The following is a 57,671-nucleotide window of genomic DNA, read 5'->3' as shown; positions in this document are numbered from 1 at the left end:
TACCGTCATAAATCGGATGGAAATTAGTGTATGGCACCCATGCAGAATCGAAATGAATCGACGGAACATCCAGTGTGTTTTTGATGTAATCCGTGTTGTACAGCAAGCCGTCGTAAGTCGAGTTAGTGATCACTGCGTGCACTGGCCAGGTGGCATTCTCTGTCTGTGCAATTTTCTCTTCGATGCTTTCGCGGGTGAATTCATGCTTAGGAATCCCGCCAAGAATGCCATACGCGTTGCGATTGGGACGCAAATAGACCGGCACAATATTGGTCATCATCATCAGATGGGCGAGCGATTTATGACAGTTGCGGTCAATCAGCACCGTACTCCCTGCCGGTGCCGCATACATTCCGACAATTTTATTGGCCGTCGAGGTGCCATTAGTGACGATATAACTTTGCTCGGCGCCGAAAGTACGGGCGATATATTCCTCCGCCTCTAGATGCGGACCAGTGTGATCCAACAGGGAACCAAGTTCTGTCACAGAAATCGACACATCGGCTTTCAACGTTTTGGCCCCGAAAAAATCATAGAACAACGTCCCTACCGGGCTTTTTAAAAACGCCGTACCGGCCATATGCCCCGGCGTACAGAAAGTGTACTTTCCTTCTTCTACGTAGGTGAACAACGCTTTAGTCAGCGGCGGTGTAATGGTATCGATGTATTCATCGGTGTACTGGCGGATGCGTTTGGCAATATCCTCCGCCGCACTCAGTGCGTATTCAAAGAAATAGAGCACCATGCGCATTTCATTAACGTCGACGTCCAGCGTCGAATGCGTATTGATGAAAGCGTAAAGCGGCAGATATTCATTCAGCTCATTAATGGCTGTACACAGCTCTTCGCTATGCTGATCCCAGTCGAAAATAGCGCCGCAAATGCGGGCATTATTTTCGATGAGTTTGAGCAGATCCGCGCGATCGCGCGGATAAATGACCTGAAATCCGAGAAGCGTCAGCGCGCTATCCAGTTCACGGATCGGCTCGTCTTTGTAGTAAGCCCCTTCCGGGCGCATGATAGCGATAATATTCATCTGACAAATCCTTCTGTTATTTATTTTCTAAGGTATTTATAGAAACACGGTTAGTGCCTGCTGGGTACCCTTTACCGTTGAGTTTAAAGTGAAATGGGGAAATTTAAGAATGCTGGAAAGATGGATAGATGAAAACGGACAATAAAAAAGGCCACGCAATGCGTGGCCTTTCGAAAATCACGTTCAGGATCAGCAGTAGCCGTAAGTCATCAGACGCTGATAACGACGGTTACGCAGCTCTTCCGTACTCAGCACATCCAGATCGCTCAGATCAGCTTCAAGTTGTGCACGCAGAGAAGCAGCCATCGCTTCTACGTTACGGTGAGCGCCACCCAAAGGCTCAGGGATCACAGAGTCGATCAGTTTCAGCTCTTTCAGACGCGGTGCAATGATGCCCATCGCTTCCGCGGCCAGAGGGGCTTTATCCGCACTCTTCCACAGAATTGATGCACAACCTTCCGGCGAAATAACCGAATAGGTGCTGTATTGCAGCATATTAACTTTATCACCCACACCAATCGCCAGTGCACCACCTGAACCACCTTCACCGATAACGGTGCAGATAACCGGGACATTCAGACGGGACATTTCGCGCAGGTTACGGGCGATCGCTTCAGACTGACCACGTTCTTCAGCGCCCACGCCCGGATAAGCGCCCGGTGTGTCGATGAAGGTGATGATTGGCAGTTTGAAACGCTCAGCCATTTCCATCAGACGTAGCGCTTTGCGATACCCTTCCGGGGCGGGCATGCCGAAGTTACGACGAATTTTCTCTTTCGTTTCACGGCCTTTCTGATGACCAATGATCATCACGGCACGTTCGCCCAAACGAGCAATACCGCCAACGATAGCTTTATCGTCTGCGAATGCACGATCACCCGCCAGTTCATCAAAATCGGTAAAGATATGTTTGATGTAATCAAGCGTATAAGGACGACGAGGATGGCGTGCCAGTTGGGCAATTTGCCAGGCACCCAGATCAGAGAAAATCTTACGGGTCAGTTCAACGCTTTTCTCGCGCAAGCGTGCAACTTCTTCGTCCAGATTAATATCTAATTTTTCGTCTTGACGGCTGACTGCAGTCAGCGAGTCAATTTTCGCTTCCAGTTCCGCAATCGGCTGTTCAAAATCAAGAAAATTCAGACTCATAGCATTCCTATTTTAGTCAAATTCCAGTTCCACCTGCTCAGTACCGACCAGGCCTCGCAAATCCAGCAACAGTTTGTCCGTTGGCGTAACACGCCATGACGCCCCGAATCGTAGCCGGGCTCTTGCGTTTTCTCGTTGGTAATACAGATGCACTGGTATCGTCCCCGATCGATGTGGTTCCAACGATTGGCGGAGACGGTTCAAAAGCTGGTCATCAATTTGCCTGTCAGTCAGCGAGATAGCAAGACCGCGAGCATATTTTTCCCGTGCTTCACTGATGTCCATTACATCGCGGGCCATCATTTTAAGCCCGCCACTGAAGTCATCAAAGCTGACCTGTCCTGTGGCGATAAGGATACGGTCTTTTTCCAATAAATGCTGGAATTTTTCCAACGCTTCGGTGAACAACATCACTTCCAGACGACCGGAACGGTCATCAAGTGTACAGATCCCAATGCGGTTACCCCGCTTGGTGACCATGACACGCGCAGCGAGGACCAGCCCCACTGCGACGGTCATTTTGCCCCGTTCCGTCGGATGCATATCTTTTAAACGCTGGCCGCCGCCATAACGTTCAATTTCTTTCAAATATTGTGTGATCGGATGGCCGGTCAGATACAAGCCGAGCGTCTCACGTTCGCCATCCAGAACAGTTTGTTCCGGCCATGGCATCACATTCGCGTAAGATTTCTCAACCTGCTCAGGTGCTTCTGCAAGCACACCAAACATATCAACCTGACCAATCGCCTCGGCTTTGGCATGTTGATCAGCGGCTTTCAATGCGTCGCTTAGGGAACTCATCAACGCGGCACGGTGTGGTCCCAGGCGGTCAAACGCCCCGGACATGATCAGCTTCTCGAGAATACGTTTGTTCAGTTTTTTGACGTCAGCACGCGCGCAGAGATCAAACAGTTCTTTGAAATAGCCGCCTTCGTTACGCGCTTCAATAATGGCTTCAATCGGACCTTCACCCACGCCTTTAATCGCGCCGATGCCGTAAACAATTTCGCCTTCATCATTCACGTGGAAATGATACAGACCGCTGTTGATATCAGGCGGTAAAATCTTCAGCCCCATACGCCAGCATTCATCCACCAGCCCGACCACTTTCTCGGTATTATCCATATCAGCCGTCATTACCGCCGCCATGAACTCCGCAGGATAGTGCGCTTTCAGCCACAGCGTCTGATACGAGACCAAAGCGTAAGCCGCCGAGTGAGATTTGTTAAAACCGTAACCGGCAAATTTCTCTACCAGGTCAAAGATTTTAATCGCCAGTTCGCCGTCAATACCCCGAGATTTGGCCCCCTCTTCAAAACCACCGCGCTGCTTGGCCATCTCCACCGGGTTTTTCTTACCCATTGCACGGCGGAGCATGTCTGCACCACCCAGCGAGTAACCGGCCAGAACCTGCGCAATCTGCATAACCTGTTCCTGATACAGGATGATGCCGTATGTCGGCTCCAGCACAGGTTTCAGGGATTCATGCTGCCACTGGATATCCGGATAAGAAATCTCTTCACGACCATGTTTACGGTCAATAAAGTTATCCACCATGCCGGACTGCAATGGCCCAGGGCGGAACAGCGCGACCAGTGCGATCATATCTTCGAAGCTGTCGGGCTTCAGACGTTTGATCAAATCTTTCATGCCGCGGGATTCAAGCTGGAATACCGCCGTGGTTTCCGAGCGTTGCAGCATGTCGAAGCTTTTTTTATCATCCAGCGGGATGGCCGCAATATCCAGCGGTGCCTCACCGGCTTTCGCGCGGCGGGCGTTGATCATCTCCAGCGCCCAATCGATGATGGTCAGCGTACGCAGACCGAGGAAGTCGAACTTCACCAGACCCGCGTATTCCACGTCATTTTTATCGAACTGCGTGACCGGGTGATTACCTTCTGCGTCACAATAAAGCGGCGCGAAATCAGTGATTTTGGTCGGCGCAATCACCACACCACCGGCATGTTTACCGGCATTACGGGTTACACCTTCCAGCTGACGCGCCATATCGATCAGCGACTTAACTTCTTCGTCAGCCTCGTAAATCTCTGGCAACTGCGGCTCAGCGGCAAATGCTTTTTCAAGCGTCATCCCCGGATCAGGAGGCACCAGTTTGGAAATGCGGTCAACGAAACCGTAAGGATGGCCCAGAACACGCCCCACATCGCGGATCACCGCTTTGGCCGCCATGGTACCGAAGGTGATGATCTGCGAGACCGCTTCGCGGCCATACATTTCTGAAACGTGATCGATAACCCGGTCGCGTTTTTCCATGCAGAAGTCGACGTCAAAGTCGGGCATGGAAACACGTTCAGGGTTAAGGAAACGTTCGAACAGCAGGTCAAACTCGAGCGGATCCAGATCGGTGATTTTCAGGGCATACGCCACCAGAGAACCCGCACCGGAACCACGCCCCGGCCCGACAGGCACGCTGTTATCTTTCGACCACTGGATGAATTCCATTACGATCAGGAAGTAACCGGGGAAACCCATCTGGTTGATAACTTTAAGTTCGATGTCCAGACGCTCGTCATATTCAGGGCGTCTTTGTGCACGAACTTCCGGATCCGGGAATAAAAACTCAAGGCGCTCTTCCAGCCCGATTTTTGATTTTTCGACCAGAAAATCTTCAGTGGTCATGTCACCGGTAGGGAACTGCGGTAGAAAATATTCGCCCAGACGGATGGTGACATTACAGCGTTTGGCGATTTCCACGCTGTTTTGCAGAGCTTCAGGCAAATCCTCGAACAGCTCGCACATTTCATCTTCACTGCGCATATATTGCTGTGAAGTGTAATTGCGCGGACGTTTAGGATCATCCAGTGTAAAGCCATCGTGGATCGCAACACGAATCTCATGGGCATCAAAGTCGGCCGGCACCATAAAGCGCACGTCGTTGGTTGCCACCACCGGCAAACCGCGTTCTGTCGCCAGTGCGACCGCCGCATGCAGATAGTTTTCTTCTTCTGCCCGACCGGTACGGATCAATTCGAGATAATAGCGATCAGGGAAATACTGCTGGTAGAAATCCAGGCACTGACTGACTTGCAAATCATTTCCGCGGGTCAGAAACTTACCGACATCACCCATTCTCGCGCCGGAAAGCAGGATCAAACCTTCATTGAGTTCTGCCAGCCATTCGAGGTCGACGATCGGCCCGGCTGCGCCGTAACCGCGCTGATATGCTCTGGAAATCAATAATGTCAGGTTCTGGTAACCCTGATTATTCATCGCCAGAACAGTCAGTTGGGCCAGTTCATCACCCAGAATTTCGCTTTGGACATTCAGGTCTGCACCGATAATCGGTTTTACACCTGCGCCATGTGCCGCACCGTAAAATTTAACCAGTCCGCACAAGTTAGTGAAATCGGTAATCGCCAGAGCAGGCATGCCGAGTGACGCTGCGCATTTCACCAGCGGACCGACCTTCGCAAGCCCATCCACCATGGAATAGTCGCTATGTACACGCAGATGAATAAAACGAGGTTCGGCCATATCCAGAGTCCAGAAATGAGTGAATTAAAGGTTTGTGTGCCCGTCTTTTTTAGCAATAAAAACGGGCAGGAACAAATGACGCGTTATGCCAGTCCGAGCGCGCGTTTCACCGGTGAAAAACTTCGACGGTGGTGTGTAGTGGCTCCAAGACGGGCAAGACTTTCAAGATGCACCGGCGTCGGATAGCCTTTGTGCTTCGCAAAACCATATTCAGGGAACTGAAGATCCAGTTCAACCATTTCGCGGTCGCGGGTGACTTTAGCCAAAATTGAGGCTGCGCTAATTTCAGCGACTTTGCTGTCCCCTTTCACTATCGCCTGTGAAGCCATCGGAAGTTTAGGGCAGCGATTGCCGTCAATCAGCACCATATCAGGCGTAATACACAAACCGGCAACGGCTCTTTGCATTGCCAGCATGGTGGCATGCAAAATATTCAGTTCATCAATTTCATGCGGTTCAGCGCGCCCGAGACTCCAGGCCAGCGCTTTCTCTTTGATTTCGATGTATAACGCCTCACGGCGCTTTTCAGAGAGTTTCTTGGAATCTGCCAGCCCGGCAATCGGGTTAGCAGGATCAAGAATCACAGCAGCGGTGACGACTGCCCCCACTAAAGGACCACGCCCCACTTCATCCACGCCTGCAATACAGACAGCTTGTGGATAGATAAATACATCACTCATCGCTTTGCCAGCTCCATGACAGCCTGAGCAGCCTGTTCGTCTGCGTCACGGCGGATACTTTCATGCAGTTCCAGGAACGTCTCACGCAGTTCCCGGCTTTTCTCACCACCAGCCAATAAAGGCAGCAACGCAGCAGAAAGTTTGTCAGGTACACATTCGGTTTGCAGTAATTCGGTGACAATTTCCCGCCGTGCCAGCAGATTTGGCAATGAAACATAGGGCGTTTTCACCAGACGTTCCGCCAGCCAGAAAGTGAAAGGCTTCATACGATAACCCACAACCATCGGGCATTTTGCCAGCATACATTCCAGCGCTGCCGTTCCCGATGCCAGTAAAGCGGCATCACTGGCGATCATCGCTTCCCGACCTTTCCCATCGAGCAAATGCGCAGGAAGATCAGGGGCTATTTCAGCCTTGATCCGTTCAAACTGCTCGCGACGTTTGGCATTCACCAGGGGCACAACGACATGTAAATCAGGATAAGTCTGTCGTAGCTGCAAAGCTGTTTTCAGAAAATCCGCGCTGAGCATTTCCACTTCAGCGTGACGACTTCCCGGCAGCAAAGCAAGGCAATGCACATCTTCAGGAATACCGAGTGACAAACGTGCAGCCTGTTTATCAGGATGCAGCGGCATCGCATCGGCCATCGTATGACCAATGAAACGACAGGGAACATTGAATTTGTCATAAAACGCTTTTTCGAAAGGCAGGAATGCCAAAACCAGATCCGTTGCCTTGCCGATTTTGAAAACACGTTTTTGACGCCAGGCCCAGACAGACGGGCTGACATAGTGAATAGTACGCAGACCGCGCTGCTTCAAACGACCTTCAAGCGTGATGTTGAAGTCAGGAGCATCAATGCCCACGAACACATCAGGCTTCAGTTCGCTAAAACGACGGGTCAGATCTTTGCGGATTTTCAACAAGCGTGGCAGCCGTTCAAGAACTTCCACCACGCCCATTACCGCCAGTTCTTCCATCTCGTACCAGGCTTCGCATCCTTCCGCCTGCATCAGCGGACCCGCGACACCCACAAAACGGGCATCAGGATGATGCTTCTTCAAGGCTCGAATCAGCCCGGCGCCAAGAATGTCACCGGACGTTTCACCGGCCACCAGGCCAATTGTCAGAACAGGCTTTTGCATTGTTTTCCGTAGCGCAGATCAGCGAATAATACCGCGCGTTGAGCGGTCAAAGAAATCACTGAAAGGTTTAGCTTTCGGGAATTCAGCCGCGATAGCAGCGATTTCCGGTTGTGCTTCTTCCAGCGTTTTACCGCTGCGGTACAGTAACTTATAAGCATTGCGAATAGCGTGCAGATCGGCTTTTTCGAAACCACGTCGCTTAAGCCCTTCGATATTGATGCCGAAAGGTGTCGCATGGTTACCTTGCGCAATGACAAACGGAGGAACATCCTGAGCAACCCCGGAACATCCACCCACCATCACATGCGCACCGATAATACAGAACTGATGCACTGCCGTCATGCCGCCAATGATCGCGAAATCATCAACCTCAACGTGACCACCGAGGGTCGCGTTGTTCGCCAGAATACAGCGATTCCCAATGACACAATCGTGGGCAATATGTGCGTTAACCATCAACAGGTTATCACTACCCACTTTTGTCAGACCACCGCCCTGAACGGTACCACGATGAATGGTAACGCTCTCACGAATATTGTTGCGATCGCCGACCTCAACGCGTGTTGGTTCACCGGCATATTTCAGATCCTGGTTAATTTCACCAATGGAAACGAACTGAAAGATGCGGTTATCGCGACCAATTTTGGTCACGCCATTAAGAACTACGTGTGATTTAAGCTCGGTGCCTTCACCAATTTCTACCTGGGAACCCACGTAGCAGAAAGGACCGATATGAACTCTGGCACCGATAACAGCACCGTCTTCAACAATAGCGCTTGGATGAATAAAGGCGGTTTTATCAATCATGTATTAAGACTCCCGGCGGCGGGCGCACATCATTGATGCCTCGCAAGCGATCTCGCCATCGACTTTCGCGACACCTTTGAAACGAGCAACGCCACGACGCTCTTTAATGAATTCAACTTCCAGAACCATCTGGTCACCCGGCAGGACCGGACGTTTAAAGCGTGCATCGTCGATTGCTGCAAAATAATACAATTCGCCAGGTTCCAGTTTTCCAACGCTTTTAAATGCCAGAATGCCGGTGGCCTGAGCCATTGCTTCCAGAATCAAAACGCCCGGGAAAATCGGTTTACCCGGGAAATGGCCCTGGAAGAACGGTTCGTTAAAAGAAACGTTTTTCACAGCGCGCAAAAATTTCCCTTTCTCAAAATCCAACACGCGATCAACCAGCAAGAACGGGTAACGGTGTGGCAGTAAATCCAGTATCTCTTCAATATGCAGAGTATGAGTGTCAGTAGTCAAAATACTCTTCCTGTCTATAAAAACTGATGGCATCAATAACACGGCCTGCCAGACCCCAAAAGAAGGTCATCAGGCAGGCCGCAAATAGGAACGTATGTCGCAGGTTCACTCAACGAAGGGAACACAAAGCAGCACCGTAGGTGGTAATTAATCTTTTTCGATTTTACGCTCGACAGCTTTGAGGCGTTTATTCATCTCGTCGATATTCATTACCAATGCAGCCGTCTTACGCCAAACTTTATTCGGTTGTAACGGGATACCGGAGGAGTATACCCCAGGTTCAGTGATTGGTCGCATTACCATTCCCATTCCCGTCACTACGGCCTGATCACAGATTTCCATGTGACCATTGATAACACTGGCTCCGCCGATCTGGCAGTAGCGTCCAATTTTCAGACTACCGGCCATAATAACACCGCCAGCGACCGCCGTATTGTCTCCAATCACGACGTTGTGTGCAATCTGACATTGGTTATCAATGATGACGCCATTGCTAATGATAGTGTCATCCAGTGCGCCACGGTCAATAGTGGTACAGGCACCGATTTCAACACGGTCACCGATAATGACAGTACCTAACTGTGGGATTTTAACCCAATTACCACGATCATTGGCATAACCAAAACCATCAGCGCCGATCACAGTACCTGACTGAATCAAGCACTGCTCGCCGATTTCAACGCGGTGATAAATAGAAACATTGGCCCACAACCGTGTGCCAGCGCCTATTTTTGCCTCTTTACCGATAAAACAGCCTGCACCGATGACAACATTGTCACCCAATACAACGCCTGATTCGATGACTGCATTTGCGCCAACCGAGACATTCTTACCTAATGTTGCACTGTCTGAAATCACCGCACTCGCCGCGATATCCACTGCCGGTGCTGGCGTGGTATCCAGCAATTGCGCCATCCGCGCATACGTCAGGTAAGGGTTTTTAACCACTAATGCCGCTGTAGGGCAAAATGGCAGATCCGCTTCGGTCAACACTACGGCGCCTGCATTGCAGGAAGCCAACTGTTCACGGTAACGGCTGTTTGATAAAAACGTGATTTGCTCAGAGTGTGCGGAATGCATTGAAGCAACGCCGGTGATGGCAATTTCGCCATCACCGTGCAATTGTGCATCCAACTGCTGTGCGAGATCAGCCAGTCGAATTGAAGACATGTTTATTTAACCTGTTTCAGCACATCAGCAGTAATGTCTTTGCTATTGTCAGCATATGCAATGGCATTAGCATCGATAACAACGTCATAACCTTCTTTACTTGCTACAGTTTTCACAGCGTCCTGAATACGGCTCAGGATTTTGTTGCGCTCTTCGCCCTGACGACGACGGTTGTCCTGGTCGAATTGCTGCGCTTTTGCAGAGAATGCTTCACGCTGAGCCATTACGTCTTTTTCAAGTTTAGAACGGTCGCTGGCTTTCATTGTAGAGCCATCGCGTTGCAGACGTTGCATTTTGGTTTGCAGATCACGTTCCTGAGATTGCAAATCTGTCGCACGGCTTTTGAACTCGTTTTCCAGCTGTTTTGCTACAGCTTCACGAGCAGGCATTTGTTGGAAAATACTTGCTACGTTAACGATAGCAATTTTATCAGCAGCCTGAACGCTAGCTGAAGAAGCCATAACTAAACCGAGGCCTGCAGCATATAACCACTTTTTCACTATAAACTCCTTCCATCACCCGTTGTGCCATATGGCACATTAAATTACACAAAACACCTGACATGAAAACAATACACGGGCCGAAACCCGTGTATGAGATTTATCATCAGGCCATTGCGATTCTGCTGGACAACTTCTGCCCGGACAGAACGTTACCAGGTTTTACCAATGTTAAACTGGAACTGTTCTGCCTTATCGCCTTCATATTTCTTGACCGGTTGTGCGTAGGAGAAGACCAATGGTCCAAGTGGAGACATCCACTGCAACGCAAGACCCGAAGAAACACGAATGTTACCTGGTTTACTGTAATCAGGAACGCCTGCCGCAATAGTCTGCGGGGTGTTTTCCCAACCTGTATCCCAAACAGTACCGCTGTCCACGAACAGGGAAGTACGCAATGAGTTAGCGTATTTCTCGCTAACAAATGGAGTCGGAACAATCAGTTCAGCACTCAATACTGCCATTGCGTTACCGCCAACTGCGTCGTTTGAGTTATCAATCGGACAGCCGCTGTAAGATGTGTTAGCCGTAGTACATTTGTAGTATGCCGCTTTTGGACCAATGGTGTTCGACTGGAAACCACGAACACTGCTTGAACCACCGGCATAGAAGTTGTCGTAGAACGGCACTTCTTTACCGCCAAGACCGTCTGCGTAACCTGCACGCGCACGGCCCATCAGCACCCAGTCACGATCCTGATTTAGCGGCATATAACTGGTTGAATCAAATGTAATTTTATAATATTCGTTATCAGAACCCGGAACGGTTACTTTACCGTTCAGACTGGCTTTCGTCCCAGATGTCGGGAAGTAGCCACGGTCGAGATTGTTATAACCCCAGCCGAGGTTGGCGAAGAAATCATTCGCACTAAAGTCAGCATCAGCATTGTCACTGGTGGTCACCGGCGGTTTCAGCCCAACAGAGTTCAGATAACGGAACATAGCGATCTGTGGTTCCATATTGGACAGATCGTTGTGTACGTAATCCAGACCCAGGCGCAATGAGTTATTTTCATTGATTGGGAAACCAAGATTACCGCCAATACCATAACTTCTGTTGGTATAGCTGGACAGGTCCGCATCATCAGCTTTGAAGTCGTTATAGAAGATACGACCACCCAGACTTACGCCATCAACGGTGAAGTAAGGGTCAGTGATAGTGAATTCTGCATATGTCTGGTAATCGTTTTTAGTACCGCTGATGCCAACAGAATTACCCGTACCCAGCCAGTTATCCTGCTGGACACCCACCTGGAAGCTGACACCACTCTCAGTACCGTAACCCACACCAAAGTTGAAGCTACCGGTGTTACGTTCTTTCACTTTGTAGACAACATCAACCTGATCAGGCGAACCTGGAACACGCTGCGTATCAACATCAACCGTTTCGAAATAACCCAGACGGTTCAGACGCTCTTTACCTTTATCGACCAGATCGTTGCCCAACCAGGCACCTTCCATCTGACGCATTTCACGGCGCAGTACGCTGTCCTTACTGGTGTCATTACCTTCAAAACGGATATGACGTACATAGAAACGGTTCCCCGCATCAACGTTGATATGCAGTTTGACGGTCTTGTCTGCATCATTAATTTCTGGCTGTGTAGTCACACGCGGATAGGCATAGCCATAACGACCCAGCATCTGCTTGATGTCGTTTTCCATTTTGGTGACTTTGGCGCCGTTATACAGCTCGCCTTTATCAATTTTAGTCAGGCTTTGAACTTCTGCTGAGTGACCCGCCATGCTGCCAGTCACTTCAACGCCAGAAAGTTTGTATTGCTCACCTTCTGTGATGTTCAGCGTAATGTAGATGCCTTTTTTGTCCGGCGTCAGGCTGACCTGAGTCGAATCAATGTTGAAACGGGCATAACCGCGATCCAGATAGAAACTACGCAGGGTTTCAAGGTCACCCGCGAGTTTTTGTTTCTGATATTTACGGTCACCGACCACGTTCCACCATGGCACTTCATCACGCAGCTGGAAGCGTGAAATCAGATCATCGGTCGTAAAGGCATGGTTACCAACAATGTTGATCTGCTGAATTTTGGCAGAAACACCTTCGGTGAAGACCAGCTTCAGATCAACACGGTTACGTGGCAAAGGGGTCACAACCGCTTTTACCGATGCACTGTATTTACCGACGCTGTAATAGAAGTCTTCGAGACCTTTCTCGATGCTGCCGATGGTTGTACGGTCAAGGGCTTCGCCAACACGGACGCCAGAGGCCTCCAGGTTTTGCTTCAGCATGTCATCTTTCACCGATTTGTTACCGGAGAAAGTAATGCTGGCAATAGTTGGACGTTCTTTGACCTGAACAATCAGAGAATTTCCATCGCGCAGGACACGAACATCCTCGAAGTTGCCAGTGGCAAACAATGCACGAATGGTATTACTGATATCATCGTCAGTCACCGTATCACCGACGCGAACCGGCATATTGAGTAACGCCGCACCGACGGCAACTCGCTGCAGGCCTTCGAAATGAATATCTTTCACTACGAAACCGTCTGCACCGTATACGGTGGCGCTGCCAAACAGCAGCGACGCTATGAGCAACTTTTTGATCGCCATCGTTGTTATGCGTTCTTCCTAACCTAATCTCCGGCCTTAAAGACGGGAGAAATCATTGAAAAGTGCAAGCCCCATCAACAACACCAGCAAAACTGAACCAATGCGGTAACTGAAGTCCTGAACTCGCTCGGAAACTGGCCCACCTTTAAGCTTTTCTATTGCGAGAAACAGCAGGTGTCCACCATCTAATACCGGTAATGGGAAGAGGTTGATGATCCCCAGATTGACACTAATGAGTGCCAAAAACGTGAGGTAAGACACCAAACCATATTCAGCTGACATTCCTGCGCCCTGTGCGATGGATATTGGGCCACTCAGATTGTTCAGCTTCACATCTCCGGTAATTAACTTACCCAGCATGCTCACTGTGAGTTTCATCAGTTGCCAGGTTTTATCCCCGGCCTCATAAAACGCCACAAACGGGCCATACTGACGGATTGTTTTATATTCATCAGGCAGCGGTATCACTTTCGGTACCACACCAGCAAAACCCTGTATCTTGCCTTTACCTGCGGACTTCGTGTCCGGCGTCAGTGTTAACGCGACGGGATTCCCCGCCCGCTCAACTTCCAGTGCAATTGGTTTACCCGGATTGTCACGTACCTGTATGACAAACGACTGCCAGCTTTCCAGAATCTGACCATCGACTTTAACGATCCTGTCCCCGGCTTGCAAACCCGCCTTTTGCGCGGCTGAATCTGGCTGCACCTCCTGCAGAACAGATTCTATCTGCGGCCCTCTGGGAATCATACCCAGAGACACCACCGGATCCTGCTTTTCAGGATCAAACTGCCATTGACGCAAATCCAGAGTTTTCTCAACGACCTGGGACGAGCCAAATTGCGCCACATCAACCGTCGTTTGATCATCACCAATTTCGCCGACTAACGCCATACGAACTGAATCCCAATCAGGCGTTTCGATACCCGCAACAGATTTTAGTTCCATTCCGGGTGAAATATTGGATTGTGCGGCAATTGAATTTGCAGTGACATTTGCCACGACAGGACGCACGCTCGGCACGCCGATGACGAAGATCAGCCAGTAAGCAAAAACAGCAAAAATGAAATTGGCGATCGGCCCGGCGCTGATGATAGCAGCGCGCTGCCAGATTTTTTTGTTATTGAAAGATTGGTGGCGGAATTCAGGCGCTACAGCCTCGACGCGCTCGTCGAGCATCTTAACGTAGCCTCCGAGAGGAATGATGGCCAGAACATACTCTGTTCCCTGACGGTCAGTCCGGCGCCATAGCGCGCGTCCAAAACCGACAGAAAAACGTTCGACACGCACACCACAACGACGAGCAACCCAGAAATGGCCGAACTCGTGCACGGTGATAAGCACCCCCAATGCGACGATAAAGGCGGCCAGGCTCCAGAGTATGTTCATCATATGTCTAACTATTCCTTAGGAAACTTCACCGTCACAGACGGATTAATACACTAACAGCATCAGACAGGCGAATACAGGCACCGCAGCCGTCAGGCTGTCGATACGATCCAGTATTCCGCCGTGACCAGGGATCATATGACCACTGTCTTTGATCCCTGCCTCGCGTTTAAACATACTTTCCGTCAGGTCGCCCAGCACAGAAGCCAGCGCGGCAACAACGGAACAAATCAATAAGGTCGACGGTACCACATCAAGTGGTGCATAGCGGCCAAATAGCCAGGCTATGAGGGCTGAAGTCAGAAGACCGCCAGCAAACCCTTCCCAGGTTTTCCCCGGGGATACTTTAGGCGCCAGTTTATGCTTACCAAATAATTTACCAAACAGGTAAGCGCCGGAGTCTGCCCCCCAGACCAGTAGCATCACATATAACAACCACCATGCGCCAGTATGATGATTTTCTGCATAACCGTATTGGCGCAGTGCGACCATACCCCAGAAAAACGGCACAATAGTCAGTATGCCAAAGACTAAGCGCAGCACACGGGAATGGCGCCAGAAGGCTGCCGAAGCAGGATATCCAACCACCAGCACCAATGCCAGACACCACCACGCAAGCGCAGCCCATAATGAGCCTCCGACTTGCAACAGATGCACGCTTTGCTGGTAAGCAGGTATGCTCAGCATCATCGCTGCCAGCAGGAAACCACATAATATAGCCAGCCAGATGCGCTGATTACGGCTTGCAAAACCGGCCAGTTGCCCCCACTCCCACGCTGCCAGCATGCACACAACTAACGTCACGATGGCAAAACCGACAGGCGGTAATAAAAAGAGTGCTGCAATAACAATCGGTATTAAAATCAGAGCTGTGATAATGCGATACTTCAGCAAATGTTCTCCCTAGGACGCATTGGCGCCGATAGGTGTAGTCCCCCCGAAGCGGCGCTCGCGTTGTGCAAAAGCAGTCAGCGCACCTTCAAAGGTATTTTCATCAAAATCAGGCCAGAGGACATCGGTAAAGTAGAGCTCCGCGTAGGCAATTTGCCACAGCAAAAAGTTACTGATCCTATGTTCCCCACCGGTTCTGATCACCAAATCGACGGGTGCCAGTTCGCTCATACAGACCGCTGAATTCAGCAATTCTTCTGTAATCTGTTCTGCCCGCAGCGTGCCGGCTTCAACCTGACCCGCCAGAGTCTTAACGCCTTGAATAATATCCCATCGGCCACCGTAATTCGCGGCAATGTTCAGGGTAAGACCGTCGTTATTTTGAGTCATTGTTTCTGAACGACGAATGCGTTCCTGCAGACGAGCACTAAAGCGACTGACGTCGCCAATGACCCGAAGCCTGACATTATGTTTATGCAAGCTTTTGACTTCACTGTCTAATGCACGGACGAACAACTCCATCAATGCGGAGACTTCCTGGGCCGGACGATTCCAGTTTTCACTACTAAAGGCATAAAGCGTGAGTGCATCAAGGTGATGACTGGCAGCAAAACTTACCGCTTTGCGCACCGACTTCACTCCCGCTTTATGACCGAATACCCTCATTTTACCCTGACGTTTTGCCCAGCGTCCGTTACCGTCCATGATAATGGCAACATGGCGAGGTTGAGAGCAATACATATCAGACATCTGTTGATTTTCGAGGGACATAACGCGTACTCATTTCCTTTTATCAGAACACAGCGGCTTTCTGGCTGGCATAACATTCTTCTGGCTGACGACGCCACAACAGTTAGCTGGCGGCACACCTTTCTGTCGCTGGTGCGACTACACGCGCAAAAAAGCCGTGTCCCCCTTGCAGGCACGGCTTACACTGACAGATCACCGATTCCACCTTTAACACTCAGGCCCTGAAAAGCCAAATCTACTGTCAGTGTGGCGCAGACTATACCATTTCAATGTGATGCTAACAAACTGCTGCATAAGTACAAAAACAGCCTTATAGCGCAAATGTATGAAGTTTCTCACGTGCACTGGCTCTCGCCTGCGCGTCGATCTCCAACACTTCCTCAACAGAATCAGGTTCAGCGCTCACTAACTGCTCCATCACCTGACGATTCAGGCCAGCAATGTCAGTAAAACGAATCTCACCATTGAGGAACGCGGCCACCGAAATTTCATTCGCGGCATTCAGTGCCGTCGTCGCTGCCTGCCCGGTGTTGCTGGCTTCGATAGCCAATTGCAAACAAGGATAACGTGCGTAATCCGGTGCACTGAAAGTCATCGCACCCATTTTACAAAAATCCAACGCTTCGACGTCAGTTCTGACTCTGTGCGGATATGCCATGGCATGCGCAATTGGGGTACGCATATCCGGCGAGCCAAGTTGAGCCAGCACGCTGCCATCGCAATAACGCACCATGGAATGGATCACGGATTGCGGATGGATAATCACTTCCATCTCAGCAGCAGAGGCATTAAACAACCAGCGGGCTTCAATATACTCCAGCCCTTTATTCATCATGGTTGCCGAGTCGACGGAAATTTTACGCCCCATCGACCAGTTGGGATGCGCGCAAGCCTGATCAGGAGTGACATCGCGAAATTTATCCAACGGCAGTTCGCGGAACGGGCCACCGGATCCGGTTAAAATAATGCGGGAGATCCCGTGGCTTTCGAGGGAAGCATATCCCAGCTGTTTTTGAATGGATTCAGGCAAACTCTGGAAAATAGCGTTATGTTCACTGTCGATAGGCAATAGCTGAGACTGACTATGGCGGACAGCGTCCATAAAAATGCGCCCGCAGGTCACCAGCGATTCTTTGTTAGCCAGAAGTACCTGTTTACCTGCGCGGACAGCAGCAAGTGTCGGTAACAAGCCCGCAGCCCCCACGATAGCCGACATCACCTGATCCACATCATCAAGAGCGGCCAGTTCAGTCGCCGCATCGGGTCCGGAAAGCACCTCGGTACGGCTTCCCTGTTCAGCCAGAATGGCTCTCAGCGCACGGGCAGAAGATTCATCCGCCATCGAAGCATAGGCAGGGTGAAACTCAAGACACTGCTGCGCCATAACGTCAACATTGCGCCCTGCAACCAGTGCTTTAACGGAGAAATCGTCAGGGTTAGACCGGACAACGGAAAGCGTGCTGGTGCCGACAGACCCTGTCGAACCAAGAATAGTCATTTGTTTCATGAAAATGCCCGGGATAGCGCTCGTAAATTCGGAAAGTGCACAGTCTGAAACCTCTTATCTGGCTTGTCCATGAGATTGTTCGAACAGGTAAAAAATTTAAAGCCCGATAAAAGACAAAGCGCCGCAATTGCGGCGCTTTGGAAGAAATTCAAGCCGGATTAGAACTCCATTAACTCGGCTTCTTTCTCGCTCAGAGCAACGTCGATTTTCTTGATGAAAATATCAGTCAGTTTCTGAATATCGTCCTGGGAACGGCGATCTTCGTCTTCGCTGATTTCTTTATCTTTCAACAGTGCTTTGGTTTTATCGTTCGCATCGCGGCGGACGTTACGGACAGAGACACGGCCCTGCTCTGCTTCGCCACGCACCACTTTGATCAAGTCTTTACGACGTTCTTCGGTCAGCGCTGGCAATGGAACACGAATTGTCGCGCCTGCAGAAGACGGGTTCAGACCCAAATCAGAGGTCATGATCGCTTTTTCAACAGCAGCGCTGATAGAGCGGTCAAAAACAGAGATTGCCAGAGTACGGGAATCTTCCACCGTCACCTGTGCCAGCTGACGCAGAGGCGTTGCTGAACCGTAGTATTCCACCATGATGCCATCCAGGATGCCCGGAGATGCACGGCCGGTACGGATTTTGCTGATATGCGTTTTGAATGATTCAACGCATTTTTCCATGCGAATTTCAGCGTCTTTTTTGATTTCGTTAATCACGTTGTGAACCTTTGAAAGCTGATTACCTGGCAGACCATAACATCAGTATAGTCCGTGAATACTCATGCCAGCAGAGGCTGGCTGAACGTAATGTTCAATTGTGAAGGATCACTCCGCTTTAGAAATCAGCGTTCCTTCATTTTCACCCATCACCACGCGACGCAGTGCACCAGGCTTATTCATGTTGAAAACGCGAATTGGCAGATTGTGATCGCGGGCCAGCGTGAAGGCCGCCAGATCCATCACTTTCAATTCCTGTTCCAACACTTCCTGATAGGTCAGTGTTTCGTAGAGTGTCGCTTCCGGATTTTTCACCGGGTCGGCAGAATATACGCCGTCAACTTTGGTCGCTTTTAATACCACATCAGCTTCGATTTCGATCCCGCGCAGACACGCTGCTGAGTCAGTGGTAAAGAAAGGATTGCCGGTACCGGCGGAGAAAATCACCACACGGTTATGACGCAGCAAGCTGATGGCTTCTGCCCAGCTGTAATTATCACAAACACCGTTCAAAGGGATTGCAGACATCAGGCGTGCGTTAACATAGGCGCGGTGTAATGCATCACGCATTGCCAGGCCATTCATGACAGTCGCCAGCATACCCATATGGTCGCCTACAACACGATTCATGCCCGCCTGTGCCAGACCCGCGCCACGGAACAAGTTACCGCCGCCGATCACAACACCTACCTGAATGCCGAGTTCGACCAGCTCTTTTACTTCCTGAGCCATGCGATCTAATACACTCGCGTCGATACCAAAACCTTCACTACCCTGCAGGGCTTCGCCACTGAGTTTGAGCAGGATACGTTGATAAACGGGTTTCGCATTGGTAGCCATGGTGTCTGTCCTAGAAGCAATGTGTCTTAATGGATAGTCAGTCTTTACATCATAGCGCTGTCTGAATGACATTCACGCACAATGTAATAGGAATTTGGGGCTGGATAAAACGGAACCGCCCTTTCGCAGCGGTTCCATTTTAGGGTGTATCAGATACTGATTAAGACTGTTTAGTCATTGCTGCAACTTCAGCAGCAAAGTCAGTCTCAACTTTCTCGATACCTTCGCCCACTTCGAAGCGGATGAAGTTAGTCACGTCAGCGCTATGTTCTTTCAGAACCTGACCCACAGTTTTGCTTGGGTCGATAACGAAAGGCTGACCAGTCAGAGAAACTTCGCCGGTGAATTTCTTCATGCGGCCTTCAACCATTTTCTCTGCAATCTCTTTTGGCTTGCCAGACTGCATCGCGATGTCCAGCTGAACCTGGTACTCTTTTTCTACCACTTCGGCAGACACATCTTCAGGCTTAACGAATTCTGGTTTGCTTGCTGCAACGTGCATAGCAATTTGCTTAACCAGTTCTTCATCAGCGCCTTTAGCAGCAATCAGAACGCCGATACGAGCGCCGTGCAGGTAGCTGCCCAACACGTCGCCTTCAAGGATTTGAACGCGGCGAATGTTGATGTTCTCACCGATTTTAGCAACCAGCTGAATACGTTCTTCTTCGAACTGAGCTTTCAGGACTTCAACGTCAGTCACTTTGCCTGCAACAGCAGCGTCCAGTACTTTGTCAGCGAAAGCCTGGAAACCAGCATCTTTAGCCACGAAGTCAGTCTGGCAGTTAACTTCCAGAATCACGCCGAAGTTACCTTCGATTTTGGTTTTGATCACGCCGTCAGCAGCTACGTTGCCTGCTTTTTTCGCCGCTTTGATCGCGCCAGATTTACGCATGTTTTCAATTGCCAGCTCGATGTCGCCGTTAGCTTCAACCAGAGCTTTCTTACAATCCATCATGCCAGCGCCAGTACGTTCGCGCAGTTCTTTTACCAGGGCAGCGGTAATATCAGCCATTGTATTTTCCTCGATTATCTCAGTGCAAAAAGGGTTTTTGCGGTGAGATATTTCTCGCATTTAAGATAAGCAAAGGGGGCCAATAAAGGCCCCCTAACCAACATATTTCAATACCTGGTTAATAAGGGCTCTGCTGAGCTTGCCTTATTATTCAGCTTCTACGAAGCTTTCTTCTGCCTGAACAGCCAGATCTTGCGAACGGCCTTCACGAACAGTGGCAGCAACAGCGCTCAGGTACAGATTTACTGCACGGATTGCGTCATCGTTACCTGGGATAACAAAGTCAACGCCATCCGGATCGGAGTTGGTATCAACAATGGAGAATACCGGGATACCCAGGTTGTTAGCTTCTTTGATTGCAATGTGTTCGTGATCAGCATCGATAACGAACAGAGCATCAGGAAGACCACCCATATCCTTGATACCACCCAGGCTGTTTTCCAGCTTAGCCAGTTCACGAGTACGCATCAGCGCCTCTTTCTTGGTCAGCTTCTCGAAGGTGCCGTCCTGAGACTGAATTTCCAGATCTTTCAAACGTTTGATGGACTGACGAACTGTTTTCCAGTTAGTCAGCATGCCGCCCAACCAGCGATGGTTCACGAAGAACTGGTCGCAGTTGTGTGCAGCTTCTTTTACCGCTTCGCTTGCTGCGCGTTTAGTACCAACGAACAGGATCTTACCTTTACGGGAGGAGATCTTCTGCAACTCAGCCAGAGCTTCGTTGAACATTGGAACAGTTTTCTCAAGGTTGATGATGTGAACCTTGTTACGAGCGCCGAAGATGAATGGCTTCATTTTCGGGTTCCAGTAACGGGTTTGGTGACCGAAGTGAACACCGGCCTTGAGCATGTCGCGCATGGAAACAGTTGCCATGATAAAACCTCTATTAAGTAGTTGGGGTTATGCCTCCACGTATCCCATACAACCGACCCTGCAGAACGAATTCCCAAGGCACCCCGGCGTATGTGTCGATACGTGTGTGTTATTACTTACGTTAATAAGTACACAATGAGTGATTTTGGCTTTAATCCCTCAGAGTCGTAAGACCCAGAGCGGATTGCCGGCGCGCTTTATACCATAAATAACGGCCCGGCAGCAACTTTTGTTCACCGGATTGCTTCCCGGGAAATGATAGTTTGGCAGCAAATATCAGGGCTGATACCATAAGCCACAGCTAATTATTGACGACATCGGTGTAGAAATAAAGCACACCTGATGCACAGAACCCGCAGGACAACACATGGCTATTTCAATCAAAACCCCTGAAGACATCGAAAAAATGCGCGTTGCTGGCCGTCTGGCCGCGGAAGTGCTGGAAATCATTGAGCCTTTCGTTAAACCGGGCGTCAGCACCGGCGAGCTGGATCGCATTTGCGCCGATCACATCGTGAACAAGCAACAGGCGGTTTCTGCCTGCCTGGATTACCACGGCTTCCCGAAATCTGTCTGTATTTCCGTTAACGAAGTGGTGTGCCACGGTATTCCGAGCGAAGACAAAATTTTGAAAGATGGCGACATCGTCAACATTGATGTCACGGTCATTAAGGATGGTTTCCATGGTGACACCTCCAAAATGTTCATCGCGGGTAAACCGACGATTCTGGGTGAGCGTCTTTGCCGTATCACGCAGGAAAGCCTGTATATCGCACTGCGCCTGATCAAGCCAGGTATCCGCCTGCGCACGTTGGGTAAAGAGATCCAGAAGTTCGTTGAAGCCGAGAAATTCTCTGTGGTACGCGAATATTGCGGTCACGGCATCGGTGAGGGTTTCCACGAGGAGCCTCAGGTACTGCATTACGATGCGGATGACGGCGGTGTTGTGCTTCAGGCGGGTATGGCGTTTACCGTTGAACCGATGGTCAACGCAGGCGATTACCGTATCCGCACCATGAAAGACGGCTGGACAGTAAAAACTAAAGATCGCAGCTTGTCGGCTCAGTACGAGCATACTATTGTGGTGACAGATAACGGTTGTGAAATTATGACGCTGCGTAAGGATGACACCATTCCGGCTATCCTGACGCACGACTAAACAGTCACCCGCTCTGCGGAGAGGGTATAAATCTGTGAATCAAGCCGGCGAAAGCCGGTTTTTTTTATCTTTCACGTTTATTGGTCTCTCACGTGTAGGGCTGCGCACCCATGATTGAAAACTTCCCGGCTGAAAAGAGCGTACTACTGCAAACCACGCAGGATCTCGCCCGTACTTTTCCGCTACAACCGGCCTCCCCTTCTGTCTATCCGGACGACGATTTAAACCGTCAGAGCCTGAAACAGCATATGGAACAGTTTCAGGCATGGCTGGCGGATGCCTTCAATGCCGGGCAACAGGCTGAAGAACTGGTAGACGCACGGACGCATTACATCGATCAGCTGTTACAGCGTCTGTGGACCTTCTACGGCTTCGACAATATTCCGGAAACCGCGATGGTGGCCGTAGGCGGCTACGGGCGCGGCGAATTGCATCCTTTATCGGATATCGATGTTCTGGTGCTCAGCCAGAAACGGCTTAACGATGAACAGGCATTGCGCATCGGTGAACTGATTACCTTGCTGTGGGACGTTAAGCTGGAAGTCGGACACAGCGTGCGTACGCTGGAAGAATGTCTGCTGGAAGGATTGGCTGATTTAACCGTAGCCACCAACCTGATCGAATCCCGCCTGATCTGCGGCGATGTCGCGCTGTTTCTCAGTATGCAGAAACACATTTTCAGCGACGGATTCTGGCCTTCGCCAAACTTCTTCCGCGCCAAAATTGATGAACAAAATGAACGCCATCTGCGTTATCACGGCACCAGTTATAACCTTGAGCCAGATATCAAAAGCAGCCCCGGCGGCCTGCGCGACATTCACACCATTTTATGGGTAGCCCGTCGTCATTTTGGCGCCACATCGCTGGACGAAATGGTGGCCTTTGGTTTTCTGACCAAAGCTGAGCGCAACGAACTGCTGGAATGTCAGAGTTTCCTGTGGCGAATCCGTTTTGCCCTGCATTTGCTGCTGCCCCGCTACGACAACCGTCTGCTGTTCGACCGCCAGCAAAGTGTGGCGCAATTGCTGCAATATCAGGGCGAAGGCAATCAGCCCGTCGAACGCATGATGAAAGATTTCTACCGCATGACCCGCCGGGTCGGCGAGCTGAATCAGATGTTATTGCAGTTGTTCGATGAAGCGATTCTGGCCATCGGCCCGAATGAAAAACCACGGCCGCTCGATGAAGATTTCCAACTGCGTGGCGATCTGATTGATCTGCGGGACAGCACGCTCTTTGACCGCCGTCCGGAAACTATCATCAGCATGTTCCACCTGATGGTGCGCCATCGCGAAATCAAAGGGATTTACTCCACCACCGTCCGCCTGCTGCGCCATGCCCGTCGACATCTCAAAGAGCCGCTATGCATGATCCCGCAGGCGCGCGAAATGTTTATGTCGATCCTGCGCCATCCGGGCGCCGTGTCACGCGCGCTGGTGCCTATGCACCGCCACAGCGTGCTGTGGGCATATATGCCGCAATGGGGGCAGATCGTCGGGCAGATGCAATTCGACTTGTTCCACGCGTACACAGTCGATGAACATACCATTCGCGTGCTGCAAAAACTTGAAAGCTTTGCTCACGAAGAAACCCGGCCGAAACATCCACTCTGTGTGGAGCTGTATCCGCGGCTGCCACAGCCTGAACTGTTGCTGATGGCCGCCCTGTTCCACGATATTGCCAAAGGCCGCGGTGGTGATCACTCGATTCTCGGCGCGCAGGATGTGCTGGAATTTGCCGAACTGCACGGGCTGAATTCCCGTGAAACCCAGTTGGTCTCGTGGCTGGTTCGCTGTCACTTGCTGATGTCAGTGACGGCACAGCGCCGCGATATTCAGGATCCTAATGAAATCCAGCAGTTCGCCGCAGAAATGCAGACCGAAGTTCGCCTGCGCTATCTGGTCAGCCTGACCGTGGCGGATATCTGTGCCACCAATGAAACCCTGTGGAACAGCTGGAAACAAAGCCTGATACGCGAACTGTATTTTGCCACCGAAAAGCAATTGCGCCGCGGCATGCAAAATACGCCGGATCTTCGCGAGCGCGTGCGTCATCACCGCCTTCAGGCGCTGGCATTGCTGCGTATGGATAATATTGATGAAGAAGCGCTGCACCGTATCTGGAGCCGCTGCCGGGCAGATTATTTCCTGCGCCATTCACCCAATCAACTGGCATGGCACGCAAGACACCTGCTGGAACATGACTCCACCAAACCGCTGGTGCTGGTCAGCCGTCAGGCAACGCGCGGCGGGACCGAGATATTTATCTGGAGCCCTGACCGACCGTATCTGTTTGCCACCGTCGCCGGTGAGCTGGACAGGCGTAACCTGAGCATTCATGACGCGCAGATTTTCACCAATCGCGACGGCATGGCGATGGATACTTTCATTGTACTGGAACCGGACGGCAGCCCGCTGGCGCAAGACCGGCATGAAGCCATTCGTTACGCGCTGGAACAGTCGATGACGCAGGCTTATCAGCCGCCGCGTGCGCGACGTCCTTCGCCGAAACTGCGTCATTTCAGCGTGCAGACCGAAGTCAGTTTCCTGCCGACGCATACCGACCGCCGGACGTATATGGAACTGGTGTCGCTGGATCAACCCGGTCTGCTGGCACGCGTCGGGGAAGTCTTCTCTGATCTCGGCCTGTCGCTGCACGGTGCGCGCATCTCGACCATCGGCGAACGCGTAGAGGACTTATTTATTCTGGCAAATGGCGAGCGTCGTGCGCTGGATAAGCAAACTCGCCAGGAAATCACACGCCGGTTAACTGAGGCACTCAACCCTGGCGATAAAATGTGATACAAGTACCACTATCTTTTAAAACCAATTCAGGAAAGAGAACAGGATGCAGCAACTACAAACCGTTATTGAACAAGCCTTCGAGCGCCGTGCAGACATTACTCCGGCTAACGTTGACAGCGTAACGCGCGACGCTATCACTGAAGTTATCAGCAAAATCGACAGCGGCGAATTGCGCGTTGCTGAGAAGATTGATGGCGAATGGGTGACGCATCAGTGGCTGAAGAAAGCGGTACTGCTCTCGTTCAGAATCAATGACAACCAGGTGATGGAAGGCGGTGAAAGCCGTTACTTCGATAAAGTGCCCATGAAATTCGCTGACTACGATGAAGCGCGTTTCCAGCGTGAAGGTTTCCGCGTGGTGCCACCTGCTGCCGTGCGTAAAGGCGCATTCATTGCACGCAACACCGTGCTGATGCCTTCTTATGTCAACATCGGCGCTTACGTTGATGAAGGCACCATGGTTGATACCTGGGCGACTGTCGGTTCTTGTGCGCAGATCGGTAAAAACGTTCATCTGTCCGGTGGCGTAGGTATCGGCGGCGTTCTGGAGCCACTTCAGGCGAACCCGACTATCATCGAAGACAATTGCTTCATCGGCGCGCGTTCAGAAATCGTTGAAGGCGTGATCGTGGAAGAAGGCTCGGTGATTTCCATGGGTGTTTACATCGGCCAGAGCACCAAAATCTATGACCGTGAAACTGGTGAAGTGCATTACGGCCGCGTACCAGCGGGCTCCGTAGTGGTTTCCGGCAACCTGCCTTCTAAAGACGGTAAATACAGCCTGTACTGCGCTGTCATCGTCAAGAAAGTAGATGCGAAAACTCTGGGCAAAACCGGCCTGAATGAGTTATTGCGCACAATCGACTAAACTTAAAAATAGCGGGTATTGTTTTAAAAAATAACCCGCTATTTTTTTATCTTCTAAACGGCAAACTGTGCAATTAATCAATGATTAAAGCCGCCGTTCAGTTCATCATGACACTCTGATTTTCTCCTAAACGAAGGTGGCGCTATGTATGACAATCTGAAAAGCCTGGGCATTAATAATCCCGACGATATTGATCGTTACAGCCTGCGTCAGGAGGCCAATAACGATATTCTGAAGATCTATTTCCGCAGAGATAAAGGCGAGTTTTTTGCTAAAAGCGTGAAGTTTAAATACCCGCGCCAGCGTAAAACCATCGTTGCCGATAATGCCGGTCAGGGTTATAAAGAAATTCATGAGATCAGCCCAAATCTGCGCTATGTGATTGATGAGCTGGATCAAATCTGTCAGCGTGATCAGGTAGAAGTGGATCTGAAACGTAAAATTCTGGATGACTTACGCCATCTTGAATCTGTCGTGGCGAATAAAATTTCTGAGATTGAATCTGATCTGGAAAAACTCACCAACGGCCGCTGATAAATTCCGGTCAGAAGATGTGAATACAAAAAAGGTCAGGCGTTTGCCTGACCTTTTTATTTCTTGCGCGCAGAACGGCAAAGGGTGTGACGTTATTTAAGCAACTGTCCCCATTTTTCCACCCACGGAATCGCAACGGTTTCCGGTTCGGCAGTTTCCATGGCGTCAATTTCCAGCATTTCGCCAATGCGCGATGCGCCTTGTTCCTGCAATAAATCATCCAGCTTATGGCCGCCGCCACAGAAATGATCGTAGCTGATATCACCCAGCGCAATCATGCCGTAACGCAACTCCGGCTGATAGCCCACGGTGTCACGGATGGCGACATACAAAGGCGCTATGCTGTCCGGCAAATCCCCCTGACCGGTAGTCGACGTCACAATCAGCACAAAGTGATGACGGTAATATTGCCAGGCTTCAAGCGTGCCTTCTTCAAACAGTTTCACGTCATGACCCTGGCCTTTCAGCACGGTTTCCGCTTCCTCTGCCACCAGTAACGCATTGCCGTATACCGTACCGACAAAAATTCCGACTTCTGCCATGGGTTTCACTCCTGTGTGATGCCAATATTTCAATCAAAGGGACTAAATTTGTGCACTATCCTGACGGCAAGTTTCTGCAAACTCAACCCTTTCAAGCTCAGGGATTTTTCCCTGCCAGCCAAACTGTGTCACCACATTTTGCCAGCGATGATCCCAGCGCGCCTGAATCGACAACGGCTCACCCGTAACCGGATGAGGCAATTGCATATGACTGGCGTGCAGCATCAGCCCGGAACAGCCGAAATGCTGCGTCATACCCCGGTTTTGCTTTAAATCACCGTGCGCACTGTCTCCGATTATCGGGTGACGCAGATGCGACATATGCCTGCGCAGCTGATGTTTACGACCGGTTTCTGGTTTCAGTTCAACCAGGCTATAACGCGCCGTATCATAACGACCAACAGCCACGGGCATCTCGACCTGAGCCACCACGCGATAATGCGTGACCGCAGGCTGTGGCGCTTTATCCGGACTGGCAAACTTATCGGCGATTTTATCAAGCTCTTCCGTCAGCGCGTAATCGAGGGTACCGTCTTGCGGCACATACCCGCGAACCACGGCATGATACATCTTGCTCATCTGGTTATTTTCAAACTGCTGCGACAGTAAACGCGCCACGTCACTGGACAGTGCCAGCAGCAAAACGCCGGATGTCGGCTTATCCAGCCGGTGAACAGTAAACACATGCTGACCAATCTGATCACGCAATGTTTGCATCACAAACACCGTTTCATGGCGGTCCAGCCAGCTGCGATGAACCAGCATACCCGCAGGTTTATTTACTGCGATCAGATGTTCGTCCTGATACAAAATTTCCAGCATGTCAGTCTTCTATGTTCAGCAAATCGTCGAGGCGTTGCAGCTGAGTCAGCAAACGGAGTGCTTCAGGCATCGCCACTTCAAAATAGGGGGTGATAGCAAAACGGGTTGGCATTGGTGCCTGGGCCTCCAGCAACGCGTACATACGGGGAACCAGCACCCATTGGAGCCATTGTTCAGCAGACAGGGTATCCACTGAAAACGGCTCTTTGCTTTCAAAGGCTTCCGCTTCCGGCGGCGTGGCGTGCCACAATTTTTCATCACGCATGACCTGCTCGATATCTTCTAAAATCTGGCGAACCTGGTTTTCTATATTCATCAATGACTCTCTTCGTTCATGGCCCCGGGCAGCCTCCGCTGGGGGGCGCAAAGCATAACATTGAAGGACTGATGCCCCAACTTTCTGCATCCTATCCAATTTATCTATCCAACCATAAGTTTTTCGTGGTAGCGATAAACGCCCGTTACGGGCAAACTACCGCCACTTTTTTCTTTACAGATCTGTCCACATGTCCGCACAACACATTCAAAAAGCACACGCAACACCGGCAAAAGCCATGCTGGCCTCCGTCACCGGCTACGCCATGGACGGATTTGATTTATTGATCCTCGGTTTCATGCTCCCGGCTATTACCAGCGAATTTGGTTTGTCTTCCTCACAAAGTGGTTCGCTGGTGACCTGGACCCTGATTGGTGCCGTACTGGGCGGCGTCATTTTCGGACCTATCAGCGATCGTTTCGGCCGCATCCGGGTACTGACCTTCACCATTCTGATGTTCTCCCTCTTCACCGGTTTATGCGCTTTCGCACAAGGGTACTGGGATTTACTGATCTATCGCACTCTGGCTGGTGTCGGCCTGGGCGGTGAATTTGGTATCGGCATGGCGCTGATTGCAGAAGCGTGGCCGGCGGAAAAACGTAACCGCGCCTCGGCCTATGTCGGCATGGGCTGGCAGCTCGGCGTGCTAATGGCCGCCTTCCTGACACCGATGCTGTTGGGCATTATCGGCTGGCGCGGCATGTTCCTGGTCGGACTGTTACCGGCGCTGGCCTCTTTCCTTATCCGCCGCACAATGGGCGAACCGGAAGCCTTCGTAAAACACACTGCCAGCAATAATGATGGCTCACTGTTTAGCCGCATTAAGTTACTGTTCCGCGATAAAGTCACGACCAAAGCCAGTATCGGCATTCTGATCCTGTGCTCTGTTCAGAACTTTGGTTATTACGGGCTGATGATCTGGATGCCGAGTTATCTGTCGAAAAACTTTGGCTTCTCACTGACCAAATCTGGCCTGTGGACCGCCGTGACGGTTGTCGGTATGACCTTCGGCATCTGGCTGTTCGGCATGTTGTCGGATCGTTTCCCGCGCTGGAAAATCTTCCTGATTTATCAGATTGGCGCTGTCGTGATGGTGGTGTGTTACGCGCAGTTGTCTGACCCGACGCTGATGTTGTTCGCAGGCGCGCTGATGGGGATGTTCGTGAATGGCATGATTGGCGGTTACGGCGGCCTGATTTCCGATCTCTATCCGGTACGTGTCCGGGCGACGGCCCAGAATCTGTTATTTAATCTCGGACGTGGCGTCGGTGGTTTTGGCCCGCTGGTGATTGGAATGCTGGTGGCACAGGTGTCATTTACCGCAGCAATTACCTTGCTGGCCGCGATTTATCTGCTGGATATTTTTGCCACTTTATTCCTGTTGCCGAAAAAGCAGGGGCAGGATGATGTCTTGGGGGCGATCGGCTGAGGAATGGCTGGCGCTTTGGGCTGGAAGGAAGATTTTACAGAAGTAATTTTTATAGACATAAAAGTTGGGGGCACTGTTTTCACAGTGCCCCCGGTTCGTTTTATAGCAATCCAGCTACCTGAGTGCTCCCTGCTCAATCCCTGAAAACTTTTCCTGCGGTTATCCTAACCGGCTGTCCTTTGCATCGTCCAACTTTCATCCTGACGGTCTGTCCTAAGTCATCCTGACTGATGTCCCTTGGTCATCTGTGACCCGCTCAGCTTCCTTTGTGAGCTCTCTTCTCCGTCCTGGAGGTGTCCCTGGTTTCGTCCTGAAACATCCTGGCATAATCCGATGCCGTCCTGACTCTTCCTGAGCCGTCCCCTTTTTTATGAATCAGCCATCATCCTGATGTTCTGCTTCATGCTTCCTTAGTGCCTGACTAGAATCGTTGATTTCGGCCTTGGGAGCAAGGCAGGCTGTAAGCCAACCTCAGCGGGCGTAAGCCGTCTCACAACCAATAAATCAACCAACTAATTGATTTTATTTATGAAAATTATTTTAACCAGGAAGTAATTAAGTCAAATTAGCGAGATCTCTTACAGCCTTTGTGAGAGATCTCTCACACGCTTGTGAGCCATTTGTGCTCTGCGGGATGGGTCGTTCAGATGATGTTGCTCAGGCGGGACAAACAGCGGTCAGCATTGTAAGGAATTCTGATAACGATGGCGAGAGTATAGTTCGTTTTTTACTGCCGAACTGTTCCAGCACGACATTACCGGTCACATTGCATAACGAAACCAGATCCAGCTCGGAATCTGTGGTCGCCAGAAAAAGGGTAGGTGTCAGCTTCAGCCTCTTTTGCGTGACCAGATGCCCGATCAGATTTTCCTGCAAACGGGTGAAATCTTCCTGGCTCCAGACCTGCAACAACGTCAGCGGATTTCCCTGCCAGCTGGCGGTCATGTCCCCTGCATACTGTGTCGTGTAAAACTCATGCGCCTCAGGACGCAACTGTAATTCCAGCGCCCGTTCTACATTTTGCAAGGTCGCATCAGGGGTAAACGTCTGTGTTAGCCAGAAGACCTTGTCTTCATCTGTTTTGACCACGCACGGCGAATCCACACCAAAAAGGGCTTCACTGGCGGGCGGCATGCCGGTTTCCTGTTGCCAGAGATCGACATAACGTTGAGTAAATTCACGCAATGCTACAGAAACTTCAGACTCCATAATTCTCTCATCTTCCGGTAAGGCTGGGGTAAACTAGGGATTATTCTCTATTGTACCTATTTCGTAAGGTGACAGCATGTCCTCATATCAGGATAACCCCGCCCTGGCGCAACTGACGCTGGGTAAAAGTACGGCTTATGTCGATCAATACGACGCGTCTTTATTGCAGGCCGTTCCGCGCAGCATGAACCGTGAACCGCTGGGTTTATATCCGGACAACTTACCGTTTCATGGCGCAGATATCTGGACGCTGTATGAACTGTCGTGGCTCAATGCCAAAGGCCTGCCGCAGGTTGCCGTGGGTGAAATCAGTCTGAATGCCAACAGCCAGAATCTGATCGAATCCAAAAGCTTCAAGCTCTATCTGAACAGCTTCAACCAGACCGTTTTCGCGGACTGGCAGGCGGTCAAGGAAACATTAACCCGTGATTTAAGCGCCTGCGCGCAAGGCGAAGTCACGGTGAGCGTCAGCCGTCTGTCTGAGATTGAAGGTTCAGCGGTTGGGCATTTTGACGGTGTTTGCATCGATGAGCAGGATATTGAGATCGACAGTTACGAGTTCAGCACGGATTATCTGGCCAATGCTAAAGGTGCTGAGATCGTTGAAGAGTCGCTGGTCAGTCATCTGCTGAAATCCAACTGCCTGATCACCCATCAGCCAGACTGGGGTTCCGTTCAGGTCCAATATCGCGGCCCGAAAATCGACCATGAAGCGCTGCTGCGTTACCTGGTTTCTTTCCGCCATCACAATGAATTCCACGAACAATGCGTTGAACGCATCTTTAATGATTTGCTGCGTTTCTGCCAGCCGGAAAAGCTTGCCGTTTATGCGCGCTATACACGCCGCGGTGGTCTGGACATCAATCCATGGAGATCCAACTTCCCGTTTGAACCTGCAACCGCGCGACTTGTCAGACAATAATGCGAGACGTTGCTCAAGAACTGAGCTAACGCTCTGTCAGCATTGGTAAAAGCCTGATGACGGGGTTACTGTTAAATCGCGTACGGCGCAAAAAATATGATCCGAAAAATCATGCGCCGCAATCAGGTAGCAGAAAGAATCACTGCACCCGTTGGTGTCAAGGAGCAACTTTGATTACACATATCAGCCCGTTAGGCTCAATGGATTTGTTGTCTCAGCTGGAAGTCGACATGCTCAAACGTACTGCGAGCAGCGACCTCTATCGTCTTTTCCGAAATTGTTCACTGGCCGTGCTTAACAGCGGCAGCCAGACTGACAGCAGTAAAGAGCTTCTCGACCGTTACGAAAGCTTTGATATCAATGTGCTGCGCAGAGAGCGTGGCGTGAAACTGGAACTGGTAAACCCACCGGAAGACGCATTTGTGGATGGCCGGATTATCCGCTCATTACAGGCCAACCTGTTTGCTGTACTGCGCGATATTCTGTTCGTGAGCGGGCAAATTGACAACGCCGGTCGTTTTCAGCACCTGAATACCAAAAACTCAGCGCATCTGACCAATCTGGTGTTCTCTATCTTACGCAATGCCCGCGCCCTGCATCTGGATGAAGATCCGAACATGGTGGTTTGCTGGGGCGGACATTCAATTAATGAAATTGAATATCAGTATGCCCGTAACGTCGGCAGTCAGCTGGGTCTGCGTGAACTGAACATTTGTACCGGCTGTGGCCCGGGCGCAATGGAAGCCCCGATGAAAGGCGCCGCCGTCGGCCACGCGCAACAGCGCTACAAAGCCGGCCGCTTTATCGGCATGACAGAACCGTCGATTATTGCTGCTGAGCCGCCTAATCCACTGGTCAACGAACTGATCATCATGCCGGATATCGAAAAACGGCTTGAGGCGTTCGTGCGCATTGCGCACGGGATCATTATCTTCCCTGGCGGTGTAGGTACCGCAGAAGAATTACTGTATCTGCTGGGCATTCTGATGGATCCGGAAAACAGCGATCAGGTTTTACCGCTGATCCTCACCGGCCCGAAAGAAAGCGCGGATTACTTCCACGTTCTTGATGCCTTCATTAAAGAAACGCTGGGTGAAGAAGCCTGTAAGTTCTACACCATCATCATCGACGATCCGACAGAAGTCGCCCGTCAGATGAAACGCGCCATGCCGCTGGTGAAAGAAAACCGTCGTAACAGCGGAGATGCCTACAGTTTCAACTGGTCGATTCGCATTGCGCCCGATTTGCAGCACCCGTTCGAACCGAATCATGAAAACATGGCGAACCTGAATCTTTATCCTAACCAGCCACCGCAGGAACTGGCCGCCGCACTGCGCCGCGCCTTCTCCGGTATTGTGGCCGGTAACGTGAAAGAATTTGGGATCCACGCCATCGAAAAACATGGTCGCTTCAAGCTGCACGGCGATCCGGCTTTAATGAAAAAAATGGACAGCCTGCTGCAAGGTTTCGTCGCCCAGCACCGTATGAAATTGCCGGGCAGCGCATATATTCCTTGCTATGAGATTTGTGCCTGACCGACCGATCACACGGCAAGTCACACTTCTAAAGCAGATCTAAGGGCGACGCGAGTCGCCTTTATTATGGAGATTAACATGGCAATACATCTGCTGATTATTGATGCCCTGAACCTGATCCGCCGTATCCATGCGGTTCAGGGTTCGCCTTGTCTGATTACCTGCCAGAACGCCATAGGTCAGCTGATTCAGCATACTCAGCCCACACATGCCGTTGCCGTATTTGACGAAGATGACCGGGCAGACAGTTGGCGTCATCAGTGTCTGCCCGACTACAAAGCCGGGCGCTCACCAATGCCAGATAATCTGGTTGCGGAAATGCCCAGCCTGAAAGCCGGTTTTGAAGGGCTAGGCATTGCCTGCTGGCATTCTGCAGGTAATGAAGCAGACGACCTGGCGGCAACACTGGCCGCGAAAGTGTCATCCGGCGGCCATCAGGTCACCATCGTTTCAACCGATAAAGGGTACTGTCAGTTACTGGCACCCAATATTCAGATCCGCGATTACTTCCAGAAACGCTGGCTGGATATGCCGTTTGTTCAGGAAACGTTTGGCGTATTGCCACAGCAACTCACCGATTACTGGGGTCTGGCCGGGATCAGCAGCAGTAAAATCCCGGGAGTGCCGGGAATAGGCCCGAAGACGGCGGTCACGTTACTGACGCAGACCGGATCGCTGGATGAGCTTTACGACAATCTGGAAGGCGTGCCGGAAAAATGGCGTAAAAAACTCGAAGAGCACCGTGAACTGGCGTATGCCTGCAAACGTGTATCAACGCTGCAAACCGACGTCGCGCTGGATGGCAATTTGCAGCAACTGCGCTTGCCATAAAAAAGCACTTCTCAAACGCAAGTGCTCAGGAAGGATACTCTGAATAATTTGAATTGCAGGCAGGTGGCAAGTAAGTGATTCGGGCTAACGCACGCAGCCAACGCCCCTGCAGTTCAAAGTATGACGAGTATCAGCGATCACGCTCGTCGCGACGTCCGCCAATAGCCGACCAGAAACGGCGGATATGCACGGTGACTTCTTCGCGATCGTGATAAAGCTGCTTCGCGAAGATCTCGGCATTCACGCCATTTTCTTTCAGACGTTCGTCGATGCGTTCAAGAATATTAGAGACCTCTTCGTAACGCTTTTTCATCGGCAACTTCAGGTTAAAGATCGCCTCACGGCACCAGCCGTTGACCAGCCAGTCACACATCAGCGCAGCCACTTTAGCCGGTTTTTCGACCATGTCACACACCAGCCAGTAGTTCTTAGTGCTGGTGGATTTGTAACGGAAGCCGTCTTCACGCAGATGAATCACCTGACCGGTTTCCATCAGGCTGGGTGCCATCGGACCGTTGTCGACAGCCGTGACCATCATGCTGCGTTGTGTCAGCTGATACGTCCAGCCGCCAGGACACGCGCCTAAATCCACCGCGTACATGCCACTTGCCAGACGTTCATCCCACTCATCAGCCGGAATAAAGACATGGAAAGCTTCTTCCAGTTTCAGCGTTGAACGGCTTGGCGCTTCGGAAGGAAACTTGAGGCGCGGAATACCCATATAGAACGGTGAATTGTTATTGCTGTAGGAATACCCCACATAGCAGCAACCCGGCGCGATAAAGAACACATGCACTACCGGACGCAGCGCATTCTCTTTCTTGCCCAGCACTTTGCATTCGCGCATCGCGGAACGCAGCGGCACAGTCAGTTTGCGGCAGAACTTGGTCAGCTCTTTGCTTTCATTGGTATCAGGCACTTCAACGCGAAGCTCACCACCGTTGGTAATCACGTTCTGAACCATGCCGACAATCGGAGAAACACGATCTTCCGGCGGCAAATCTTTCAGCAACTCCCCCACCACGATCAACTGACGGGCAAAAATCAGCTCGCGGAAGGGCAGTTCTTTGGCGATACGGTCAGCATCATCTGGTTGATAGCATTCAAACAGCACATAACCGCTGTTTTCTTTCACGCGGGCAAAACCGAAGATTTCCATCTTCGCAGCTTTGTCAGTAATTTCTGCTGCGCATTCTTTTTCAAAACCCTGACGGCAGTAGAGAGCAAGTTTATTCATGGCGTTCGGCCTTTTTCTTCAGGCGCAATGCGCCGATCAACAACAAAATCCAACCGACCAGGAACAAGGTACCGCCAATCGGAGTGACAAAAACGAACAAACGGAGATGTGACAGCGCCAGACAATAAAGGCTGCCGCTGAATAAAACGGTTCCCAGCGCTAAAAAGGCGCTGCTCCAGTAGAACCACACATTGCGCTGGCGCTGCATCGCAACACCCAGAATCATTACTACCAGCGTATGAATGCTTTGATAAGTTAACCCGGTATGGATCCATGCCATTTCCGCTTCGCCGAGCGACTGGCTCAACACATGTGCGCCAAACGCACCGAAAGCGACGTAGATAAAACCGCTGATAGCGGCGAAAATCAACATTGAACGACTGGTCATTATGCGTTACCTGTTATCGTTATTTGCTGATGAAAACCTGATTAATCAATCCCATCAGCAGACTCAGGACTTTCTATCCCCAGGAATCAGGCCTCACGCCTGATCGAAACGAAAGCGCAGTTTTTCCTGCTCGCTGGCTGCACGGGCGAGGATCCACTGACGAAAGGCGGCTATTTTACCCAGTTCTGCCTGACTGTCATGACAAACCAGATAAAAAGCATTTTTACTAATTAAAACTTCACTGAACGGACACACCAGACGTCCGGCCTCAATCTCAGTCTGTGCCATGACATTATTCACCAGCGCAATACCCTGCCCGTGAACGGCGGCCTGAACCACCATCGCACTGTGGCTGAAAATAGGCCCCTGCTGCACATTCACCTGCTGCAACCCAAGCTGTTTGGTGTACGCCAGCCAGTCCCGACGGGAAGCATCGTGCAGCAGTGTGTGATGACTTAAATCGGCGGGTTCCTTCAGCGGATTATCCCCCATCAGCAACGAAGGAGAACAAACCGGCAGTAAATACTCCGCATACAATCGCTCTGCCCGTAGCCCCGGCCAGTTACCCCGACCATGGAATATGGCGACGTCGACATCGTCGGCCAATTTATCTTCTTCACGGTCTACCGCCTGGATGCGTACATCGATGCCCGGATAAGCTGAGTTAAAGCCAGACAATCTTGGCACCAGCCATTGAATCGCAAAACTGGGCGGTAAACTGACGGTCAGCGCGCCTTTGGCACTGCGTGCCTGAAGTTTACGTGTGGCCTCATTCAGAGCAGAGAATATCTCTTTGATATCCAGATAATAGCTCTGCCCTTCTTCGCTCAGTAACAAAGAGCGATTGCGGCGGCGAAACAGTTTTAACCCTAAAAAGTCCTCAAGTGACTTAATCTGGTGGCTAACAGCGGCCTGCGTGACGAACAGTTCCTCGGCAGCCTTAGTAAAACTAAGGTGACGCGCTGCGGCATCAAACACCCGCAGAGAATTCAAAGGCGGTAAACGTTTTGACATAGAATGGATACTTCTTATTCGCCGGTTAGCGGAACGCCTGTCCGTGGGTTTAGGTATTAGTTTTTTTAATCCGAGACATTATAATTTGTCCGTTGAGGATGTACAGGCAAAAACCTATAGTGGCGCCACTTCCTGAGCCGGAACGAAAAGTAGATTGGTATGAGGATGCTGAAATACTTTTGGCTTGTGGTTGTGATGTTGTGTTTGCAATTGTCTGGCAATCCAGACGCGTAGCTTGAATGCTACAAACTTTTCACTTCCTGTACATTACCCTGTCTGTCCAAAGTGATTTTTTAGCACCGCAATTTGCGGTGCTTTTTTTTTGCTTTTTTTGCTGCATAAAGGACGCAAAGGAAACACCAGGCAGCAGAATGACGAGCGCATAATGTGACAAAACCGGCTTCCTCGCAAGAGGAGCCGGTTTTGTCACAAAGCAAAATGTGAGGTTACCTGAGCGACTGACTCAAGGTGTTCACGTCAGGAATCAGTTCCCTTCTGCCATTTCTTTGATTTCAGATTTATTGATCTGCTGCTTATTGCCATACGCATCGGTATAACTGATCATACCGGTATCACTGTCGGTGCTAGGTTTGCCTTCAGCAACAATGGTGCGGCCATCGTTGGTGTGCATCACGTAGTTGCTCGAACAGGCGGCAAGTGTTGTCGTCAGCAGTGCAGCTGAAATTACGGCGGCGATTTTCTTCATCATAGACTCCTTGCAGATTAATATGCTTCAAATTCCTGGTTAGACTCCAGGCTAATGCTTCTAGTCTTCGTAATTCAGCATAACAAACCTCTGATGAATTTCCAGGTAACCATTCCTAAAATGAATAAGCGGCTTGTGTTACAGATAAACCTGTATTTTTAACTCAGGCCGAAGGATCTGATTTCGTATGACTGATTTTAACCCCGCAGATTTTCGTCAACAGTTTCCTGCGTTGTCTCAGGGGCAATGTTATCTCGACAGTGCCGCCACCGCCCTGAAGCCGCAGGCGGTGATCGAGGCCACTGTAAATTTCTACTCTCAGGAAGGAGCCACCGTGCACCGCAGCCAGTATCATGCGGCGCAAGCCCTGACAGATGACTACGAGCAGGCCAGAAGGCTGGTGGCGCAGTGGATCAACGCGCCGCATTCCGCAGATATCGTCTGGACGCGGGGAACCACGGAGTCCATAAATCTGGTGGCACAAAGCTGGCTACGCCCCCGACTGCAACCGGGTGATGAGATTATTGTCAGTCAGGCGGAACATCACGCTAACCTCATTCCGTGGCTGATGGTCGCACAACAATGTCAGGCGCAGGTGATCACGCTGCCAGTGGATGAGTGCGGCATTCCTGATATCACCGCCCTTTCCGCCCTGCTGAACAACAAAACCCGCTTGCTGGCACTGACGCAAATGTCGAATGTTACCGGCGGAATACCCGATATAGCCCGTGCCGTTGAACTGGCACACGCTAACGACACGCCCGTTCTGATCGATGGCGCACAAGGCGTTGTTCATTGTTCGCCAGACGTTCAACAACTCGATATCGACTTTTATGCCTTCTCCGGCCATAAGCTTTACGGGCCGACAGGCATCGGCGTGCTGTATGGCAAAACTAAATTGCTCGAGAATATGGCACCGTGGCAGGGCGGCGGGAAAATGCTGACCCAGGCTTCCATGACCGGTTTTACACCGCAGGCCGTGCCCCACCGCTTCGAAGCGGGTACGCCTAACATTGCCGGTGTGATCGGGATGTCAGCAGCGCTGAAATGGTTAAAAACCGTAGATCTGCAAGCGGCAGAGAAATATACACAAAATCTGGCGAGTCTGGCTGAAGAGCAGCTTACGCAGATTGAGGGTTTCCGCAGTTTCCGCTGTCAGAATGCCTCACTTCTGGCATTCGATATCGCCGGTGTGCATCACAGTGACCTTGTGACATTGCTGGCTGAACAAGGCATTGCCTTGCGCGCCGGACAGCATTGCGCCCAGCCATTGATGGATGCTCTGGGCATCAGCGGAACATTACGGGCTTCATTTGCGCCGTATAATAATGAACAGGACGTTATACGGCTGGTCAGGGCAGTAAAATATGCTTTCGATCTGTTAGCCGACTAATTCATTCTTTGGGGAATACCATGTTAGCGCCACATCCTTTCGGCCATGAGATCACTGAATCCTCACTGACCGAAAAATTCGCGTCATTCCGTCAGTGGGAAGACCGCTACCGTCAGTTAATCCTGCTGGCGAAATCTTTGCCACCGCTGGATACGACGTTGAAAACGCCGGAAAATGAGCTGTCTGGTTGTGAAAACCGGGTATGGCTAGGCGCGGAAAAAGCGGTGAATGGAACAATGCATTTCTATGGTGACAGCGAAGGAAGGATCGTTAAAGGTTTGCTGGCAGTGCTACTGACCGCCGTGGAAGGCAAAACGCCAGACGAGATTTTAATGCGGGATCCGCTGACGCTGTTTGATGTATTGGGGTTGCGTGAGCAACTGAGTACCAGCCGCTCCAGCGGGCTTCATGCGCTGGCAGAAGGCGTAATCGCCCTGGCTCGTCAGGCTGCCTGAGCCTGACGCTGCGCCTTAGCCATCATCTTCTTCAATACGTGGGATACCGCGACAAAACCAAACGTCGCGGTAACCATCGTTGCAGCCCCAAAACCAGACGCGCAATCCATGCGTTTAGGGCCTTCTGCGCTTGCCTTTGCAGCACATACCGAGCCATCAGCCTGCGGGTACATCAGCGGCTCGCTGGAAAACACACAGTCAATTCCGAGCTTACCTTTGCTGTTTTTCACCACGTTGAAATCATTTTTCAGACGTTCACGCAGTTTTGCCGCCAGCGGATCCTGAATGGTTTTCGCCAGATCCACGACAGCAATTTGGGTCGGATCAATCTGACCACCCGCACCGCCCGTCGTCACCACCGGAATTTTATAACGACGGCAATAGGCCAGCAGCGCGGCTTTAGGCCGGACGCTGTCGATAGCATCAATGACATAGCTGAACCCTTGATCGAGCATCTCCGCCACGTTATCCGGCGTAATAAAATCATCAATGCAGGTGACTTTGCACTCCGGATTAATCGCCAGAATGCGCTGCGCCATAATTTCCGTTTTTGCCTGCCCGACGTTTTCACGTAACGCATGGATTTGACGGTTGGTGTTGGTCACACACACATCATCCATATCAATCAGCGTGATCGCGCCAATACCGGTGCGGGCCAGCGCTTCCGCAGCCCATGACCCCACTCCGCCAATACCAATCACACAGATATGCGCCTGCGAGAACAGCTCCAGCGATTGCTGACCATAAAGCCGGGCAGTTCCGCCAAAACGTTGCTGATAAGCGTCGGAGTAAGTCGCTGTCATGAAAAGATAAACCTCAGTGCGTTCGAAGACTTTGTCGTTTGAAATCTAGTTGGATGGCGCGTATGCCGTGAACAACGGCTTGCCGTTCTGCGCTGATTTTAACACCCAGACGCGTCCATAGTGATTATAAAATCCTGCGGAGTGGCCAGCGTCAGGACCAATCCCCTGATACATATCGAAATGTTGTCCTTTAATCGCACCACCAACATCCAGTGCGACCATCAGACGCATATGATATTTACCGGTAAACTTGCCTTTATCGTTAAGCTCCGGCACTTCCGCCAGCAAGGTAGTACCCGCCGGGATCAGCGAACGGTCAGAAGCTACAGAGGCTTTGGCAATCAGCGGCACACCGCTGGCACCGCGAACTGGCGCGAAAGGTTCAGGCTTGAAGAAAACGAATGACGGATTCTGTTCCAGCAATTCACGCACTTCTGCCGGGCTGTGAGTATCTGCCCACTGGCGGATCGCCTGCATAGACATATTCTCACGCGCCACTTCACCGCGGTCGATCAGCACTTTGCCGATACTGCGGTAAGCGTGACCATTCTTGCCCGCATAACCGAAGAACATGAACGGGCGACCATCGCCGTAATCGACATAACCGCTGCCCTGTACTTCCATCATAAAGTTATCCATCAGGGAGTTGGTCCAGGCCACCACATAGTTATCACTCAGGGCACCGGAGTAAATCGAAGCACGATCGGGCAGACGACCGCGTTTAGGCGGCATACGGTACAGCGGATACTGGAATTCGCCCTGACGGGTGTAGCGCGCCTGCACAACTGGCGTGTAATAGCCGGTCAGTTGCACGTTACCAAAATTGTCAGCACCTTCCATCTGATAGGCGCTGATGCCGTACTGGCTAAGATTGCGGGTATCAGCCCCGGAGCGCAGCCATTGTTCAACAGCCTGGAATGTCGTGTTATTACGACCATATAAAGAAGAAGAGGCAATTTGTACCGCAGCGACCTGATTAGAGTAATCCAGCGCATTTACCGGCTTGCCTGTAGCATTCGGCTCATTCACATATTCAAGCGCATTATCCAGACGGCCATCTTTATACTGCTGGCCCCGGTCAGTCGGTCGCGAAGAACACCCCGCCAGCACCGCTAACACCAGACCACCCAGCAGATATTTACTCCAACGTCCTTTCATTATTCCGCGCTCTCTTACTTTCAGGGAAATGGCTGGCGAAACGATAACAAACGCCCTATCAGAAAGGAATTACCACAGCCGAAAAAAGTGTACTGAGCCAAATTGAACACCAAACGGCGATTTTGTGCATAAAAAGCCAGCAACTAAGTGCTTTATTTGAATAAATTCAAAAAAGGGTTGCACGAAATCTCATGGGGAGTATAGTTCGCCTCCATCGGACGCGGGGTGGAGCAGCCTGGTAGCTCGTCGGGCTCATAACCCGAAGGTCGTCGGTTCAAATCCGGCCCCCGCAACCAATTCGATATCGATGCATTAAATGCCCGGTTGAATTGTACGATGAATTAAAGCAGTATACGGACGCGGGGTGGAGCAGCCTGGTAGCTCGTCGGGCTCATAACCCGAAGGTCGTCGGTTCAAATCCGGCCCCCGCAACCAATTCGAGACAGACGCATAAAGATGCTCAGTTCGAATAATGTGATGAAATAAAGCAGTAAACAGTAGTGACGGACGCGGGGTGGAGCAGCCTGGTAGCTCGTCGGGCTCATAACCCGAAGGTCGTCGGTTCAAATCCGGCCCCCGCAACCAACTACTAAAAATCAGTGAAAAACATCAGGCACCCTAACGGGTGTTTTTTTGTATCTGAATTCCGGCGAAGCGCGGAATAATCACCCCGCCCCCGCGCGACTCATCCCATCGTCGACATCCCGCCTTGTGCGAAATACGCTTTGATCCCGGCCAGAATTGACTCCGCCACCTGCTGCTGAAAATGCGCAGTCCGCAATTTTTTCTCTTCATTAATGTTACTGATAAACGCCGTTTCGACCAGAATCGACGGAATATCCGGCGCTTTCAATACCGCGAATCCGGCCTGATCCACTTTATTTTTGTGCAGATGATTAATCTTTCCCATGCGCGTCAGCACTTCTTTGCCAAATTTCAGGCTATCGCTGATGGTTGCCGTCTGAACCAGATCAAACATCGTGTGATCCAGATACCGGTCGCCACTTTTACTGACGCCGCCTATCAGGTCAGATTCATTCTGCGTTTGTGCGAGAAAACGTGCTGCGGAACTGGTGGCGCCTTTGGTCGACAACGCAAAAACCGATGAGCCTCTTGCTGCCCGACTGGTAAAGGCATCTGCGTGGATAGAGATAAAAAGGTCTGCCCGCAGTTTTCGTGCCTTTGCCACGCGGACTTTGAGCGGAATAAACACGTCTTCATTGCGGGTCATATGCGCTTTCATATTGGGTTCACGCGCAATCAGCTTCTGTAATCTGCGGCCAATCTGCAACACGACATCTTTTTCACGGGTCTTGTATTTGCCAATAGCTCCCGGATCTTCACCGCCATGGCCGGGATCAAGCATAATCACCAGTGGCCGGCTTCGCCCCGCCTGGCCGTCTTTCTTCGTTTCCGGCGGTAATGTTCTCGCGACATCTCCGCGGTTGTAATCTTCCAGTAACGCCAGCAGCGGATCATCCTGAGCACTGATCTCACCTTCTTGCGGATACAAATCGATCACCAGCCGGTTATGGAATTCAGCGACCGGTTTCAGCGTGAAGACATGCGGATTGATTGTACGCTTTAGCTCAAACACCAGACGCACCGTTTTGGTATCAAACTGCCCCACCCGCGCCTGCCGGATGTAAGGATCACTTTGCTGGATTTTTTCACCCAGTCCCTTGAGCACACTGTTGAGATGCACGCCTTCGATATCCACCACAACGCGTGGCGGATCACTGAGCAGAAACTGCTTATATTTTAAGGGCGTGCTGGATTCGAGGGTGATTCGGGTATAAGTAGACGAGGGCCAGATGCGTACGGCAATAACCTGTGAGCTGGCCGCAAAACCTACTTTACTCACGCTGAGCATCCAGGAAGCAGCTACGGTTTGCAGGAGGCGTCGTCTTCCGGGATTGTGAGTATCGTCAGTCATGCAGTCTCAAAAAGGTCCAAAAGTTAAAAAAAGATGATAAAAAACTCAATTTACGAATTCTAACGAATCATATCCTGCATGTCATTCCTAAACATTTAGTCTATTTATCAATTTGTTGTATGTTTGTGATAAGGGTTAAAACAAAAACAGAGATTTCTTACTTGCCACAGGGCCATAAAAGAATAAAAATACAAAAATTACGAATAAAAATTCATACGAGGTTTTGCCGTGAAGGAACGTAGTACTGAACTGGTCCAGGGATTTCGCCACTCAGTTCCCTATATAAATGCTCACCGTGGCAAAACATTCGTTGTCATGCTCGGTGGAGAAGCCATTGAACATGAGAATTTCAGCAATATTGTCAATGATATCGGCCTGTTACACAGCTTAGGCATCCGTCTGGTGGTTGTTTATGGCGCCCGACCGCAGATTGATGAGAACCTTTCTGAGCATAATTACGAACCGATTTATCATAAAAACATCCGCGTCACCGATGCCCGCGCGCTCGAGCTGGTTAAGCAAGCCGCAGGTCTGCTGCAGCTCGATATCACAGCGCGACTTTCGATGAGTCTGAATAATACGCCACTCCAAGGTGCGCACATCAACGTCGTCAGCGGCAATTTTATCATTGCTCAACCGCTGGGCGTCGATGACGGTATTGATTACTGTCACAGCGGCCGTATCCGCCGTATTGATGAAGAAGCGATTCACCGTCAGCTCGACAGCAATGCCATTGTCTTGCTTGGCCCGGTGGCAGTTTCGGTTACCGGTGAAAGCTTTAACCTGACTTCTGAGGAAGTAGCGACACAACTAGCAATCAAACTGAAAGCGGAAAAAATGATCGGCTTCTGCTCTTCTCAGGGGGTAATCAACGAGGAAGGTAATATTATTTCCGAACTGTTCCCTAATGATGCACAGCAAAGAATTGATCAGATGGAATCCAGCGGTGACTATCTTTCCGGCACCGTTCGCTTCCTGCGCGGCGCGGTGAAAGCCTGCCGCAGTGGTGTACGTCGCAGTCACCTGATCAGTTATCAGGAAGACGGTGCGCTGGTTCAGGAACTGTTCTCGCGAGACGGTATTGGTACGCAAATCGTGATGGAAAGTGCCGAGCAAGTGCGCCGTGCAACCATCAACGACATCGGCGGCATTCTGGAACTTATCCGGCCGCTGGAGCAACAGGGTATTCTGGTGCGTCGTTCCCGCGAACAGCTGGAAATGGAAATCGATAAATTTACCATTATCGAGCGGGATAACCTGACCATTGCCTGCGCAGCGCTTTACCCCTTCCATGATGAAGGGATTGGCGAAATGGCCTGCGTGGCGGTTCACCCGGACTACCGCAGCTCTTCACGCGGTGAAATGTTACTGCAACGCGTTGCCAGCCAGGCGAAACTTATGGGGCTGAACAGGCTGTTCGTACTGACGACCCGCAGTATTCACTGGTTCCAGGAACGTGGCTTCAAGCCAGCAGAAGTGGATGTGTTGCCGATTCAGAAACAAGAAATGTACAACTACCAGCGTCGCTCCAAAATACTGATCGCCGAACTGTAAAAATCTCACCACCTTTCCTCCGTGGTAAAAAAGGACGCTCTCGCGTCCTTTTTATTTTGCTTTGTACATCAGCACGTTATTTATCCGCGTGCGGTTCCAGCACCTGCTGCAACGTGGAGGTGTCAGGCCAGGTTTTAAAGCCCTCAGGCACCGCATATTGTGGGATCTTGCTATCGTTGCCTGAGACCTGCGAAAGCATCGCCAGACCATCCTGCTTCATTACAGCCTGATCGAAATAATCCGCCAGTTGAGTTTGAGTCAGCCCGGCAATAACCCGGATCACATTCGTGCGGGTATCAAATTGCGGATTTCCGCGACTGAAATCATTCCCCAGACGGTCGGCTTCCTCATCTAGCGTCTGCGGATTTTGCTGCATTTCATGCACCAGTCCCTGTTTATATTGCAGAAACTCATCATCCTTCATTTCACGCAGACGTTTTTCGGCCTGCTGATAAAATGCCAGATAGCGCTGATACAGATAGTCAGGTTGCTTGCTGTTACTTTGCAGCAGGAAACCAATCCCCCACTGTTTTCCTACCGGAATAGGGAAAGCAAACACGGCATAACCCAGCTGTTCCTGTGTCCGAAGCTGGCTGTAGAACCATGGCTGAATAATCTGTCCCAGCAATGCACTGTACGCCATGCTCTGAACTTCATCATAACCGGTGGGAACATATACCGCTGCCAGTGCTGAGTCCGAACTTGTCCCGATACGCTGGATATTTGCTTTCAGCGGCTGAGTCACTACAGCCTGCTTTCCGCGCCACCACCGTGTCCCATGCGCGCCCAGCTTTTGCATAATTTGCTGAGACATCGCTTTAACCTGATCAGCCGTCATGTTCCCCACAACCATCATTTCCACGGCAGCATGGTGAACCAGTTGTTCACGGTAAGCGTTAACATCATCCAGTGTGATGGCAGAAACCAGCTTTTCACGCTCGCTGCGCTCGGTGTAAGGCACCCGCGAAAGTAACTGAACCGGTTGCAGCGCCAGCTCAAACGCTTTTCCTTTATCTGCTGAAGCTAAGCGTTCGAGATACCATGATTTCGCCTGATCAAGCTGTTCCTGAGTCGGTTTGAAATCGGGGTAGTTATCAACCAGTGCGGCCAGTAAATCAGGCAGACACTCGGTAAAACCTGTGGCAGTAAACTGCAAACCGTTATCCGGAGATGTCCCGAACGTGATCCCGCCAATGGATGCCTGATAACTCAGCTGATCAAAAGCCACGCCGGTGAGGTAATCCGTCAGGCCATAGAGCACCTGATTTTTAGCCGTGCTGAGCGACTGCTCATTGCGGAAAGAAACAGTCACATTGGCTTTAGGCTCATCAGCAAAATAACGACTCGGCATGTAGAACACACGCAAACCTTTATCTTCAACCAGCAGCTCAGGTTTCGTCGCCGTCGAATCTTTAGTGACCAGCGCAAGTGAATCAGGAATGTACGGATTCAGCGCTGGCAGGGACAGCGAAATCCCCTTCCCCAACGTCTGCCACTGCGAGTAGGTTTGCGCGGAAACTTTATCAATTTCATATGGCGCATTAACGAAGTAGGCCACTTTATTGTGCGGCTCGTTCGGACTGATGATCCAGTAACGCGCATTTTGCGGCGTCATTTCTGTTAGACGTGCCTCAATCGCTTTGGGGTCATACTGGTCAGTCAGATAAGGTGAGTCGAGAACGTGTTCGACAGGAACCCGCAACATGGTGTCCACCAGCCATTCGACATAATCCATATCACGCGTCAGCGCCGGATAGCGGAAGTCGAGCGCCATAACGTGGGCAATTTCATCAAAATAGGTTTTTTTGATGCCCTGAGCGCGTATTTCGTTGAGATAGTTGAAAATGGCTGCAATAACCGTATCGCGCTGCGCCAGTCCCTTATCAGTCAGGGAAACAGAGATATTGAATACGCCCATATTACGGTTAACCATCGGGTCCGCACCTGCGCTGATCCCATCGGCATAGCCTTGCTTCTGTAACCAGTCTGATAAGGTATTCGGGCTGCGGTTACCCATCAGATAGCTGATATAGGTGTCGGTTTTACTGCGAAAATGGGCACTATTATTATCAATTGCAAATTCAACCCGTAATTCTTTGCGCGGCTGTGCAGGAACGAAATGGATAAACTCACCCTTTTGGTCTGCTGTTAATGTCGGGACCGTAATCGGCGGCACAGCTGCGTGGTGATTGGCAATCTGACCAAAGGTTGTAGCGGCCAGCTCAGCAAGTTCAGGCAACGGTTTATTACTGTAAATCACACCAACCATCAGGTTGGCAGAATAGTAGCGCTGATAAAAAGCCGTCAGCTGATCATGAAGCTTACTGCCCGGTTTATCTTTCAACGTATCCAGGTTTCCGCCTGAAAAACGGGACGCCGGATGCCTGGGATTTAATGTCTCTGCGCGAACTTGCGCCATCCGCATGCCGTCACGTGATCGGGCCATGGTCAGTTCAGCGTTCACCGCATTACGCTCACGGTCCCCGTTGGCGGGGTCTAACAACGGTTCACCGATAGCATCTGCAAGGCGATCTACCGCTTCTGGCAAGGCATCGTTTTCTACTTCAAGATAAAACGCGGTACGGTAAGAAGCAGTGCTGCCATTGTGGCTGCCACCGTGTTTCTTAAGGAATTCAGACAGACTTTCCGGCTGAGGATATTTCTTCGAGCCCATCAGTAACATGTGCTCAGTATAGTGGGCAAGACCCAGCTGAGAATCAGGATCCTCCAGCGAACCGACAGGAATGGCGAGCGCGGCGAGTGATTTGGGGGCTTGAGAGTCAGAAACCAGCAAGACGGTCATATCATTAGCCAGTTTAATTGCCTGATACTGGCGAGGGTCGTTCTGACTTTTATTGATAGCTTGTGCAAAAGGCTGCCAGTCGGCTGCACTTGAAACAACAGGGGCCCAAAAGGTCAATAACAACAGTACCCCGGAAATGCGGGTAACGTGTTTTAACATTGCCACTCTCCCTCAATCGAATAAACGTGCCACACGGGCAATAAATATACAGCTCACCGGTAGATGAACCTCAACAAGCTGTTTTGAGCGGTTAAGCCTGCTAAGCCCCCGCAGAAACAGGATAGTTGTGAAAAAAATCGAATCGGGATTTTCTTCCTATGTTCCGTCACGTTTTAACCATAAAGCCAATTACTCCCTATAGGGAAAAATAACCCTGTTAAACCACTCTAAGCTGTTAGCCCGCCATTGCAAGTGGCTTAACAGTATTTTTGTCCGGTAATATGCGGCTTACAGGCACAACTTCAGGGGCCAAAATTGCATATTAAGCGCTGCAATATTGCCTGATATTTTGCCGGCGTTTGAATTGTCGCAGTGACCAGCTTGCAGGATTGTGCATCTGAAATGCCTGTAAACCGATATTCCCAATCTTTCGCTAAAGGCTCAGTCCCCTTTCCTGCCACTGAATATGCTTCAAGCTGGGAATGTGCTTCTGACCACGCCTGCTGAACCTGCCACTGACGCATAAACCCATTGCTCAGTGATTGGTAATAATTCAGGAGCCCCAGAATGGAAACTGACAAGAACAACATGGCGATGAGCGCTTCCGTGAGGCTGAAACCTTGCTGTGCTGAGTGGTTTTCATTCATTGCAGATCTGCTCATCAGCCTCAGGACAAAAATCCAGCCATCCCTGTGTCAGCGGTGAAAAAATCAGATTTCCACCAGTCTGTTTTTTAATACTGACTTGCTGATACTGCATAACCGGCTCATTGCCTTCAGCTATGCGTCCCTCACCACGAACCAGAAAGATATCCTGACGCAATGAAGGCCGGGTACACGTCCTGCCACTTCCTGAAACAATGAGGCCTGCGGGCACATCCCGGCACTGCCAGAGAGGTTCGCGGCTGTCTTTCCATGACTGGCGGATACCCCATGCTAATGCTGAGGCTGCATTTTCCCGGGCAATGACATAGCGATGCTGATTTGACGTCAGCGCAAGCCCGGCGGAAAGTTGCTGTTGCAGCGAGTTAAGGGCAATCAGCCCTAATCCCATCATCACCAAAATACTCAGGATCATGGCGCTCCCCCGCTGTCTGGACGAATCGCGCATTTTTGCTGCTGTCATAAGACGTGGCCTGCAATCATCTCGGTCACCTGCCGGTGGATGAAAGGATTTTTGCTCCAGCTGGCTTCAAGTTGCAGAGAATACAGGCGGCCGGAGCCACTTGCTGCGACCTCGGTTACCACGAACCGGGTCACGCTGACTTCAGCAGGGTCGAGGAGTTTTTCCCAACCTCCACTGCTGCAATCACCCGCCCCGCGCTGGATCTCAATACCGCCCTGACGCAAACGGTAACCAAAGTATTCAGAGTCCGCCGTCCCGGGCTTATCCCATGTTCCGTTGCGGTTCAGGTCATAGATAACAAGGATGCAGGAGCTGGTTGCTTCACCCGCAGCGTTGCCGATGATGACAGATTTACCCTCGCAGGTTCCGTTACAGAAACCGGCCCGACGAATATCTTTGCCAATGGCAAAAGTAGTCTGGCGCAACAATTGCTCGAGCTGATAATGTCGGCCCAGACTCTGGCTTCTCTGGCGCATCAGCGGATAGATTTGCGCGGCACTGAGCATCAGCATGCTGCCAATCCCCATCGCAATCATGACTTCAGGCAGCGTGAATCCCTGACAACGGGCTAAATTCACTGGCATAAGCCGATACTCAGTAAAGGCTGATTTTCACTACACGTACGTAACCGTCCTCTGACAGAAAGTACGATTCGCAAACTACCCGCTGAATTTTTTAGTGTGATATGTCCGGCAAGTGCGGCATTACGCAGGCCGTAAAAACCCATGGTTTTTTCACTGACAGCGAGTAACTCCACACCGGGTTCATTGATGGCGAATATTTTACCCACGGCATTATGACAACCTGAAGGGCGGGTTCCGCTACCCACACATCCATTAGCACCGGCAATGCCCCATAAGACAGCAGAACGATTGTAATTATTGGCTTCGGCCTGCACCCCGTACAAATACAAACGCAGTTGCTGCGCAGATTGCTCAAGCTTTAATGCCTGCTGATAATCGCGCCAGGTGTGGATTCCCCACAATGTGCACATGGCGACCAAAGTCACAACAACCATCATTTCTATCAGCGACATTCCCTCTTCCCCTGCCCGCTCAAATGTTTTCATGCGGCCAAAATAGGCATTTAGATTTTTTCCGCCACTGGGAGAGTCATTTTTTCCAGGATGTCGTGAGAACTATCGGTGCAACGAAATCCACGCGACAAATAAGTTGCGTGATGTCTCGCAGGGATAGCATCGGGATGTAAATCGGGATTGGAATCGTCAGTAAAAGGCGTAAAAAGTGGAGCAGAGGGAAAGCCGGATAAAAGGGAAATGGCCGCCTGACAGTGCTGTCAGGCGGTAAAAACAAGGAATCAGATCGCGACCGGCGCTTTGATTGCGGGATGCGGATCGTACCCTTCAATCTCGAAATCTTCGAAGTTGTAATCAAACAGGGAGGCAGGTTTGCGTTTAATGACAAGTTTTGGCAATGCACGAGGCTCACGCGTCAGTTGCAGATGTGTCTGTTCCATATGGTTGCTGTACAGATGTGTATCACCACCGGTCCAGACAAAATCACCGACTTCCAGATCACATTGCTGCGCCATCATATGCACCAGCAGCGCGTAGCTGGCGATGTTAAACGGCAGTCCGAGGAAAACGTCGCATGAACGCTGATACAACTGACAAGACAGTTTCCCGTCGGCCACATAGAACTGGAAGAAAGCGTGGCAAGGTGCCAGCGCCATCTGATCCAGTTCACCCACATTCCACGCCGACACGATAATGCGGCGTGAATCCGGGTCTTTTTTCAGCTGTTCAACAACGCTCGCCAGTTGGTCGATTTGCCTGCCGTCAGCCGCGCCCCAGGCACGCCATTGCTTGCCGTAAACCGGGCCGAGGTCGCCATTCTCATCTGCCCACTCATCCCAGATGCTGACATTATTTTCACGCAGATAGGCGATGTTAGTTTCACCTTTCAGGAACCACAGGAGTTCATGAATGATTGAGCGCAAGTGACAGCGTTTGGTGGTGACCAGCGGGAAACCTTCCTGCAAGTTGAAACGCATCTGATGACCAAAAATCGACAGCGTGCCTGTACCGGTACGGTCGGCTTTAGGGGTGCCCTCATCGAGCACTTTCTGCATTAAATCCAGATACTGTTTCATGTTACCTCACGACAATTGTTTCTGCGGACGGCGATATGCCCAGACCATCACAATCAGGCCAATGACAACCATTGGAATGGACAGAACCTGCCCCATGCTGATGATCCCGTCGAACAGACCGAGCTGTGCATCCGGCTGACGGTAGTGTTCAACGATAATACGGAATAAGCCATATCCGATCAGGAACAAGCCTGATACCGCGCCCATCGGGCGTGATTTACGGATGAATATGTTCAGAATGATGAATAGCACGATGCCTTCAAGCAGCAGTTCATACAGCTGGGAAGGATGGCGCGGTAATACGCCGTACTGGTTCAACAAAGGCTGCCATTTAGGGTCAGCGGCAGCAATGGCGATATCTTCCTGACGGGATCCCGGGAACAGCATTGCCCATGGCACATCTGTGGTCACACGGCCCCAGAGTTCACCATTAATGAAGTTACCCAAACGACCTGCGCCAAGTCCAAACGGGATCAGTGGAGCGATAAAGTCGGAAACCTGGAAGAAGTTGCGTTTGGTTCGATGGGCGAAAATCAGCATGACCACGATTACGCCAATCAGGCCGCCGTGGAAAGACATGCCGCCATCCCAGACCTTGAAAAGATAAAGCGGATTATCGAGGAATAAAGGCAGGTTGTAGAAGAAAACGTAACCGATACGACCACCGAGGAATACCCCCAGGAAACCAGCATACAGCAAGTTTTCAACTTCATCTTTTGTCCAGCCGCTGCCTGGCTTATTGGCACGGCGTACTGCCAGCCACATCGCGAAGACAAAACCAACTAAGTACATCAGTCCGTACCAGTGGAGAGATACCGGTCCGATTGAGAAAATCACCGGATCAAACTGGGGAAACGCCAGATAGCTGTTGCTCATCTATCACCACAAATTGTTTATGATTATTGCCCGTTCAGGGGCCAGCAGGGAGCGAATAGTAGCATAGCCGGAAGGTTTTCCGGGGCTAAGCCGCTGGAAAAGTTCTGTAAAAAATCATCTCATCCTGTGCCGGAAAGCGAGCAGGATGGGAGTAATACGGTACAAAGCATCAACTCTGGTGCTTATTTACCACCACGGATCAGGCCGCCCAACCCGCGTCTTTCCATAAAAGCAGCGGTCATATGACGAACGTCCGTCGTAAAATGCGCCTGCAGCACCCGACCGGCAAGCTCTTCGGCATCATGAAGTTCGATACGGCGAAGCAGGTATTTTACACGGGCAACACTGCGCCCGTTCATACTGAGATTACGAAAGCCCATGCCGGTAAGCAGTAACGCGCCCATCGGGTCACCCGCCATCTCGCCGCATAAGCTGACATCCAGCCCGGCAACCTCAGCGGTGGTGACAATTTGTTTGAGCACCCGCAGCATCGCCGGATGCAGGCTGTCATACAGCCCGGCAACGCGGGTATTGTTGCGATCAACAGCGAGCAGATATTGCGTCAGATCGTTGGTACCGACGGAAATAAATTCCACTCTTCCGGCCAATGCAGGCAACATAAAGACCATTGATGGGACTTCGATCATTACGCCAAGACGCGTGTGTGGCAGCTCGTAACCCAACTGTTCTTCCACTTCACGTCCCGCACGATCGATTAAACGACGTGCCTCATCAATCTCTTCAAGGCTGGTAACCATCGGCAGCAGAATACCGAGATTTCCGGTCGCAGCATTGGCACGCAGCATCGCGCGAACCTGAATCAGGAAAATTTCAGGCTGATCGAGAGTAATACGAATACCGCGCCAGCCCAGACAAGGGTTTTCCTCGCTGATCGGCATATAAGGCAGCTGTTTATCAGAGCCGATATCCAGCGTTCGCAATGTCACCGGCTTTTGCGGAAACAACTGCAACATGCCCTGATATTGCGCGACCTGCTCTTCTTCAGAAGGGAAGCCGCTTTGCAACATGAAAGGAATTTCGGTGCGATACAGCCCGACGCCGTCAACGCGGCTGCCGAACAATTTTTCATGGTCAGCACTCAGACCGGCGTTGAGCATCACTTTCACCCGCTCACCGCTTTTCAGCGCTGCAGGTTGCTCAACATCATCTTCAGCCTTCTGACTCAGCTCCATTTCTTCGCTGATCAGCCGCGTGTATTCCGTGACCAGTACGGCTTCCGGATCAATCAGCAGTTCACCGCGATAACCATCGACAATCAGCTGTCGCTGGCTGAGCAGTGCAGGCTGAATATCGGCGCCCATCACGGTCGGCACGCCCATCGCACGGACCAAAATCGCCGCATGCGAGTTGGCTGCACCATCACGAACTACCACACCTGCCAGCCGGTCCTGCGGCATTTCGGCCAGCAAAGTAGCGGTCAGTTCGTCGGCAACCAGAATAAAACGTTCCGGCCACTGTGTGTTGCCCTGAATCGTATCATCAAGATGGAAAACCAGCCGCTGGCCCAGCGCACGTAAATCGCTGCCACGCTCACGCAGATAGGTATCCTGCAAGCTGGCAAACTGCGCCGCAAACTCTTCCACGACCTTTTTAACTGCCCATTCCGCGACGGCGCCCTGATCTATTTGAGCGAACAGTTCACGCTTGAGGCGTGCATCATTAAGAAGGTGAGAGTAGAGGTCAAAAATCGCCGCGCTTTCTTTCTGCGCACTCGCCGCGAAACGTTTACTGAAACGGCGGAACTCAGCACCGGCGTCTTCCAGGGCCCGGGTCAGACGTTCGCGTTCACGGACGGTATCCAGCGTAGACGCCATATAAACGTGATCGAGCGAAGGTTGCGAGCTGTCCTGCCAGCCGATACCGATGGCCACACCCGGCGATGCGGCAAGTGCACGAACGCGCGTCTGGCGAAAGCGCCCGTAAAGCACATTAAGCTGTGCCTGAGAAAGGATCGCCGCCAGCTGAGTGGCGAGCGTGACCATAAACGACTCTTCACTTTCGTCGAACTGCCGGTGTTCGCGTTGCTGAATAACCAGCACACCCAGCAACTGACGGCGGTGAATGATCGGCACACCCAGGAAGGATCGGAAAAGATCTTCTTTTACGGCGGGGATATATTTAAAACTGGGATGGCTCTGCGCATCGGCAAGGTTAATGGGCTCAGCCAGACGCCCTACCAGACCCACAATCCCCTGATCAAACGCCAGCGTAATAGTCCGCCCGCGAGGTTTTTTCAAACCTCGCGTCGCCATCAGGTAATAACAACGGCGGTCATTGTCAGCGAGATAGACGGAACAGACTTCCGTGTCCATCGCCAGGCAGGTTTCGTTGACCAGTACGTCCAGCGCATCATTGAGGCTGGACGCCATTGCTACCTTTTCAACAATTTCTCGCAAACGCGTGAGCATCTCTTCGTGACTTAGCCTCTTTTACGACGATAGGCGGGCGATGTCCTGGGAAGGGAGACTTCCTGCATCGGCATAATCGTGGTGGAAAACTCTTTCATTACACGCCGGTAAACATCGCGCTTAAATGACACCACCTGACGAACCGGATACCAGAAACTCACCCAACGCCAGCCATCAAATTCAGGCGTACTGCTGCGCTGCATATTGATATCAGCATCGTTACACATCAGTTGCAGCAAGAACCATTTTTGCTTTTGGCCGATACAAACCGGCTTTGTGTCCCAACGCACCAAACGTTTTGGCAATTTATAACGTAACCAGTTACGGGTTGAAGCCAGAATACGGACATCTTTACGGCCAAGCCCCACTTCCTCAAACAGCTCGCGGTACATGGCCTGCTCAGCGGTTTCACCAGGGTTTATGCCCCCTTGTGGAAACTGCCAGGAGTGCTGGCCGTATCGTCTGGCCCACAACACCTGACCCTGCTTGTCACAGATTACAATACCAACATTCGGGCGGTAGCCATCATCATCGATCACCGGACTACCCCAATAGCTAAACTCATAGATGTACTGATTGTTTCATACTACCAACAGGCGGTAAACCACTGGTTAATACCGATCAGCATGAATAAAAATGGGATAACTCACAGTTATACGCCAAGTTATAAACAGATTTTAGAAATCACCTGCGATTTTATTCACTTTTTCTGTGGATAGGTATGTGAAGAACTTCAGAGTAAGCAGGGTAAAACTCTTCTTAACTTATTTTTACCGGGAAAACATGCTCCGATAAAAATTTTTAAAAACAAATACTTATTCACATTAAACAGAGTTATCCCACGGTTAAAAATGAGAGTTATCTCACACCTTCAAGTGATCTGGCGAAAGATCCACCAATGTTGTTTTTATCCACAGCGATCGTCTAAAAGTTGACGTCATTGCCCCAAAAATTGGATAAAACCCCTCCCGTCAAGCCTGTAAATCGAACCAGTGATCGGATTCAGGCAGGGTTATCCAAGAAATCTGTGGATAAGTAGGTGGAAGATCCTGTTCATTGTCGCCTTCAACAGGTGATCAACCTAATCGTTAAGGCGCAAAAGAAGTCAGAAACCTGAAAAAAAACTAAGACAAATCATGCTATTATTTCATTGCTCCACAGGAATAAGTTTTTATTCACTGTGCATGACAAAAGCAGTACGAAATTTAATCTATTGAGTGAGCATTGTTTTTTTATGTCTATTCCTTTACCTGCCACCCAGCCTCCGCACAACGAACAGCAACTGTTGCACCGCGCACAATCGCTGGCGGGTCATACGCTGGGTGAACTGGCCGCTCACGCTGGCCTGCCCATTCCTGAGAACCTTAAACGGGAGAAAGGCTGGGTCGGTATGTTGCTTGAGGTGTATCTCGGCGCCATTGCAGGAAGTAAACCGGAGCAGGATTTCGCTGATATTGGCATTGAGCTGAAAACGATCCCAATTGATTCCCGTGGCAGGCCGCTGGAAACCACATTTGTCTGCGTTGCCCCGTTAACCGGTAACAGCGGTGTGACGTGGGAAAACAGCCATGTGCGCCATAAACTGGCGCGAGTTTTGTGGATACCGGTCGAAGGTGAGCGCCAGATCCCCCTGGCTGAGCGCCACATCGGGGCGCCTTTATTATGGCAACCCTCTGAGGAAGAAGATGAGCAACTGCGTCAGGACTGGGAAGAACTGATGGATTTGATTGTTCTGGGTAAAGTCGAAAGCATCACAGCCCGACATGGGGAATACCTGCAAATTCGCCCCAAAGCTGCCAACAGCAAAGCGCTGACGGAAGCGATCGGAGAGTCAGGGCAACCCATTTTGACGCTGCCGCGCGGCTTCTATTTGAAAAAGCGTTTTACGGCGGCGCTTCTGGCCCGCCATTTTCAGCTTTAACCGATATCATTTCCCGCTGCCTGCGGGATAGTTTGCTACGCTAAATGTGAATATCTTCGGTACAACAAAAAGGAACGTTAACGATGATGAAGAAAACTTTAATGGCGGCCGGTGCTGCGCTTGTGGTGTTGAGCCTCGCGGGCTGTGCCAGCGATTATGTGATCTCAACCAAAGACGGCAATATGATCCTGACTGATGGTAAACCTAAGCTGGATAAATCTACCGGACTGCTGAGTTACACAGACGAACAAGGCAACGACCGCCAGATCAATAATGACAACGTCAGCCAGGTGATGAAGCGTTAAGCATTACGCTTCTTAACCCGTCGCAGAGCCAGTTATCAGGACTGGCTCTTTGTTATTTTATCCACCGACCGCGTCGTTCCTCCCGCACACACTGCCACTTCCCCCATCTGCCAGCCTTGTATATAGTCAGTTAAGGCGCTTTTTCTAACAGGCTGACATTCTCAGATATAAAGGAAGACCGGCAATGCAATATCACCGTATACCCCACAGTTCTTTAGAAGTGAGCTTACTGGGACTTGGCACCATGACTTTTGGTGAACAAAACAGCGAAGCCGACGCCCACCAGCAACTCGATTACGCCGTTGCGGCAGGCATCAACCTGATTGATACCGCAGAGATGTATCCCGTTCCGCCGCGTCCTGAAACCCAGGGGCTGACGGAAAGCTATATCGGCAGCTGGCTGAAAGCCCGTGGCAACCGTGAGAAAATTGTTCTGGCGAGCAAAGTCTCCGGGCCTTCCCGCGGTAATGACAACGCTATTCGTCCGGCTCAGATGCTGGATCGCAAAAATATCCGCGCGGCGCTGGATGCCAGTTTGCAACGTCTGAATACGGATTATCTGGATCTTTATCAGTTGCACTGGCCACAGCGTCAGACCAACTTCTTTGGCAAACTGAGTTATCAGTACACCGAAGAGCAGTCTCCGGTTACCTTGCTGGAAACGCTGGAAGCGCTGAATGAACAGGTTCGTGCCGGTAAAATCCGCTATATCGGCGTTTCTAACGAAACCCCGTGGGGCGTGATGCGTTACCTGCAACTGGCGGAGAAACATGATTTGCCGCGTATCGTTTCGATTCAAAACCCCTACAGCCTGCTGAACCGCAGCTTTGAAATCGGTTTGTCGGAGATCAGTCAGCACGAAGGGGTTGAACTGCTGGCCTATTCCAGCCTGGCATTCGGCACGCTGAGCGGTAAATACCTTAACGGTGCGAAACCGGCCGGGGCGCGTAATACGTTGTTCAGTCGTTTCACCCGTTACTCATCACCGCAGGCTGAAGCGGCGATTGCTGAATATGTCGCGCTGGCGAAGAAACGTAATCTGGATCCTTCTCAGATGGCGCTGGCCTTTGTGCGTCAGCAACCGTTCGTGGCCAGCACGCTGCTGGGCGCAACCACAATGGAACAACTGAAGATCAACATCGACAGTCAGGATCTGACACTCGATGAGGAAATCCTCGCTGATCTGGAAAACATCCACAAACGCTTCACCATTCCTGCGCCGTAAATCCTGATTGCAGGCAACAAAAAAGGGCGCTGAGCGTAATGCCGATCGTTTAAGGATCAGTTGACCGATCCGGTGGCTCGTGTAAAAAGGGTTCATGCTCATCATGGAC

Annotated in this window: 52 protein-coding genes and 3 tRNA genes (1 of these 55 running past the window's edge); 17 read left to right on the top strand and 38 right to left on the bottom strand. The window is 50.9% G+C overall.

Annotated features, from left to right (window positions below; all coding sequences use genetic code 11):
* From DXU84_RS20985 to rpsB, 18 genes are all read right to left on the bottom strand, one after another.
* A protein-coding gene (locus DXU84_RS20985) for a lysine decarboxylase LdcC (RefSeq protein WP_015689430.1) crosses the window boundary here: on the bottom strand, positions 1-1,036 show its 5' end (the start). 1,112 nt of this gene lie to the left of the window's left edge; 1,036 of the gene's 2,148 nt are visible here — the first part of the coding sequence; it begins with the start codon at positions 1,034-1,036; its stop codon lies beyond the left edge, outside the window.
* Positions 1,037-1,225: 189 nt separating this feature from the next.
* The gene (gene accA, locus DXU84_RS20980) at positions 1,226-2,185 is read right to left on the bottom strand and encodes an acetyl-CoA carboxylase carboxyl transferase subunit alpha (RefSeq protein ID WP_013574209.1); all 960 of its coding nucleotides are present in this window, start codon (positions 2,183-2,185) and stop codon (positions 1,226-1,228) included.
* 12 nt (positions 2,186-2,197) lie between these two features.
* Positions 2,198-5,680 carry a DNA polymerase III subunit alpha gene (gene dnaE / locus DXU84_RS20975; protein ID WP_153376606.1) on the bottom strand — a complete coding sequence of 1,161 codons (3,483 nt, stop codon included), beginning with the start codon at positions 5,678-5,680 and terminating at the stop codon, positions 2,198-2,200.
* Positions 5,681-5,763: 83 nt separating this feature from the next.
* Positions 5,764-6,360, bottom strand: coding sequence for a ribonuclease HII (gene rnhB, locus DXU84_RS20970; protein ID WP_037035141.1), 597 nt, complete (start codon positions 6,358-6,360; stop codon positions 5,764-5,766).
* Positions 6,357-7,505, bottom strand: a complete 1,149-nt coding sequence (gene lpxB / locus DXU84_RS20965; RefSeq protein WP_037035142.1) for a lipid-A-disaccharide synthase — start codon at positions 7,503-7,505, stop codon at positions 6,357-6,359. Before lpxB ends, rnhB begins: the two co-directional genes overlap by 4 nt.
* Positions 7,506-7,523: 18 nt before the next feature.
* Entirely contained in the window at positions 7,524-8,312 is a 789-nt protein-coding gene (lpxA, locus tag DXU84_RS20960) for an acyl-ACP--UDP-N-acetylglucosamine O-acyltransferase (RefSeq protein WP_013574205.1), read from the bottom strand.
* A 3-nt stretch (positions 8,313-8,315) separates the two neighbouring features.
* Entirely contained in the window at positions 8,316-8,804 is a 489-nt protein-coding gene (fabZ, locus tag DXU84_RS20955; protein ID WP_086935265.1) for a 3-hydroxyacyl-ACP dehydratase FabZ, read from the bottom strand.
* Between the two features lie 114 nt (positions 8,805-8,918).
* Positions 8,919-9,941, bottom strand: coding sequence for a UDP-3-O-(3-hydroxymyristoyl)glucosamine N-acyltransferase (gene lpxD / locus DXU84_RS20950; protein WP_013574203.1), 1,023 nt, complete (start codon positions 9,939-9,941; stop codon positions 8,919-8,921).
* Positions 9,942-9,943: 2 nt separating this feature from the next.
* Entirely contained in the window at positions 9,944-10,441 is a 498-nt protein-coding gene (skp, locus tag DXU84_RS20945; RefSeq protein ID WP_013574202.1) for a molecular chaperone Skp, read from the bottom strand.
* Between the two features lie 152 nt (positions 10,442-10,593).
* Positions 10,594-13,014: an outer membrane protein assembly factor BamA gene (gene bamA / locus DXU84_RS20940; protein ID WP_013574201.1), complete on the bottom strand. Its 2,421-nt coding sequence runs from the start codon at positions 13,012-13,014 to the stop codon at positions 10,594-10,596.
* A gap of 36 nt (positions 13,015-13,050) precedes the next feature.
* On the bottom strand, positions 13,051-14,406 hold the full coding sequence (rseP, locus tag DXU84_RS20935) for a sigma E protease regulator RseP (RefSeq protein ID WP_013574200.1): 1,356 nt from the start codon (positions 14,404-14,406) through the stop codon (positions 13,051-13,053).
* 42 nt (positions 14,407-14,448) lie between these two features.
* The gene (gene cdsA / locus DXU84_RS20930) at positions 14,449-15,297 is read right to left on the bottom strand and encodes a phosphatidate cytidylyltransferase (RefSeq protein ID WP_013574199.1); all 849 of its coding nucleotides are present in this window, start codon (positions 15,295-15,297) and stop codon (positions 14,449-14,451) included.
* Positions 15,298-15,306: 9 nt separating this feature from the next.
* Positions 15,307-16,065, bottom strand: a complete 759-nt coding sequence (gene ispU / locus DXU84_RS20925; protein ID WP_013574198.1) for a (2E,6E)-farnesyl-diphosphate-specific ditrans,polycis-undecaprenyl-diphosphate synthase — start codon at positions 16,063-16,065, stop codon at positions 15,307-15,309.
* 289 nt (positions 16,066-16,354) lie between these two features.
* On the bottom strand, positions 16,355-17,551 hold the full coding sequence (gene ispC / locus DXU84_RS20920) for a 1-deoxy-D-xylulose-5-phosphate reductoisomerase (protein ID WP_112152492.1): 1,197 nt from the start codon (positions 17,549-17,551) through the stop codon (positions 16,355-16,357).
* Between the two features lie 158 nt (positions 17,552-17,709).
* Positions 17,710-18,267, bottom strand: a complete 558-nt coding sequence (frr, locus tag DXU84_RS20915) for a ribosome recycling factor (protein ID WP_013574196.1) — start codon at positions 18,265-18,267, stop codon at positions 17,710-17,712.
* Positions 18,268-18,375: 108 nt separating this feature from the next.
* Positions 18,376-19,107, bottom strand: coding sequence for a UMP kinase (gene pyrH / locus DXU84_RS20910; protein WP_013574195.1), 732 nt, complete (start codon positions 19,105-19,107; stop codon positions 18,376-18,378).
* Between the two features lie 160 nt (positions 19,108-19,267).
* The gene (gene tsf / locus DXU84_RS20905) at positions 19,268-20,119 is read right to left on the bottom strand and encodes a translation elongation factor Ts (protein ID WP_013574194.1); all 852 of its coding nucleotides are present in this window, start codon (positions 20,117-20,119) and stop codon (positions 19,268-19,270) included.
* 147 nt (positions 20,120-20,266) lie between these two features.
* On the bottom strand, positions 20,267-20,992 hold the full coding sequence (gene rpsB / locus DXU84_RS20900; RefSeq protein WP_013574193.1) for a 30S ribosomal protein S2: 726 nt from the start codon (positions 20,990-20,992) through the stop codon (positions 20,267-20,269).
* A gap of 367 nt (positions 20,993-21,359) precedes the next feature.
* On the opposite strand from rpsB, the gene map reads away from it, so the two are divergent.
* From map to DXU84_RS20880, 4 genes are all read left to right on the top strand, one after another.
* Entirely contained in the window at positions 21,360-22,151 is a 792-nt protein-coding gene (gene map / locus DXU84_RS20895; RefSeq protein WP_013574192.1) for a type I methionyl aminopeptidase, read from the top strand.
* 110 nt (positions 22,152-22,261) lie between these two features.
* Positions 22,262-24,952: a bifunctional uridylyltransferase/uridylyl-removing protein GlnD gene (gene glnD, locus DXU84_RS20890; RefSeq protein ID WP_013574191.1), complete on the top strand. Its 2,691-nt coding sequence runs from the start codon at positions 22,262-22,264 to the stop codon at positions 24,950-24,952.
* A 46-nt stretch (positions 24,953-24,998) separates the two neighbouring features.
* Positions 24,999-25,823: a 2,3,4,5-tetrahydropyridine-2,6-dicarboxylate N-succinyltransferase gene (gene dapD, locus DXU84_RS20885; RefSeq protein ID WP_013574190.1), complete on the top strand. Its 825-nt coding sequence runs from the start codon at positions 24,999-25,001 to the stop codon at positions 25,821-25,823.
* 144 nt (positions 25,824-25,967) lie between these two features.
* Complete coding sequence (locus DXU84_RS20880) at positions 25,968-26,357, top strand: DUF3461 family protein (protein ID WP_013574189.1); 390 nt, start codon at positions 25,968-25,970, stop codon at positions 26,355-26,357.
* A 92-nt stretch (positions 26,358-26,449) separates the two neighbouring features.
* Here DXU84_RS20880 and DXU84_RS20875 read toward each other — a convergent pair whose 3' ends face one another.
* The 3 genes from DXU84_RS20875 to DXU84_RS20865 are packed head-to-tail and all read right to left on the bottom strand — an operon-like array spanning position 26,450 to position 28,037.
* On the bottom strand, positions 26,450-26,899 hold the full coding sequence (locus DXU84_RS20875) for a flavodoxin (protein WP_013574188.1): 450 nt from the start codon (positions 26,897-26,899) through the stop codon (positions 26,450-26,452).
* A 42-nt stretch (positions 26,900-26,941) separates the two neighbouring features.
* Positions 26,942-27,721, bottom strand: a complete 780-nt coding sequence (gene truC, locus DXU84_RS20870) for a tRNA pseudouridine(65) synthase TruC (protein WP_037035145.1) — start codon at positions 27,719-27,721, stop codon at positions 26,942-26,944.
* 1 nt (position 27,722) lies between these two features.
* Positions 27,723-28,037: a YqcC family protein gene (locus DXU84_RS20865; RefSeq protein WP_013574186.1), complete on the bottom strand. Its 315-nt coding sequence runs from the start codon at positions 28,035-28,037 to the stop codon at positions 27,723-27,725.
* A gap of 190 nt (positions 28,038-28,227) precedes the next feature.
* Here DXU84_RS20865 and DXU84_RS20860 point away from each other — a divergent pair, with 190 nt between their 5' ends.
* Complete coding sequence (locus DXU84_RS20860) at positions 28,228-29,466, top strand: MFS transporter (RefSeq protein ID WP_013574185.1); 1,239 nt, start codon at positions 28,228-28,230, stop codon at positions 29,464-29,466.
* Between the two features lie 657 nt (positions 29,467-30,123).
* Here the strand turns inward: DXU84_RS20860 and syd are convergent.
* The gene (gene syd, locus DXU84_RS20855; protein WP_013574184.1) at positions 30,124-30,675 is read right to left on the bottom strand and encodes a SecY-interacting protein; all 552 of its coding nucleotides are present in this window, start codon (positions 30,673-30,675) and stop codon (positions 30,124-30,126) included.
* Between the two features lie 76 nt (positions 30,676-30,751).
* Between syd and queF the strand changes: the two genes are divergently transcribed.
* From queF to xni, 3 genes are all read left to right on the top strand, one after another.
* Complete coding sequence (queF, locus tag DXU84_RS20850; protein ID WP_112152495.1) at positions 30,752-31,597, top strand: NADPH-dependent 7-cyano-7-deazaguanine reductase QueF; 846 nt, start codon at positions 30,752-30,754, stop codon at positions 31,595-31,597.
* Positions 31,598-31,767: 170 nt separating this feature from the next.
* The gene (ppnN, locus tag DXU84_RS20845; protein WP_013574182.1) at positions 31,768-33,132 is read left to right on the top strand and encodes a nucleotide 5'-monophosphate nucleosidase PpnN; all 1,365 of its coding nucleotides are present in this window, start codon (positions 31,768-31,770) and stop codon (positions 33,130-33,132) included.
* A gap of 78 nt (positions 33,133-33,210) precedes the next feature.
* A complete protein-coding gene (xni, locus tag DXU84_RS20840) occupies positions 33,211-33,963 on the top strand; it encodes a flap endonuclease Xni (protein ID WP_013574181.1) in 753 nt (250 codons plus the stop codon).
* Between the two features lie 130 nt (positions 33,964-34,093).
* On the opposite strand, the gene rlmM is transcribed toward xni, so the two are convergent.
* The 4 genes from rlmM to DXU84_RS20820 form a co-directional block, all read right to left on the bottom strand.
* Positions 34,094-35,200 carry a 23S rRNA (cytidine(2498)-2'-O)-methyltransferase RlmM gene (gene rlmM / locus DXU84_RS20835; RefSeq protein ID WP_013574180.1) on the bottom strand — a complete coding sequence of 369 codons (1,107 nt, stop codon included), beginning with the start codon at positions 35,198-35,200 and terminating at the stop codon, positions 34,094-34,096.
* Positions 35,193-35,588: a DUF423 domain-containing protein gene (locus DXU84_RS20830; protein ID WP_013574179.1), complete on the bottom strand. Its 396-nt coding sequence runs from the start codon at positions 35,586-35,588 to the stop codon at positions 35,193-35,195. The genes rlmM and DXU84_RS20830 overlap by 8 nt, the downstream gene beginning before the upstream one ends.
* Before the next feature lie 93 nt (positions 35,589-35,681).
* The gene (locus tag DXU84_RS20825; protein ID WP_013574178.1) at positions 35,682-36,602 is read right to left on the bottom strand and encodes a transcriptional regulator GcvA; all 921 of its coding nucleotides are present in this window, start codon (positions 36,600-36,602) and stop codon (positions 35,682-35,684) included.
* Between the two features lie 484 nt (positions 36,603-37,086).
* Positions 37,087-37,308 (bottom strand): YgdI/YgdR family lipoprotein, encoded by a 222-nt coding sequence (locus DXU84_RS20820; protein ID WP_013574177.1) that lies wholly within the window; start codon positions 37,306-37,308, stop codon positions 37,087-37,089.
* Positions 37,309-37,495: 187 nt separating this feature from the next.
* Between DXU84_RS20820 and csdA the strand changes: the two genes are divergently transcribed.
* Together csdA and csdE are read left to right on the top strand one after the other, a co-directional pair.
* Positions 37,496-38,701 carry a cysteine desulfurase CsdA gene (csdA, locus tag DXU84_RS20815; RefSeq protein WP_112197716.1) on the top strand — a complete coding sequence of 402 codons (1,206 nt, stop codon included), beginning with the start codon at positions 37,496-37,498 and terminating at the stop codon, positions 38,699-38,701.
* A 20-nt stretch (positions 38,702-38,721) separates the two neighbouring features.
* On the top strand, positions 38,722-39,156 hold the full coding sequence (gene csdE / locus DXU84_RS20810) for a cysteine desulfurase sulfur acceptor subunit CsdE (protein ID WP_013574175.1): 435 nt from the start codon (positions 38,722-38,724) through the stop codon (positions 39,154-39,156).
* Here csdE and tcdA read toward each other — a convergent pair.
* Both tcdA and mltA read right to left on the bottom strand, forming a co-directional pair.
* Complete coding sequence (gene tcdA, locus DXU84_RS20805; protein WP_013574174.1) at positions 39,144-39,959, bottom strand: tRNA cyclic N6-threonylcarbamoyladenosine(37) synthase TcdA; 816 nt, start codon at positions 39,957-39,959, stop codon at positions 39,144-39,146. The genes csdE and tcdA overlap by 13 nt on opposite strands.
* Positions 39,960-40,004: 45 nt before the next feature.
* Positions 40,005-41,117, bottom strand: a complete 1,113-nt coding sequence (mltA, locus tag DXU84_RS20800; RefSeq protein ID WP_013574173.1) for a murein transglycosylase A — start codon at positions 41,115-41,117, stop codon at positions 40,005-40,007.
* Positions 41,118-41,336: 219 nt separating this feature from the next.
* Between mltA and DXU84_RS20795 the strand changes: the two genes are divergently transcribed.
* The 3 genes from DXU84_RS20795 (at position 41,337) to DXU84_RS20785 (ending at position 41,702) form a co-directional block, all read left to right on the top strand.
* A tRNA-Met gene (locus tag DXU84_RS20795) sits at positions 41,337-41,413 on the top strand.
* Positions 41,414-41,475: 62 nt separating this feature from the next.
* A tRNA-Met gene (locus DXU84_RS20790) sits at positions 41,476-41,552 on the top strand.
* A gap of 73 nt (positions 41,553-41,625) precedes the next feature.
* Positions 41,626-41,702, top strand: a tRNA-Met gene (locus tag DXU84_RS20785).
* Positions 41,703-41,802: 100 nt separating this feature from the next.
* Here DXU84_RS20785 and amiC read toward each other — a convergent pair.
* Positions 41,803-43,053 carry an N-acetylmuramoyl-L-alanine amidase AmiC gene (gene amiC / locus DXU84_RS20780; RefSeq protein ID WP_119261288.1) on the bottom strand — a complete coding sequence of 417 codons (1,251 nt, stop codon included), beginning with the start codon at positions 43,051-43,053 and terminating at the stop codon, positions 41,803-41,805.
* 228 nt (positions 43,054-43,281) lie between these two features.
* Here amiC and argA point away from each other — a divergent pair, with 228 nt between their 5' ends.
* Complete coding sequence (argA, locus tag DXU84_RS20775) at positions 43,282-44,607, top strand: amino-acid N-acetyltransferase (RefSeq protein ID WP_013574171.1); 1,326 nt, start codon at positions 43,282-43,284, stop codon at positions 44,605-44,607.
* 76 nt (positions 44,608-44,683) lie between these two features.
* Here the strand turns inward: argA and ptrA are convergent, their stop codons facing one another.
* From ptrA to rppH, 9 genes are all read right to left on the bottom strand, one after another.
* A complete protein-coding gene (gene ptrA / locus DXU84_RS20770; protein WP_013574170.1) occupies positions 44,684-47,569 on the bottom strand; it encodes a pitrilysin in 2,886 nt (961 codons plus the stop codon).
* Between the two features lie 302 nt (positions 47,570-47,871).
* A complete protein-coding gene (locus DXU84_RS20765; protein WP_153376604.1) occupies positions 47,872-48,216 on the bottom strand; it encodes a prepilin-type N-terminal cleavage/methylation domain-containing protein in 345 nt (114 codons plus the stop codon).
* A complete protein-coding gene (locus DXU84_RS20760; protein ID WP_228389040.1) occupies positions 48,209-48,694 on the bottom strand; it encodes a YgdB family protein in 486 nt (161 codons plus the stop codon). Before DXU84_RS20760 ends, DXU84_RS20765 begins: the two co-directional genes overlap by 8 nt.
* The gene (locus DXU84_RS20755) at positions 48,691-49,278 is read right to left on the bottom strand and encodes a prepilin peptidase-dependent protein (protein WP_013574167.1); all 588 of its coding nucleotides are present in this window, start codon (positions 49,276-49,278) and stop codon (positions 48,691-48,693) included. The genes DXU84_RS20760 and DXU84_RS20755 overlap by 4 nt, the downstream gene beginning before the upstream one ends.
* The gene (locus DXU84_RS20750; RefSeq protein ID WP_013574166.1) at positions 49,269-49,730 is read right to left on the bottom strand and encodes a prepilin peptidase-dependent protein; all 462 of its coding nucleotides are present in this window, start codon (positions 49,728-49,730) and stop codon (positions 49,269-49,271) included. Before DXU84_RS20750 ends, DXU84_RS20755 begins: the two co-directional genes overlap by 10 nt.
* A 281-nt stretch (positions 49,731-50,011) precedes the next feature.
* Entirely contained in the window at positions 50,012-50,806 is a 795-nt protein-coding gene (gene thyA / locus DXU84_RS20745) for a thymidylate synthase (protein ID WP_013574165.1), read from the bottom strand.
* 6 nt (positions 50,807-50,812) lie between these two features.
* Positions 50,813-51,682, bottom strand: coding sequence for a prolipoprotein diacylglyceryl transferase (lgt, locus tag DXU84_RS20740; protein ID WP_013574164.1), 870 nt, complete (start codon positions 51,680-51,682; stop codon positions 50,813-50,815).
* Between the two features lie 182 nt (positions 51,683-51,864).
* On the bottom strand, positions 51,865-54,111 hold the full coding sequence (gene ptsP, locus DXU84_RS20735) for a phosphoenolpyruvate--protein phosphotransferase (RefSeq protein ID WP_013574163.1): 2,247 nt from the start codon (positions 54,109-54,111) through the stop codon (positions 51,865-51,867).
* 11 nt (positions 54,112-54,122) lie between these two features.
* Positions 54,123-54,650 (bottom strand): RNA pyrophosphohydrolase, encoded by a 528-nt coding sequence (rppH, locus tag DXU84_RS20730; protein WP_013574162.1) that lies wholly within the window; start codon positions 54,648-54,650, stop codon positions 54,123-54,125.
* A gap of 695 nt (positions 54,651-55,345) precedes the next feature.
* Between rppH and mutH the strand changes: the two genes are divergently transcribed.
* From mutH to DXU84_RS20715, 3 genes are all read left to right on the top strand, one after another.
* Positions 55,346-56,032: a DNA mismatch repair endonuclease MutH gene (gene mutH, locus DXU84_RS20725; RefSeq protein ID WP_013574161.1), complete on the top strand. Its 687-nt coding sequence runs from the start codon at positions 55,346-55,348 to the stop codon at positions 56,030-56,032.
* Positions 56,033-56,118: 86 nt separating this feature from the next.
* Positions 56,119-56,337, top strand: a complete 219-nt coding sequence (locus DXU84_RS20720) for a YgdI/YgdR family lipoprotein (RefSeq protein WP_015689428.1) — start codon at positions 56,119-56,121, stop codon at positions 56,335-56,337.
* 184 nt (positions 56,338-56,521) lie between these two features.
* Entirely contained in the window at positions 56,522-57,562 is a 1,041-nt protein-coding gene (locus tag DXU84_RS20715; protein WP_013574159.1) for an NADP(H)-dependent aldo-keto reductase, read from the top strand.
* The last annotated feature ends 109 nt before the right edge of the window (positions 57,563-57,671 follow it).

Origin of the sequence: Rahnella sp. RcJ3, assembly GCF_009498575.1 — a bacterium.
Lineage (GTDB): Bacteria > Pseudomonadota > Gammaproteobacteria > Enterobacterales > Enterobacteriaceae > Rahnella > Rahnella aceris.
The sequence above is the reverse complement of the archived record's forward strand: the minus strand, read 5'-3'. Positions and strand labels throughout refer to the sequence as shown.

Excerpts from the sequence above, each read along its gene's own strand:
- rpsB (WP_013574193.1), bottom strand. The coding sequence starts at position 20,992 with ATGGCAACTGTTTCCATGCGCGACATGCTCAAGGCCGGTGTTCACTTC.
- DXU84_RS20720 (WP_015689428.1), top strand. The coding sequence starts at position 56,119 with ATGAAGAAAACTTTAATGGCGGCCGGTGCTGCGCTTGTGGTGTTGAGC.
- accA (WP_013574209.1), bottom strand. The coding sequence starts at position 2,185 with ATGAGTCTGAATTTTCTTGATTTTGAACAGCCGATTGCGGAACTGGAA.
- mutH (WP_013574161.1), top strand. The coding sequence starts at position 55,346 with ATGTCTATTCCTTTACCTGCCACCCAGCCTCCGCACAACGAACAGCAA.
- bamA (WP_013574201.1), bottom strand. The coding sequence starts at position 13,014 with ATGGCGATCAAAAAGTTGCTCATAGCGTCGCTGCTGTTTGGCAGCGCC.
- pyrH (WP_013574195.1), bottom strand. The coding sequence starts at position 19,107 with ATGGCTACCAATGCGAAACCCGTTTATCAACGTATCCTGCTCAAACTC.
- syd (WP_013574184.1), bottom strand. The coding sequence starts at position 30,675 with ATGGAGTCTGAAGTTTCTGTAGCATTGCGTGAATTTACTCAACGTTAT.
- DXU84_RS20755 (WP_013574167.1), bottom strand. The coding sequence starts at position 49,278 with ATGCCAGTGAATTTAGCCCGTTGTCAGGGATTCACGCTGCCTGAAGTC.
- ispC (WP_112152492.1), bottom strand. The coding sequence starts at position 17,551 with ATGAAACAAATGACTATTCTTGGTTCGACAGGGTCTGTCGGCACCAGC.
- lpxA (WP_013574205.1), bottom strand. The coding sequence starts at position 8,312 with ATGATTGATAAAACCGCCTTTATTCATCCAAGCGCTATTGTTGAAGAC.
- ptsP (WP_013574163.1), bottom strand. The coding sequence starts at position 54,111 with ATGCTCACGCGTTTGCGAGAAATTGTTGAAAAGGTAGCAATGGCGTCC.
- rseP (WP_013574200.1), bottom strand. The coding sequence starts at position 14,406 with ATGATGAACATACTCTGGAGCCTGGCCGCCTTTATCGTCGCATTGGGG.
- fabZ (WP_086935265.1), bottom strand. The coding sequence starts at position 8,804 with ATGCCATCAGTTTTTATAGACAGGAAGAGTATTTTGACTACTGACACT.
- glnD (WP_013574191.1), top strand. The coding sequence starts at position 22,262 with ATGATTGAAAACTTCCCGGCTGAAAAGAGCGTACTACTGCAAACCACG.
- DXU84_RS20875 (WP_013574188.1), bottom strand. The coding sequence starts at position 26,899 with ATGGCAGAAGTCGGAATTTTTGTCGGTACGGTATACGGCAATGCGTTA.
- DXU84_RS20715 (WP_013574159.1), top strand. The coding sequence starts at position 56,522 with ATGCAATATCACCGTATACCCCACAGTTCTTTAGAAGTGAGCTTACTG.
- DXU84_RS20760 (WP_228389040.1), bottom strand. The coding sequence starts at position 48,694 with ATGACAGCAGCAAAAATGCGCGATTCGTCCAGACAGCGGGGGAGCGCC.
- DXU84_RS20865 (WP_013574186.1), bottom strand. The coding sequence starts at position 28,037 with ATGAATATAGAAAACCAGGTTCGCCAGATTTTAGAAGATATCGAGCAG.
- DXU84_RS20825 (WP_013574178.1), bottom strand. The coding sequence starts at position 36,602 with ATGTCAAAACGTTTACCGCCTTTGAATTCTCTGCGGGTGTTTGATGCC.
- dapD (WP_013574190.1), top strand. The coding sequence starts at position 24,999 with ATGCAGCAACTACAAACCGTTATTGAACAAGCCTTCGAGCGCCGTGCA.
- amiC (WP_119261288.1), bottom strand. The coding sequence starts at position 43,053 with ATGACTGACGATACTCACAATCCCGGAAGACGACGCCTCCTGCAAACC.
- csdE (WP_013574175.1), top strand. The coding sequence starts at position 38,722 with ATGTTAGCGCCACATCCTTTCGGCCATGAGATCACTGAATCCTCACTG.
- map (WP_013574192.1), top strand. The coding sequence starts at position 21,360 with ATGGCTATTTCAATCAAAACCCCTGAAGACATCGAAAAAATGCGCGTT.
- rnhB (WP_037035141.1), bottom strand. The coding sequence starts at position 6,360 with ATGAGTGATGTATTTATCTATCCACAAGCTGTCTGTATTGCAGGCGTG.
- tcdA (WP_013574174.1), bottom strand. The coding sequence starts at position 39,959 with ATGACAGCGACTTACTCCGACGCTTATCAGCAACGTTTTGGCGGAACT.
- thyA (WP_013574165.1), bottom strand. The coding sequence starts at position 50,806 with ATGAAACAGTATCTGGATTTAATGCAGAAAGTGCTCGATGAGGGCACC.
- DXU84_RS20860 (WP_013574185.1), top strand. The coding sequence starts at position 28,228 with ATGTCCGCACAACACATTCAAAAAGCACACGCAACACCGGCAAAAGCC.
- csdA (WP_112197716.1), top strand. The coding sequence starts at position 37,496 with ATGACTGATTTTAACCCCGCAGATTTTCGTCAACAGTTTCCTGCGTTG.
- truC (WP_037035145.1), bottom strand. The coding sequence starts at position 27,721 with ATGCTGGAAATTTTGTATCAGGACGAACATCTGATCGCAGTAAATAAA.
- DXU84_RS20820 (WP_013574177.1), bottom strand. The coding sequence starts at position 37,308 with ATGAAGAAAATCGCCGCCGTAATTTCAGCTGCACTGCTGACGACAACA.
- mltA (WP_013574173.1), bottom strand. The coding sequence starts at position 41,117 with ATGAAAGGACGTTGGAGTAAATATCTGCTGGGTGGTCTGGTGTTAGCG.
- ptrA (WP_013574170.1), bottom strand. The coding sequence starts at position 47,569 with ATGTTAAAACACGTTACCCGCATTTCCGGGGTACTGTTGTTATTGACC.
- lpxD (WP_013574203.1), bottom strand. The coding sequence starts at position 9,941 with ATGTCTTCAATTCGACTGGCTGATCTCGCACAGCAGTTGGATGCACAA.
- tsf (WP_013574194.1), bottom strand. The coding sequence starts at position 20,119 with ATGGCTGATATTACCGCTGCCCTGGTAAAAGAACTGCGCGAACGTACT.
- DXU84_RS20765 (WP_153376604.1), bottom strand. The coding sequence starts at position 48,216 with ATGAATGAAAACCACTCAGCACAGCAAGGTTTCAGCCTCACGGAAGCG.
- DXU84_RS20750 (WP_013574166.1), bottom strand. The coding sequence starts at position 49,730 with ATGTCGCTGATAGAAATGATGGTTGTTGTGACTTTGGTCGCCATGTGC.
- queF (WP_112152495.1), top strand. The coding sequence starts at position 30,752 with ATGTCCTCATATCAGGATAACCCCGCCCTGGCGCAACTGACGCTGGGT.
- DXU84_RS20880 (WP_013574189.1), top strand. The coding sequence starts at position 25,968 with ATGTATGACAATCTGAAAAGCCTGGGCATTAATAATCCCGACGATATT.
- lgt (WP_013574164.1), bottom strand. The coding sequence starts at position 51,682 with ATGAGCAACAGCTATCTGGCGTTTCCCCAGTTTGATCCGGTGATTTTC.
- xni (WP_013574181.1), top strand. The coding sequence starts at position 33,211 with ATGGCAATACATCTGCTGATTATTGATGCCCTGAACCTGATCCGCCGT.
- DXU84_RS20830 (WP_013574179.1), bottom strand. The coding sequence starts at position 35,588 with ATGACCAGTCGTTCAATGTTGATTTTCGCCGCTATCAGCGGTTTTATC.
- lpxB (WP_037035142.1), bottom strand. The coding sequence starts at position 7,505 with ATGCAAAAGCCTGTTCTGACAATTGGCCTGGTGGCCGGTGAAACGTCC.
- dnaE (WP_153376606.1), bottom strand. The coding sequence starts at position 5,680 with ATGGCCGAACCTCGTTTTATTCATCTGCGTGTACATAGCGACTATTCC.
- ispU (WP_013574198.1), bottom strand. The coding sequence starts at position 16,065 with ATGTCCCTCGAAAATCAACAGATGTCTGATATGTATTGCTCTCAACCT.
- rlmM (WP_013574180.1), bottom strand. The coding sequence starts at position 35,200 with ATGAATAAACTTGCTCTCTACTGCCGTCAGGGTTTTGAAAAAGAATGC.